General features: G+C 68.0%; 53 protein-coding genes. 30 read left to right on the top strand and 23 right to left on the bottom strand.

Annotated elements, in window-relative coordinates:
* From CQ042_RS18330 to CQ042_RS18300, 7 genes are all read right to left on the bottom strand, one after another.
* The coding region (locus tag CQ042_RS18330) for an ABC transporter ATP-binding protein (RefSeq protein WP_105671880.1) at window positions 1-1,586 on the bottom strand (1,586 nt) is incomplete at its 3' end.
* Window positions 1,579-3,216 (bottom strand): ABC transporter ATP-binding protein, encoded by a 1,638-nt coding sequence (locus tag CQ042_RS18325; protein ID WP_181157625.1) that lies wholly within the window; start codon window positions 3,214-3,216, stop codon window positions 1,579-1,581. The genes CQ042_RS18330 and CQ042_RS18325, both read right to left, overlap by 8 nt.
* The gene (locus tag CQ042_RS18320) at window positions 3,213-4,001 is read right to left on the bottom strand and encodes an ABC transporter ATP-binding protein (RefSeq protein ID WP_105671878.1); all 789 of its coding nucleotides are present in this window, start codon (window positions 3,999-4,001) and stop codon (window positions 3,213-3,215) included. Before CQ042_RS18320 ends, CQ042_RS18325 begins: the two co-directional genes overlap by 4 nt.
* An 11-nt stretch (window positions 4,002-4,012) precedes the next feature.
* On the bottom strand, window positions 4,013-5,131 hold the full coding sequence (locus CQ042_RS18315; protein ID WP_105671877.1) for an iron chelate uptake ABC transporter family permease subunit: 1,119 nt from the start codon (window positions 5,129-5,131) through the stop codon (window positions 4,013-4,015).
* The gene (locus CQ042_RS18310; RefSeq protein WP_105671876.1) at window positions 5,128-6,213 is read right to left on the bottom strand and encodes an iron ABC transporter permease; all 1,086 of its coding nucleotides are present in this window, start codon (window positions 6,211-6,213) and stop codon (window positions 5,128-5,130) included. Before CQ042_RS18310 ends, CQ042_RS18315 begins: the two co-directional genes overlap by 4 nt.
* On the bottom strand, window positions 6,210-7,271 hold the full coding sequence (locus CQ042_RS18305) for an iron-siderophore ABC transporter substrate-binding protein (RefSeq protein ID WP_105671875.1): 1,062 nt from the start codon (window positions 7,269-7,271) through the stop codon (window positions 6,210-6,212). The genes CQ042_RS18310 and CQ042_RS18305 overlap by 4 nt, the downstream gene beginning before the upstream one ends.
* Before the next feature lie 192 nt (window positions 7,272-7,463).
* Window positions 7,464-8,306: an AraC family transcriptional regulator gene (locus tag CQ042_RS18300; RefSeq protein ID WP_105671874.1), complete on the bottom strand. Its 843-nt coding sequence runs from the start codon at window positions 8,304-8,306 to the stop codon at window positions 7,464-7,466.
* A 113-nt stretch (window positions 8,307-8,419) separates the two neighbouring features.
* On the opposite strand from CQ042_RS18300, the gene arfB reads away from it, so the two are divergent.
* The gene (gene arfB, locus CQ042_RS18295) at window positions 8,420-8,860 is read left to right on the top strand and encodes an alternative ribosome rescue aminoacyl-tRNA hydrolase ArfB (protein ID WP_105671873.1); all 441 of its coding nucleotides are present in this window, start codon (window positions 8,420-8,422) and stop codon (window positions 8,858-8,860) included.
* A 15-nt stretch (window positions 8,861-8,875) separates the two neighbouring features.
* Here arfB and CQ042_RS18290 read toward each other — a convergent pair whose 3' ends face one another.
* Window positions 8,876-9,748 (bottom strand): TetR/AcrR family transcriptional regulator C-terminal domain-containing protein, encoded by an 873-nt coding sequence (locus CQ042_RS18290; protein WP_219844875.1) that lies wholly within the window; start codon window positions 9,746-9,748, stop codon window positions 8,876-8,878.
* 76 nt (window positions 9,749-9,824) lie between these two features.
* Here CQ042_RS18290 and CQ042_RS18285 point away from each other — a divergent pair, with 76 nt between their 5' ends.
* The gene (locus CQ042_RS18285) at window positions 9,825-11,039 is read left to right on the top strand and encodes an FAD-dependent monooxygenase (RefSeq protein WP_105671886.1); all 1,215 of its coding nucleotides are present in this window, start codon (window positions 9,825-9,827) and stop codon (window positions 11,037-11,039) included.
* A gap of 66 nt (window positions 11,040-11,105) precedes the next feature.
* Here CQ042_RS18285 and CQ042_RS18280 read toward each other — a convergent pair whose 3' ends face one another.
* Entirely contained in the window at window positions 11,106-11,720 is a 615-nt protein-coding gene (locus tag CQ042_RS18280) for a TetR/AcrR family transcriptional regulator (RefSeq protein ID WP_105671871.1), read from the bottom strand.
* A gap of 70 nt (window positions 11,721-11,790) precedes the next feature.
* Between CQ042_RS18280 and tet(42) the strand changes: the two genes are divergently transcribed.
* A complete protein-coding gene (gene tet(42) / locus CQ042_RS18275) occupies window positions 11,791-13,077 on the top strand; it encodes a tetracycline efflux MFS transporter Tet(42) (RefSeq protein ID WP_258132339.1) in 1,287 nt (428 codons plus the stop codon).
* A 53-nt stretch (window positions 13,078-13,130) separates the two neighbouring features.
* Here the strand turns inward: tet(42) and CQ042_RS18270 are convergent, their stop codons facing one another.
* On the bottom strand, window positions 13,131-13,616 hold the full coding sequence (locus CQ042_RS18270) for a hypothetical protein (protein ID WP_105671869.1): 486 nt from the start codon (window positions 13,614-13,616) through the stop codon (window positions 13,131-13,133).
* A gap of 177 nt (window positions 13,617-13,793) precedes the next feature.
* On the opposite strand from CQ042_RS18270, the gene CQ042_RS18265 reads away from it, so the two are divergent.
* The 3 genes from CQ042_RS18265 to CQ042_RS18255 all read left to right on the top strand — a co-directional run bounded on the left by CQ042_RS18265 (window position 13,794) and on the right by CQ042_RS18255 (window position 16,122).
* Window positions 13,794-14,447, top strand: coding sequence for a DUF998 domain-containing protein (locus CQ042_RS18265; RefSeq protein ID WP_105671868.1), 654 nt, complete (start codon window positions 13,794-13,796; stop codon window positions 14,445-14,447).
* 62 nt (window positions 14,448-14,509) lie between these two features.
* Window positions 14,510-14,878 (top strand): YciI family protein, encoded by a 369-nt coding sequence (locus tag CQ042_RS18260; protein WP_105671867.1) that lies wholly within the window; start codon window positions 14,510-14,512, stop codon window positions 14,876-14,878.
* Window positions 14,875-16,122, top strand: a complete 1,248-nt coding sequence (locus CQ042_RS18255; protein WP_105671866.1) for an RNA polymerase sigma factor — start codon at window positions 14,875-14,877, stop codon at window positions 16,120-16,122. The genes CQ042_RS18260 and CQ042_RS18255 overlap by 4 nt, the downstream gene beginning before the upstream one ends.
* Window positions 16,123-16,140: 18 nt before the next feature.
* Here CQ042_RS18255 and CQ042_RS18250 read toward each other — a convergent pair whose 3' ends face one another.
* From CQ042_RS18250 to CQ042_RS18230, 5 genes are all read right to left on the bottom strand, one after another.
* Complete coding sequence (locus tag CQ042_RS18250; RefSeq protein ID WP_258132338.1) at window positions 16,141-16,971, bottom strand: nucleotidyltransferase domain-containing protein; 831 nt, start codon at window positions 16,969-16,971, stop codon at window positions 16,141-16,143.
* Window positions 16,972-17,069: 98 nt separating this feature from the next.
* Window positions 17,070-19,145 (bottom strand): bifunctional lysylphosphatidylglycerol flippase/synthetase MprF, encoded by a 2,076-nt coding sequence (locus CQ042_RS18245; RefSeq protein ID WP_105671864.1) that lies wholly within the window; start codon window positions 19,143-19,145, stop codon window positions 17,070-17,072.
* 95 nt (window positions 19,146-19,240) lie between these two features.
* On the bottom strand, window positions 19,241-20,047 hold the full coding sequence (locus tag CQ042_RS18240; protein WP_105671885.1) for a tyrosine-protein phosphatase: 807 nt from the start codon (window positions 20,045-20,047) through the stop codon (window positions 19,241-19,243).
* A gap of 260 nt (window positions 20,048-20,307) precedes the next feature.
* Window positions 20,308-20,964: a thioredoxin domain-containing protein gene (locus CQ042_RS18235; RefSeq protein ID WP_105671863.1), complete on the bottom strand. Its 657-nt coding sequence runs from the start codon at window positions 20,962-20,964 to the stop codon at window positions 20,308-20,310.
* A gap of 73 nt (window positions 20,965-21,037) precedes the next feature.
* On the bottom strand, window positions 21,038-21,466 hold the full coding sequence (locus CQ042_RS18230) for a hypothetical protein (RefSeq protein ID WP_258132337.1): 429 nt from the start codon (window positions 21,464-21,466) through the stop codon (window positions 21,038-21,040).
* A 75-nt stretch (window positions 21,467-21,541) separates the two neighbouring features.
* On the opposite strand from CQ042_RS18230, the gene CQ042_RS18225 reads away from it, so the two are divergent.
* Genes CQ042_RS18225 through CQ042_RS18215 form a run of 3 tightly spaced genes read left to right on the top strand, consistent with a single transcriptional unit; the run spans window position 21,542 to window position 24,415 of the window.
* Entirely contained in the window at window positions 21,542-21,892 is a 351-nt protein-coding gene (locus CQ042_RS18225; protein WP_105671861.1) for a PLD nuclease N-terminal domain-containing protein, read from the top strand.
* Window positions 21,893-21,906: 14 nt separating this feature from the next.
* Complete coding sequence (gene menD / locus CQ042_RS18220; RefSeq protein WP_105671884.1) at window positions 21,907-23,556, top strand: 2-succinyl-5-enolpyruvyl-6-hydroxy-3-cyclohexene-1-carboxylic-acid synthase; 1,650 nt, start codon at window positions 21,907-21,909, stop codon at window positions 23,554-23,556.
* 16 nt (window positions 23,557-23,572) lie between these two features.
* Entirely contained in the window at window positions 23,573-24,415 is an 843-nt protein-coding gene (locus tag CQ042_RS18215) for a PPK2 family polyphosphate kinase (protein ID WP_105671860.1), read from the top strand.
* A gap of 18 nt (window positions 24,416-24,433) precedes the next feature.
* Here the strand turns inward: CQ042_RS18215 and CQ042_RS18210 are convergent, their stop codons facing one another.
* Window positions 24,434-25,687 (bottom strand): isochorismate synthase MenF, encoded by a 1,254-nt coding sequence (locus tag CQ042_RS18210; protein WP_105671859.1) that lies wholly within the window; start codon window positions 25,685-25,687, stop codon window positions 24,434-24,436.
* 56 nt (window positions 25,688-25,743) lie between these two features.
* Here CQ042_RS18210 and CQ042_RS18205 point away from each other — a divergent pair, with 56 nt between their 5' ends.
* From CQ042_RS18205 to CQ042_RS18185, 5 genes are all read left to right on the top strand, one after another.
* Entirely contained in the window at window positions 25,744-26,307 is a 564-nt protein-coding gene (locus CQ042_RS18205; RefSeq protein WP_105671858.1) for a hypothetical protein, read from the top strand.
* Window positions 26,304-27,023 carry a class I SAM-dependent methyltransferase gene (locus tag CQ042_RS18200; RefSeq protein ID WP_105671857.1) on the top strand — a complete coding sequence of 240 codons (720 nt, stop codon included), beginning with the start codon at window positions 26,304-26,306 and terminating at the stop codon, window positions 27,021-27,023. Before CQ042_RS18205 ends, CQ042_RS18200 begins: the two co-directional genes overlap by 4 nt.
* A 46-nt stretch (window positions 27,024-27,069) precedes the next feature.
* Window positions 27,070-28,131 (top strand): polyprenyl synthetase family protein, encoded by a 1,062-nt coding sequence (locus tag CQ042_RS18195; RefSeq protein WP_105671856.1) that lies wholly within the window; start codon window positions 27,070-27,072, stop codon window positions 28,129-28,131.
* A gap of 61 nt (window positions 28,132-28,192) precedes the next feature.
* A complete protein-coding gene (locus tag CQ042_RS18190; RefSeq protein ID WP_105671855.1) occupies window positions 28,193-29,566 on the top strand; it encodes an FAD-dependent oxidoreductase in 1,374 nt (457 codons plus the stop codon).
* 62 nt (window positions 29,567-29,628) lie between these two features.
* On the top strand, window positions 29,629-30,636 hold the full coding sequence (locus CQ042_RS18185; RefSeq protein ID WP_105671854.1) for an alpha/beta hydrolase: 1,008 nt from the start codon (window positions 29,629-29,631) through the stop codon (window positions 30,634-30,636).
* 6 nt (window positions 30,637-30,642) lie between these two features.
* Here CQ042_RS18185 and CQ042_RS18180 read toward each other — a convergent pair whose 3' ends face one another.
* The gene (locus tag CQ042_RS18180; RefSeq protein ID WP_105671853.1) at window positions 30,643-31,275 is read right to left on the bottom strand and encodes a GntR family transcriptional regulator; all 633 of its coding nucleotides are present in this window, start codon (window positions 31,273-31,275) and stop codon (window positions 30,643-30,645) included.
* 445 nt (window positions 31,276-31,720) lie between these two features.
* Window positions 31,721-32,209 (bottom strand): YajQ family cyclic di-GMP-binding protein, encoded by a 489-nt coding sequence (locus CQ042_RS18175; protein WP_105671852.1) that lies wholly within the window; start codon window positions 32,207-32,209, stop codon window positions 31,721-31,723.
* Window positions 32,210-32,303: 94 nt separating this feature from the next.
* Between CQ042_RS18175 and CQ042_RS18170 the strand changes: the two genes are divergently transcribed.
* From CQ042_RS18170 to CQ042_RS18100, 16 genes are all read left to right on the top strand, one after another.
* Complete coding sequence (locus CQ042_RS18170; RefSeq protein ID WP_258132335.1) at window positions 32,304-32,750, top strand: NUDIX domain-containing protein; 447 nt, start codon at window positions 32,304-32,306, stop codon at window positions 32,748-32,750.
* A 270-nt stretch (window positions 32,751-33,020) separates the two neighbouring features.
* Entirely contained in the window at window positions 33,021-34,232 is a 1,212-nt protein-coding gene (locus CQ042_RS18165) for a maltose ABC transporter substrate-binding protein (RefSeq protein WP_105671851.1), read from the top strand.
* 69 nt (window positions 34,233-34,301) lie between these two features.
* Window positions 34,302-35,906 (top strand): ABC transporter permease subunit, encoded by a 1,605-nt coding sequence (locus tag CQ042_RS18160; protein ID WP_105671850.1) that lies wholly within the window; start codon window positions 34,302-34,304, stop codon window positions 35,904-35,906.
* A gap of 1 nt (window position 35,907) precedes the next feature.
* Window positions 35,908-36,846 carry a sugar ABC transporter permease gene (locus CQ042_RS18155; protein WP_105671849.1) on the top strand — a complete coding sequence of 313 codons (939 nt, stop codon included), beginning with the start codon at window positions 35,908-35,910 and terminating at the stop codon, window positions 36,844-36,846.
* Between the two features lie 72 nt (window positions 36,847-36,918).
* Window positions 36,919-37,251: a PadR family transcriptional regulator gene (locus CQ042_RS18150; RefSeq protein ID WP_181157624.1), complete on the top strand. Its 333-nt coding sequence runs from the start codon at window positions 36,919-36,921 to the stop codon at window positions 37,249-37,251.
* A complete protein-coding gene (locus CQ042_RS18145) occupies window positions 37,248-37,901 on the top strand; it encodes a hypothetical protein (protein WP_105671848.1) in 654 nt (217 codons plus the stop codon). The genes CQ042_RS18150 and CQ042_RS18145 overlap by 4 nt, the downstream gene beginning before the upstream one ends.
* A gap of 65 nt (window positions 37,902-37,966) precedes the next feature.
* Complete coding sequence (locus CQ042_RS20565) at window positions 37,967-38,119, top strand: hypothetical protein (RefSeq protein WP_181157623.1); 153 nt, start codon at window positions 37,967-37,969, stop codon at window positions 38,117-38,119.
* 113 nt (window positions 38,120-38,232) lie between these two features.
* Window positions 38,233-39,249, top strand: a complete 1,017-nt coding sequence (locus tag CQ042_RS18140) for an ABC transporter (RefSeq protein WP_105671847.1) — start codon at window positions 38,233-38,235, stop codon at window positions 39,247-39,249.
* Window positions 39,250-39,317: 68 nt separating this feature from the next.
* A complete protein-coding gene (locus CQ042_RS18135) occupies window positions 39,318-39,749 on the top strand; it encodes a hypothetical protein (protein ID WP_105671881.1) in 432 nt (143 codons plus the stop codon).
* Window positions 39,750-39,854: 105 nt separating this feature from the next.
* Entirely contained in the window at window positions 39,855-40,502 is a 648-nt protein-coding gene (locus CQ042_RS18130; RefSeq protein WP_029260917.1) for a hypothetical protein, read from the top strand.
* A 233-nt stretch (window positions 40,503-40,735) separates the two neighbouring features.
* Window positions 40,736-41,104 (top strand): 30S ribosomal protein S12, encoded by a 369-nt coding sequence (rpsL, locus tag CQ042_RS18125; RefSeq protein ID WP_017201609.1) that lies wholly within the window; start codon window positions 40,736-40,738, stop codon window positions 41,102-41,104.
* 5 nt (window positions 41,105-41,109) lie between these two features.
* Window positions 41,110-41,580 (top strand): 30S ribosomal protein S7, encoded by a 471-nt coding sequence (gene rpsG, locus CQ042_RS18120; protein ID WP_017201608.1) that lies wholly within the window; start codon window positions 41,110-41,112, stop codon window positions 41,578-41,580.
* 87 nt (window positions 41,581-41,667) lie between these two features.
* A complete protein-coding gene (gene fusA / locus CQ042_RS18115) occupies window positions 41,668-43,782 on the top strand; it encodes an elongation factor G (protein ID WP_105671846.1) in 2,115 nt (704 codons plus the stop codon).
* 150 nt (window positions 43,783-43,932) lie between these two features.
* The gene (tuf, locus tag CQ042_RS18110) at window positions 43,933-45,123 is read left to right on the top strand and encodes an elongation factor Tu (RefSeq protein WP_017829210.1); all 1,191 of its coding nucleotides are present in this window, start codon (window positions 43,933-43,935) and stop codon (window positions 45,121-45,123) included.
* Between the two features lie 152 nt (window positions 45,124-45,275).
* Entirely contained in the window at window positions 45,276-45,488 is a 213-nt protein-coding gene (locus tag CQ042_RS18105; RefSeq protein WP_105671845.1) for a hypothetical protein, read from the top strand.
* A 522-nt stretch (window positions 45,489-46,010) separates the two neighbouring features.
* Window positions 46,011-46,553 (top strand): VanZ family protein, encoded by a 543-nt coding sequence (locus CQ042_RS18100; RefSeq protein ID WP_181157622.1) that lies wholly within the window; start codon window positions 46,011-46,013, stop codon window positions 46,551-46,553.
* A gap of 6 nt (window positions 46,554-46,559) precedes the next feature.
* Here CQ042_RS18100 and CQ042_RS18095 read toward each other — a convergent pair whose 3' ends face one another.
* The 5 genes from CQ042_RS18095 to CQ042_RS20560 form a co-directional block, all read right to left on the bottom strand.
* Window positions 46,560-47,822: a lipopolysaccharide biosynthesis protein gene (locus CQ042_RS18095; protein ID WP_105671843.1), complete on the bottom strand. Its 1,263-nt coding sequence runs from the start codon at window positions 47,820-47,822 to the stop codon at window positions 46,560-46,562.
* A 4-nt stretch (window positions 47,823-47,826) separates the two neighbouring features.
* Entirely contained in the window at window positions 47,827-48,579 is a 753-nt protein-coding gene (locus tag CQ042_RS18090; RefSeq protein WP_181157621.1) for a glycosyltransferase, read from the bottom strand.
* Window positions 48,580-48,614: 35 nt separating this feature from the next.
* Window positions 48,615-49,823, bottom strand: coding sequence for a Coenzyme F420 hydrogenase/dehydrogenase, beta subunit C-terminal domain (locus CQ042_RS18085; RefSeq protein WP_105671841.1), 1,209 nt, complete (start codon window positions 49,821-49,823; stop codon window positions 48,615-48,617).
* Window positions 49,813-50,907: a polysaccharide pyruvyl transferase family protein gene (locus tag CQ042_RS18080; RefSeq protein WP_105671840.1), complete on the bottom strand. Its 1,095-nt coding sequence runs from the start codon at window positions 50,905-50,907 to the stop codon at window positions 49,813-49,815. The genes CQ042_RS18085 and CQ042_RS18080 overlap by 11 nt, the downstream gene beginning before the upstream one ends.
* On the bottom strand, window positions 50,904-52,006 hold a 1,103-nt coding region (locus CQ042_RS20560), incomplete at its 5' end, for a hypothetical protein (RefSeq protein WP_181157620.1). The genes CQ042_RS20560 and CQ042_RS18080, both read right to left, overlap by 4 nt.

Here is a 52,006-nt window from a genome sequence, read left to right as displayed (position 1 = left end):
CGCAGCGCGGCGATCGCGTCTTCCACGGCTTCGCGGTGATGGAGCCCGACATCGGCGGTGGCCTCGTCGAGGATCACCACATCCGGGTCGGCGAGGAAGGCGCGGGCGACGGCGAGTTGCTGGATGCGTCCCTCGTCGAGCGGCGCGACGGGATCAGCGGATGCGCCCTCGCCTTCCGCCCTCTCCTCGCGCACCATCGCCTCGATCGCCCATTCCGCTCCGACCGCTCGCAGCGCCGTCAACACCACTTCGTCGGTCGCCTCGGGGGCGACGAGGCGCAGGTTGTCGGCGATCGTGCCCCGGAAGTGGTGCAGCTCCTGCGACAGGTAGTACGGGGCCTCCGTGCGGGATGCGAGGTGCACACTGCCCGAGGTCGGCGGATGATGCCCGGCGATCACGCGGGCGAGCGTGCTCTTGCCCGACCCCGACGTGCCGACCAGCGCTGCTGTGGTGCCCGCAGCGACCTGCAGATTCACGTCGCTGATGCCGCGGCCGGTGGTCGGGTAGCGGAACGTCACGTCCCGCACCTCGATCCCTGCGGATGCCCGGTGCGCGGCGTCAACCTCCGAGGTCTGCGCGGTAGGCGCGGGCGCGAGGTCGATGACGCCGACGAGCCGCGCGAGTCCGATCGCCGCCCGCTGGATGTCGTCGAGTCCGAAGATCAGCTGCCCGACCGGGCCGAACAGCCGGTGGAACAGCAACGCGGCGGTGGTGACCGCGCCCACCGTGATCGCGCCGGAGGACTGCAGCAGGAATCCGGCACCGAGGATCGCGGCCAGCCCGACGAGTTCGCCGCCGTTGATCCAGCGGAACAGCCGGTTCGTCACCCGCACGCCCTCGATCTGCATCTGGATCGACGCCTCTGCGCGCTCGCGCACACGCTCGAGAGCGGGTTCCTGCTCGTTGAACGCGGTGAGCGTCTCGATGCCCTCGACCGCGTCGAGCACCGCCTGGCTGCGGGCGGCTTCGCGCACCCGTACCTCGCGGAACACCACGCGCGACCTGCGCAGGAACGCGCGGGTGCCGAGCACGTAGAACGGCGCAGAGGCGATGCCCGCGAGCGCGAGCAAGGGGTCGAGGGCGGTCAGGGCCACCACCGAGACGCCGATCGCGAAGGCCGCCGACAGCAGGGTAGGGGCGACGTTCCCTCCGGCCTCGGCCACCGCATCGACATCGCCGGTGACGCGGGACAGCAGGTCGGCACTCTCGCCGTCGTCGACCGAGCTCACCGGGAGCCGCATCGCCGAGGCGAACACGTCTTCGCGGAGCGTGGCGAGCATGTCCTGCACCAAGCCGGTGAGCATCCGCACGGCCCACAGCATCACGATGGCGGCACCGATGGCACCCAGGCCCGCCCCGGCGACCCAGCCGGCGATGGGTGCGACCCCGGCGTCGGTGGACACGGCATCGACGATGCGCCCCAGGCACGCCGGCATCACGATCCCGAGTGCGGACGCCGCGAGGAAGAGGGTGGCGACGGCCGCCGCGCGGCCGGGATGCTGGCGCAGGAGGGCACCGACGACGGCACGCACGCGGGCGCCGGAGGCGATCGGCAGCAGAGCGGTGGTCGAGGTCGGATCACTCATGGTGGGCGTCCGATCGTTCGGCGGGGAGGTCGATGACTCGGTCGCACGCGCTGAGCAGCACCGGAGAGGTGGTGATCACGATCACGGTCTCGTCGTGCTCGGCGAGGGCGCGGGCGATGTGCGCCTCCGTGATGGCGTCGACGGCGGAGGTCGGCTCGTCGAGCACGAGCACGTCGGCATCCGCGTGCAGGGCTCGGGCGATGCCGATGCGCTGCCGCTGTCCTCCCGAGAGTCGTCGTCCGGCTTCGCCGACCTGCGATTCCCAGCCGCCGACCTGCACCACGGTGTCGTGGAGCGCCGCCATCTCGACGAAGGGCGGGTGCGCGGGCTCGTCCACTCCGTGCCCCCGCACGGCTTCGTGCAGGGAGCCGCTCACGATCGTCTGACCGTGGGGAGGAGCGACGACCCGGCGGCGGTACTCCACCGGATCCAGGTCGGTCAGATCGAGGAGTTCACCCTCGACGGCGAGCGAGACCCGGCCACGGTCGGTCCGCGTGCGCAGACCCAGCAGACGGGACAGGGCGCGGGCCGTGTCGCTGTCGGCGGGACGGATGCCGAGCAGTTCCCGCTCATGCACCTCGATCACGGGCGCAGCGGATCCGGCACGGAAGGTCAGCACGACATCGTCCGGCACCTCTGCACCGCGGCGGGAACCGGTGGGCGGATCGAGCAGATCGTCCGCGTCGATCACCTCGGCGAGCCGCTTGGCGGAGGCGAGCTTGTGGATCCAGTTCGAGGGGAACGAACCCGCATACGCGAGGTAGCCGCTGATGAACTGGGCGAGCCCGAGCACGGTCACCAGCTCGCCGATGCTGATGCGGCCCTCCGCGGCGAACCAGGCCGACATGCCCGCGAGCGCGGTCGTCGCGACTGCGGCCAGGGTGCTGCTCACCGCCTCGTACGAGGCGAGCGACCGGCCGGCGGCGGTGGCGGCGCGACGGGAGGTGTCGCTCGCGGCGACGTACCGCCGCACGGCCTCCTCGCGCGCACCGATGCCGACCAGCACCCGGAATCCGCTCATGAAGTCGGCGGCGACCGCCCCGGCCTCGGTCGCCGCGTGCTGCTCGGCGAACCCGCGGCGTTCGAGCGGGCGGGAGACGACCTGCATCACCAGCATCATCGCGATGGTGGAGCCGAAGACCACGATCGTCGCGACGGGGGAGATCACCAGCATCGCGAGTCCGGCGCCGACGATCGCGGCGATCGTGGAGCACTGCTGCGCCACCGACCAGGCGACTCCGGCCACCCGGTAGGTGTCGGAGGTGACGAAGGTGAGGGCTTCACCCGGCGTCACCGTGCGGCAGGAGAGCCGAGGACGAAGCATCCGGGAGAGGGTGAGGTGGCGTAGCGCCTGCTCCCCGTATCCGTAGATCGAGACCATCAGCCGGGAGGCCGACTGGTAGCTCACGGTCAGCACGAGGAACGTGCCCACCAGCACGCCGAGCCAGAGCGTGAGCGCTGCGGGGTCGGCGGGGAGCACCGCGCGGTCGATCGTCGCCCCGATGATGACCGGGATCGTCGCCTCGGCCAGCGCGTGCACGATGAGCAGCGCTGTCGCTCCGGCGAGGGCGAAACCGCGTCCCTCGGACTTCAGCGCGATCCCAAACAGACTCCGCGGGGTGCGCGTCACGGCGTCCGCCGGCCGAGCGGCAGCACCAGCGGTGTGCCCGAGACGGGGTCGGTGATGACCTTGCACGGCAGGTCGTACACGGCGTTCACGAGCTCGGCCGTGATGATCTCGCGCGGGTCGCCCTGTGCCACGATGGCCCCGTCGCGCATCGCCACGAGGTGGGTCGCGTAGCGGGCGGCGTGGTTGAGGTCGTGCAGCACGGCGACGAGGGTGGTGCCGCTGCGGTGCAGGTCGGCGAACAGCTCCATCAGGTCGATCTGGTGCGCGATGTCGAGGAAGGTCGTCGGTTCGTCGAGCAGCAGGTGTTTGGTCTGCTGGGCGAGGGCCATCGCGACCCAGACGCGCTGCCGCTGCCCGCCGGAGAGCTCGTCCACCAGACGGCGCGACAGGTCGGTGACCCCGGTCGCGGCCATGGCCTCGGAGACCGCGCGCTCGTCGGCGCTGCTCCAGGTGCGCATCGCGCTCTGGTGCGGAAAGCGTCCGCGGCCCACGAGGTCGGCGACCGTGATGCCGTCGGGCGCGATGGATGACTGGGGGAGGAGCCCCAGCTTGCGGGCGGCTTCCTTGGGCTTGAGCGAGCGCAGCTCGTCGCCGTCGAGCAGCACGGCGCCGGTGCTCGGGCGCAGCAACCGGGCGAACCCGCGCAGCAGGGTCGACTTGCCGCACGCGTTGGGCCCGATGATGATCGTGAACGAGTCGTCCGGCACCTCGAGCGTGAGGGCGGAGATGATGGGGGTCTCCCCGTAGCCCAGCGTGATGTCGCGGGCCAGCAGCGAAGCGGTCATGCGTGTTCCTTTCAGGTGCGGCGCGCGTACTGGGCGGCGAGCAGCCAGGCGAGATAGATGCCGCCGACCGAGACCGTCACGACGCCGACCGGCACGGCGACGAGCTGGGCGACGGCGTCCGACACCACGACGAGGGCGGCGCCGGTCAGCATCACGGGCACCGTGCCCATCGGGGTGTTCGAGCGGGTGAGGCGCTGCGAGATCTGCGGAGCCGCGAGGGCGATGAACGAGATGGGTCCGGCGGCCGCGGTGACGAGCGCGACCAGGGCCACGCCGAACACCATCGCCGCGAGCCGGGTGCGTCCGGGGCTGATCCCCAGGGCGGTTGCCGCGTCGTCGCCCATCTCGAGCACCGGCAGCGTGCGGGCGAGGGGGAGGGACAGCAGGGTCACGATCGCGAACACGATCGCCGCCGGGATCAGCTGGTCGAAGCCGAGCGAGGCGATCGAACCCGCACCCCAGGTCGCCGCCATCATCGCCTTCTCGACGCTGACCGAGATCAGGATCCACGAGGTGAGCGATCCGAGCCCTGCCGAGACCCCGATGCCGACGATGATGAGCCGGAACGACGACATCGTGTTCTTGTTGGCGAGCACGTAGACGAGCAACGCGGTGAACAGGCCGCCGACCAGCGCGCCGGCCGCCTTGAACATGTACGTGTTCAGCTCGAAGACGATCATCACCAGCGTCACACCGAACTGGGCGCCGATGCCGAAGCCGATGATGTCGGGAGAGCCGAGCGGGTTGCGGGTGAGTGACTGGAAGATGCCGCCGGCGAGGGCGAGCGCCGCCCCGCACAGCACTGCGAACAGCACGCGCGGCAGGCGCCATTCGAAGACCACCTGGCGGATGTCGGGGTCGGAGGAGGGGTCGAAGATCGCCCGGATGACGGCGGCGAAGTCGACCTCGTAGGCGCCGAGGGTCATGGAGAAGAGACCCGCTCCGACGATCACGACGACCAGCACGATGCTGACGACGACGGAGCGCACGGGGATGAGCGCGGCGATGTGCGCGGTCTCGATCCGGAACAGGCGGCGTCCGTGATCGACCGGCACGAACGCGGCCGGCGGAGCGGTTGCGCGTGGTGCGGTGGTCCTCGGTGCCGCGAGGGGCTTCTGGTCGATGCTCACAGTCCGCTCACCCGCTTGCGACGAACGAGCATGATCAGGATCGGGGCGCCGAGGAGTGCGGTGACGATGCCCACGCGCATCTCGCCGTTGGGCAGCACGATACGGCCGAGGATGTCGGCGAACAGCAGGAAGGCGGGCCCGATGACCATCGAGTACGCGAGCACCCAGCGTTGATCCGGTCCGGTGAACCAGCGGACGATGTGCGGGATCATGAGCCCGACGAAGGCGATGGGGCCGGCGGCGGCGACGCTGGTGCCGGCCAGCAGAGTGACGGCGATGATGACGAGGATGCGGGTCACGCGCACGCGTGCGCCGAGGGCCTGTGCCAGGTCGTCTCCGAGGGCCAGGGCGTTCAGCGAGCGCGCGCAGAGGAGCCCGATCAGGAGCCCGGCGACGATCAGGGGCACGGCCCAGGTGAGCTGGTCGAGGGTTCGTCCGCCGATCGAGCCGACGCCCCAGAACCGCATCACCTGCAGGGTGCTGTGGTCGCGCAGCACGATCGCGGTGGTGAAGCCGGTGAAGGCCGCGCCGAGTGCGACGCCGGCGAGGGTGAGCTTCATGGGGGTCGCGCCCGAGGCTCCGAACGAGCCCAGGATGTAGACGAGCATGGTGAGGACGAAGGCCCCGCCGAGGGCGAAGGGCACGTAGGCGCCGGGAGTGGTGAGCCCGAGCACGCCGACCGCGAACGTGACGGCGAAGGATGCCCCGGCGTTCACACCGAGGATGCCGGGGTCGGCGAGCGGGTTGCGGGTGAAGGCCTGGATCAGCCCGCCGCATACCGCGAGAGCGGCACCCACGACGATGCCGAGCAGCGTGCGGGGCACGCGCAGCTCCATGACCATCAGGTGCAGCGGGTTCTCGTCGTCGTAGGAGAAGAGGGACTGCAGCACGGTGACGGGGTCGATCGCGCGGGCGCCGACGGCGAGCGAGGCGATGGCGGCGATGGCCAGCACCACGACCGTGATGGCCAGTCCCGCCACGAGCGTCCCGTTGCGGTGCGGGGAGTCGACTGCACGACTCCCCGCACCCGTGTTCGAGACGTCCGTGCCGTCATCCGTCGCCAGGGACATCTCTCGGATCACTTGCCGGTGATGGTGGGCTCGCCCTGGAGCGCCCCGGCGAGGTCATCGACGTACTTCGGCAGGATGTACTTCAGCGAGAGCACCGTGGGCGCGCTGATGGCCGAGGCCTCGGCGTCGTCGGCGTAGATCACGTACGAGCCGTTGGCGATCGGGTTCCAGCGCGACACGACCTTGTTCTCGACCGTGTAGGTGCCTTCATCGGCGCTGCCGCCCCAGGCCGCGAACAGATCGGCCTCGACGTCGTAGAGGTTCTCGAGGCTGACGCCGGTGTACCAGTTGTCGCCCTCGGCGGTCGAGAGGAAGCTGTCCATCGCCGACGTCGAGGTGAATCCGAGGGCCTCGGTGATGCGAACGCGGGGGTCGTACTCGAGGTAGACGCCGAGGTCGGTGCCGCCCTCGTTCAGGGTCAGGCCCCAGACGAAGGTCTTGTCCTCGAACTCGGGGTGCTCGCCGGCCAGCGTGGTGATCTGCTTCTTGGTCTCGGCGATCAGCTCCTCGGCCTTGTCCTCCTCGGACAGCGCCTTGCCGACCGTGCGGGTCATGTCCTCCCACGTGCCCGGGTTCCAGGGGCCTTCGATGTAGGGGACGGTCGGGGCGATCTCGGTCAGACGCTCGTACTCGATGTCGGAGACGCCGGAGTAGAGGCTCAGGATGAGGTCGGGCTTGAGCTCCTTGATGGCCTCGTAGTTCGGGCCGTCTTCGAGGAAGGGGATGATCTCGGGGGTCTCGCCGTACTCCTCGGTGACGTAGTCCTCGAACCAGGGCTGGTAGCCGCTCTCGCCCGCGCCCCAGACCTCTTCCATGCCGACCGGGTTCGTGCCGAGCGCGGCGACGATGTCAGAGGTCATCCAGCCGAGGGTGACGATGCGCTGCGGCTTCTCGGGGATCACGGTCTTGCCGTGGCCGTGCTCGATCACCACGCCGTCCACGGCGGTCGAGGCGGAGCCGGAGTTCTCGGGGGTGGACGAGCACCCGGCGAGGGCGAGGGCGGCGGCGACGGCCGCGGCGACGAGGGCGGAGCCTCGGCGGATCATCGGGCGCGCAGAAGCGTGCGACATGGTTCTCCTTCGGGAAGGGGGGAGGGTGTTGCCGCGTCGACGCGGCGAGAAGTTAGGTAAGCATGCCCTAACAGAATGATGCTAGAACGCGGATGCAGCGTCCAGTGTTGCGGGAGCGACGACTTGTGTCGCTGAACCGACAACCGCGGTCGGGTTCACCGCTGAGTGGTCACCGCCAGCGCCACCGCGCCGTCATCGCCAGTAGAGCTGGTGCGCGCTGTCGGCCTGCACGCGCGCCACGTGCTGGCGTGGGGTGAGCCCGAAGCGCTCCTTGAACGCCGCGGAGAAGGCGCTCGTCGTGGCGTAGCCGCAGCGGTGCGCGGCCGCGCCGATCGGGGTGCCGTCGACGATCAGCCGTGCACCGAGAGTCATGCGCACGCCGGTGCGCCACCGCCCGAAGCTCATGCCCACGTCGTTCTGGAAGATGCGCAGCACGGTTCGCTCGTGAAGCCCGTGCGCGAGGAACAGCTCGACGGCCCCTCGTGGATCGCCGGGGTCGGCGAGTACCGCCTGCACGAGCGGGGCGACCCGCTCATCCGCAGGCATCGGCACCTCGCCCCATTCGCTCGAGGCCTCCGGCAGGGGCTGCTGCAGCATCTCGATGAGCACCGACTGGATGCGCACGCGCAGGTCGGTCGGCATGTCGTTGATGCCGAGGTGGAGCAGCATCTCCTGCACCGCGCGCGGCACCAGCACCCGGGTGATGTCGTCCACCGGAGTGATCAGCGCGGAGTCCGGGATGTACGTGTAGCAGCCGGTCGAGTCGGGTTCGTGGTGGGCCGTGTGCGGGGTGTGCGCGGGGATCCACACGCCCTGACCGGGGGCGAGGCGCCACCGCGCATCCTGCAGGTGCACCCACACGGTGCCGCGATAGCACCAGGCCAGCATCGGGTCGGCGTGGCTGTGCGGCGGAGATAGCGGGCGAGTGCCGGTGTCCTCGGCAGTGACGACGCCCGTGCCCATCAGATACGGCTCATTCACGGTCGACGGAAACGAGGGGCTCGCCGCCCAGTCGTCCTGCCGGTATGAGTTCATTCGTGCTCCGCGTGAGGCGGCCGCGCAGATCTCTGCGAAGTGGATGCCGCCGCCACCTCGCCAATGCTAGCCGCGAGATGCGCCATCCCTTCCGGAGGGCCGATGATGGAGGCATGCCTTCCGCCCATCGCCCCGGTCTGCGGGTCTCGTCGGGTCTCACGATCCCCGAGGCCGAGCTGTCGTGGCGCTTCTCGCGCTCGTCCGGGCCCGGAGGGCAGGGCGTGAACACGGCTGACTCGCGGGCGGAGCTCGTCTGGGATGCGGCGAACTCGACGGTGCTCTCCCCGCATCAGCGCGAGAGGCTGCTCGATCGGCTGGGCGGTCGCCTGGTCGACGGGGTGCTGACGATCGCGGCATCCGAGCACCGTGCCCAGCTGCGCAACAGGGATGCCGCCCGTGACCGGCTGGTCGCGCTGGTGGGCGAAGCTCTGCGTCCACCGGCACCGCCGCGGCGGCCGACGAAGCCGAGCCGTGGCTCGAAGGAGCGTCGGCTCAAGGCCAAACAGCGACGCACCGACGTCAAGAGCCTGCGTCAGCGGCCTCGCGACGATTGACGACCGGGGCGCGCGTCAGCGCGGCAGCCAGCTCTCGATCCCGTCGAGCAGTCGCTGCAGACCGAACTCGAACAGGGCGTCGAGGTCGAGGTCGAAGTCGTCGGATCTGACGAGGGAGGCGAGCAGGGGCAGATCCGTCGGCGACACCATGGCGGCGATGTCCGTGGACCGCGTGGTCATGTACTCGTCCGCCGTGAGGCCGGTGTCCTGTCGCTGCTCGGCTTCGAAGGCGATGTCGGTCGCCAGGGATTTCACGTGGCTGAAGACGATCACGCTGATGTACATCATCGCCTCCATGCTCAGGCCGAGTGGTTCGAGGGCCCGCAGACACCACTCCGTGTAGCGGAATCCGTTCGGAACGAGCTGGGGTCTCGAGATCGACATCACGCCGGCGAGCCAGGGATGCCGCTGGAAGCCCGCCCACTGCAGCCGTGCCGACACCTCGAGGTCGGCACGCCAGTCGGCTGAAGGCTCGGGGAACGACTCCTCCCCGAGAACCGCGTCGATCATGAGCAGCACGAGGCCGTCTTTGCTCTCGACGTGTCGGTACAGCGACATCGTCGGGGTGCCGAGTTCGGCAGCGATCCGCCTCATGGAGATCGCGTCGATGCCTTCCGCGTCTGCCATCGTGATCGCGGTGGTGACGACCGTCGAGGTCGACAGCGGCGGGGTGGGCGGTGAAGTGTCGGAGGCGACGACGCTCCCGATGCCGGGCGTCGAGACGATGAGGCCTTGCTGCTGCAGCAGGGCGAGGGTCTTGGTCGCGGTGGCGATCGCGACGCCCCATTCGCGTGTGATGCCGCGCGCAGAGGGCACCTGGTCGCCCGGGCCCAGATCGCCTGACGCGATCCGCTCGGCGATCTCCGCCGCGATGCTCTGAGAAGTCACTCGCACCGTACTAGTACACCATCCGTCTAGCTAGAACACTTGTACACCGTACGTCGGCGGTATTACCGTGCGGTACATGAACGAATACAGCGTACTCATCTCCGGCGCAGGCATTGCAGGGCCCGCCCTCGCGCACTGGCTTCACCGGCAGGGCATCCGCTCCACGATCGTCGAGCAGGCACCCGATCTCCGCCTCGGCGGCCAGGCCGTCGACCTCCGCGGTCTCGGCGAGGTGGTCGCGCAGCGGATGGGCATCATGTCCCGTGTGCGCGAGCGCATCGTGAACGAGAAAGGGCTGCGCTACATCGACAGCGCCGGCCGTGAGCTCGCCACGATGCCCGCCGACCTCTTCGTCGGCGATGGCAGCCCCGTGACCGAGATCGAGATCATGAAAGGTGATCTCACTGAGATCCTCCATGACCTCGTAGCCGATCACACCGAGACGATCTTCGGCGACCGCATCGAAGCGCTCTCGGACGGCCCCGACGGCGTCGAGGTCACCTTCCGCAGTGGGGGCGTGCGCACCTTCGATTTCGTGGTGGGCGCTGACGGCATCCACTCCGGTGTGCGGGCGCTCGCCTTCGGTCCGGAATCCGACTACGTCGTCCACCTCGGCGCCTACCTCGGGTACTGCACGGTTCCTGATCCGGGGCCCCTCGATGATTGGTTCGACATGTACAGCGAGCCGGGGAGGATGCTCGCGCTGAGGCCCGAGCGCGGCGGCTCGGCGAAGGCGATGCTGGCTTTCGCGGACACCGGCGCGGACGTGGACCGGCGTGACGTCGCCAGCCAGAAGCGGCTTCTCCACGAGGTCTTCGCGGGGATGGGCTGGCGCTCGGAGGAGCTTCTCGCTGCGGCCGACGCAGATGACGAGTTCCACCTCGACACCGTCAGTCAGGTGCACATGGACGCCTGGACTCGAGGTCGCGTCGCCCTGGTCGGCGACGCAGGCTACTGCGGGTCGCCCCTCACCGGCATGGGCACGAGCCTCGCCCTGGTCGGCGCGTATGTATTGGCGGGCGAGCTCGGGCGCGCCGAGGGAGATCATGTGGCGGCCTTCGCCCGCTACGAGGAGATCATGCGGCCCTACGTCGCGACTGCCCACACGTTGGCACCCGGCGGCGTCGACGGCTTCCTTCCGCGTGGTCGGTTCATGCTCCGGATGCGCGTGCTCTCGGCGCGGCTCATGCACCACTGGCCGATGCGTCAGATCGTGGCCCGGATGCTCGACAAGTCCGAGGCGATCGAGCTCCCGGACTACGCCTCGACCTCGGTCACGACGATGCCGTGATCAACTTTGCCGCGCCTAAAGTTGATGGAGCGATTCCCCGATCAACTTTGTCGTACCTAAAGTTGATCAAGCCCGGAGTTCGGAGATCTTCGCTTCGATCGGCGCCCAGCCGCTGTCGAGCAGTCGGAATCCCGCATCGACGGTTGCGAGGGGGTCGTCGCTGTCGTTGACGAGCAGCTGCATCTGCAGCACGAACCGTGCGTAGACGCGGATCTCGGCGACCGGCTCTGCGAGACCGAGTTCGTCGGCGATGGCATCGGCGAGAGCATCCTCGTGTCGGAGCCACATCTTCGCCGCGTAGTCGCGCAGTGCCGGTGTCTCGTTGAGGAAGCGCATGAAGATGCGGGTGGCGTCGTTGCCGTGCTCATCGACGTTCGCGCGGAGTTCGGCGGCGTAGAAGTCGTGGATCGCCCGGTTGATCGTGCTGCCGGCTGGCCGATCGCGCACCGCGGACACCAGGCGGTCGCGCTGCTCGTCGTCCTCGTCGAAGACGAGGGCTTCCTTCTGCGGGAAGTGCGCGAAGACGGTCGTGGGGGAGACATCGGCGGCATCGGCGACCTCGCGGATGCTCACGTTGTCGAAGCCGCGCTCCAGGAACATGACCGTCGCCACGTCGGAGATCGTCTTCCGGGTCGCGGCCTTCTTCCGTTCGCGGCGTCCGAGGGGCTCTGGGGTCGTCATGGGGACAGCTTACCGTGGACCGACTACAAAACTGGCTTGACACCAAAACTGGTATCGCTACACTTTCGGTATGACTTCACCCACATCCCTCACGCGACGGGACCAGAACCGCGCGTGGATCATGCTCATCGTGCTCACGATGCTGACCGTCATCGGTATGACGGTCGTCCTTCCCGTGCTCCCCTTCGTCGTGCTGCAGTACGTGTCGCACGAGAGCGACCTCGCCATCTGGGTGGGCGTGCTCGAGGCCGTCAACGGTCTCTGCGCCTTCCTGGCTGCTCCCTTCCTCGGCCGTCTCTCCGACCGCTTCGGTCGTCGACCCGTCATCATCGTCGCGGCGTTCGGGGCTGCGTTCTCGATGGCGCTGTTCGGTGTCGGCGGTGCGATCTGGGTCCTCGTCCTCGCCCGGGTCATCCAAGGGCTGACCGCGGGCGACCTCCCCGCCCTCTTCGCCTACCTCGCCGACATCACACCACCCGAACAGCGGGCGAAGCGCTTCGGCCTCCTCGGCGCCCTCTCCGGTATCGGCACGATGATCGGTCCGGCGATCGGCGGTCTGCTCGCCGCCATCAGCATCCAGCTCCCCGTCTTCCTCACGGCGGCCGTCGCCCTCACGATCGCGATCCTCAGCATCTTCCTGCTCCCGGAGAGCCTCAAGCCGGGGAACCGCATCGCCACGATCAGACTGCGCGACGTCCAGCCGTTCGCCGTCTTCAAGGAGGCGTTCGGCCGCAAGGAGCTGCGCGGGCTGATGATCGGCTTCGGCCTGCTCGCGCTGCCGTTCGGGTTCTTCGTGAACAACTTCAGCGTGCTCGCGCTCGACTCGATCCAGTGGGGACCGACGCAGATCGGACTCCTGACCGCAGCGGTCGGCATCATCGACATCCTCATCCAGGGGGTGCTGCTGGGCATCCTGCTACCGCGCATCGGTGAGCGCGGCGTGATCGTGAGCGGCATCGTCGCGCAGATGATCGGTCTCGCGGCCCTCGCGATCGTCGCCTCGGTCTTCGCTCAGCCCTGGGTGTTCATCGTCGGCGCTCTCATGCTGGCCGCGGGCCAGGGCGCCTCGCAGGCCGCGATGGACGGTGCGATGTCGAACGCCGTGGGCGACGACGAGCAGGGCTGGCTCGGCGGTGCCACCCAGTCGCTGAACGCGGCGATGGGCACGGCCGCCCCTCTCATCGCGGGCGCGCTCTACGCGCTGGTCAGCCACGCCGCCCCCTACTGGCTCGGCGTCGCGCTCATGATCGTCGCCGTGATCGTCGTCAGCCGTGCGCACATCGCGAACACGGCGAAGCGGCCGGGAGACGACACCTCCGGTGACGCTCCCGTCGAGCTCGCGGGCGCGGTGGGCTGAGGCGCAACCCGCCGCAGTGGGCAGGAGGGGAGAGCCCTCCTGCCCACGACCGGTCACTTCCGGGTCATCGTCGACGGGTAGCCGCCGCCGCCCGGATACACCCATTCGCCGGCCATGATCCGGTCGTCCTTCGAGAACGTGCCGCGGAAGTAGGCAGGACTGCCCTTCACTCCGCCCCAGATCGTGAGCGTGTCGCCTTCGATCTCGTAGACGTAGTCGAGCGTGTTGCCGAGCGAGTCGTAGAAGCGGGACACCACGTCCTCACCGACCGGCTCCCCGAACGGATGCAGGTTGCCGATCACCTCGAATCCAGTCACCTTCTGCCCGAACTGCTCGAGGTCGACGTGCTGGATGAGGAAGAAGCCTCCCGGCATCCACTCGTAGCGCACCGTGCCGGGGGCACCTCCGTCGACGGTCCACTCACCCACGAGCCGATCGAGGCCGCGCAGCTGAGGGGTGGGTTCCGGCTGCGCGCTCCCGGCGTAGGCGTAGGCGTCGGCGTCGCTCTGCGCGCTCTCGGTCTGCGTGTGGTCATTCATGATCTTCTCCTGTTCGAAACGGCCCGGCGGATGCCGCGCTCACAGGACACGACGGAGCGGCCGCCGACTCTTTGACATGGGGGCGGAGGACGAATCGTCCGCCCCCATGTCAAGATCCGCGGGACGGCGCCGTGGTGTCTTCAGATGCGCCGACCGGGGCATCGGAGAGGAATCGTCATGACCATTCATTCCGCACCCGCCCAGGCGCGGGGCCGTTCGGAACAGCGCGCGTCGACGCGGAGGCTCCTGCTGTTCGCGGCCCTCGCCGGGCCCTTCTTCTCAGTCTCATCGTTCCTTCAGGCGACGACTCGCGAGGGATTCGACATCCGCGTCCATCCGCTGAGCCAGCTCGCCACGGGGTCGCTGGGCTGGGTGCAGATGCTCACGTTCGTCGTCGCGGGGCTTGGTGGCATCATGCTCGCCGTCGCCTATCGTGGGGTGCGCCCTGAAGGCGTCGGCCGTCGGCTGGTCCCGATCTTCGTCTCGGTGTTCGGCGCGGCGTTCCTCATCGCAGGGCTCTTCCCGATGGATCCCCAGAACGGATTCCCCGTAGGTGCGCCGAACGGCGTCGTCCCGATGTCGTGGCACTCGATCGTGCACACGGCTGCGGCGGCCCTGTCGTTCCTCGCGCTCGCCGTGGCCTGCATCACGCTCCTCGTCCGCGAGATCCGAGCCAAGCACGCGGCGGCAGCCATCGGGCATGGTGCGGTCGCGCTCGTGCTCCTGCTGCCGATGTCGCCGACCGAGTCGAGCATCCAGATCGCGCTCGCAGGCGCTGTGGCGTTCGGGTGGGTGACCGTGATGGCGATCCGTTTGCGGAGAGCAGCATGAGCCGTACGGTGGGAGAGACCCATCGCACATCATCGGAAGACGTGAGATCTCGGAGGAGAACAGTGAAGTTCCTACTGCTCAGCTATACGCCTGCCGACGCCTGGGATGCCGCGACAGCGGATGTTCCGAGCCCGGACGCCCTCGACGCCTTCGCGGCGTATCAGCGCTTCGAGGAATCGTTGCGCGCGTCGGGGGAGTTCGTCCTCAGCGAGGGGCTGGGGCATCCGGCGGTCACGACGACCGTTCGACCGACCGCGTCGGGTGTCGTCGCGACGGACGGTCCGTTCGCCGAGCTGAAGGAGGTGCTCGCGAGCTTCGCCATCATCGAGTGCACGGGGATCGAGCGTGCACGGGAGATCGTCGCGGAGATGGTCGCGGTGCTCGGGGAACCGATGGAGATCAGGCCGATCATGGGCGACGACTTCGCGTGAGCGGGACGCCCGGGCGCCGGCGCATCGAGGAGATCCTCCGGCGGGAGTCGCCTCAGGTCCTCGGTGCGCTGGTGCGTCGGTTCGGACGCTTCGACCTCGCGGAGGACGCGACGCAGGAGGCGCTCCTGTCGGCCCATCGCACGTGGCAGGTCGACGCCCTCCCGGCTGAGCCGCGAGGCTGGCTGATCCGGGTCGGCTACCGCAAGCTGATCGATCTTCTGCGCGCGGAAGACGCGGATCGACGTCGCGAATACGAATGGCTGAGGTCCGATCCGCGGCGGGCCGATGCCGCAGCGCCGTCGGGGATGCCGCTGGCCAGGGACGACAGTCTCGAGCTGCTCGCGCTGTGCTGTCATCCTGCGCTCACCGATTCCTCGCAGATCGCCCTCACCCTCCGCGCGGTCGGCGGGCTGACGACCGCGGAGATCGCGCATGCGTACGGCGTGCCCGAGGCGACCATGGCCACCCGCATCAGCCGCGCCAAGCAGACGCTGCGCAAGGCCGGCGCGCGGTTCGAGCTCACCGGCGAGGACGATCTCGCCGCCCGTGTCAGTGCTGTCGAGCGGGTGCTGTACCTGATCTTCAACGAGGGGTACACGGCGACGACGGGTCTTGCTCTCGTCCGTGTGGACTTGACGACCGAGGCCATCCGCCTCACCCGGATGCTCGTGTCCGCGCGTGGTGACGATCCGGAGGCGCAGGGCCTTCTCGCCTTCATGCTGCTGACCGAGGCACGTCGCGACGCCCGCCAGATCGACGACGACCTCGTCGTGCTCGACGATCAGGACAGGGGTGTCTGGGATCGTGCGCTGATCGGCGAGGGGTCGCGACTGATCGAGACGGCGTGGGCGCGGGGAGAGGTCGGTGCGTTCCAGCTCCAGGCGGCGATCAGTGCGGTTCACGTGCACGCCGAGACCGCTGTCGACACGGACTGGCCGCAGATCGCCGCGCTCTACCTGTGGCTCGAGCGCCTCGAGCCCTCCGGCATCGTCCGGCTCAGCCGCGTCGTCGCCGTCTCCCGCGCGTTCGGTGCGCGGCGCGGACTCGCCCTGTTCGACGACCTCGATCGGATGTACGGGCTGTCGTCCGATCCGCTCACGGCCGCCAGGGCGCGGATCGTGCGCGCGCACCTGCTCGATGACATCGGCGAGCATGCCGCGGCGCGCGCCGGCTTCGCCGCGGCCGCCGCCGACTCGGCGAACGAGGTCGAGAAGCGCTACCTCGACGAGCGCGCACGCGGGTGAGTCGAGGCGCGGTTCTGCTCAGCCGACATCCGGTGCGCCGCCGGGGAGGGCCGGACGCGGAAGCTCCCGCAGTCGCGCGATCGACGCGAGAAGCTCCTCCGGCGACGTTCCGAGGCTGCCGAGTGCGGAGGCGGCGGACGCGCTGAACCCGCCCGTGTCGATCGGGAGACGGGCGACGTTCGTGACGAGTCCCTTCTCGTTCGTGATCCAGTTTCCGGCGGAGGCATGCCAGGCGTGCGCGGTGAGCATCGTCGTCGTGGTGCCGCACAGCGAGACATACGCGGCATCGCCCGACTTCGCCCCCTTCATGGCCGCGTTCAGCAGGAAATCGACCTGCCAGAGGTTCGCGAGGAACGCATCGCGCAGGGCCGCCGGGTAGGGCGTCACGCTGCGGGCCAACTCCACCAGGAGTCCCTCCGGATCGCGAAGCGGCACACTCGTCGCGACCTCGCCCGCATACGCGACGTCGAGGAACCCGAGCGGGTGCCCCGGCTGGGGGTGGAAGGCGAACTCGCCGCGTGCGGCGCGCGCGCACTGCTCGGTCACGCGGTCCACATCGCGGAGGATGAGGTCGACGGGAACGCCGTTCACGATCAGCCAGGCACCGCCGTCGACCCATGGCCCCCATCCGCCCCGTTCGGCGACCTCGACGGGCTCGCCGGTCCATCCGCCCGCCACGCGCGCGATGCCCGAGCGGTCGACGTCGGTGTCCACGTACAGGCCCAGATCGATGTCGGAGTCCGGCCGATGCGTGCCCCGGGCGCGGCTTCCTCCCAGCGCGACCGCCCGCACACCGGGCACGCGGTTCAGTTCATCGGCCATGGAACGGAGGCGGTCTTCGTCGAGCACATCCCCGATCGTACTCATGCGCTCGCGAGCGGGTTCGCCTCTATCCGGAAATCGACACAGGGGTTGCGTCATCCGGAAAACGTAATAGCCGCGAGGCGTCAGTCCTTCCCGCCGCGCACGAGCTCGAGTCCTGCGCCGGCGAACTGCCGCAGCGTCGCATCGGGCAGGAACGCCCGCGTGAGCGCCCCGCCGATGCGCGTCAGGTCGCTCTCGTCGCGGAACAGGAGGTACATGGTCTCGTAACGCGGATGGAACTTCTGCTTGAAGCGGTGCAGCGACCCGAAGCCGTAGACGGGCTCCAGTGCCTCGGCGAGCCGCTCGCTGAGCGCCGCGATCATGCCGGCATCCGGTGGATAGTCGTGGGCGAGTGGTGCGCCCGAGAGCGACATGATCTGCGCGCCCTCGTCGGAGAATTGCTTCGCTGAGGATCCGATCAGAAACTCCATGACCGGACCGAACCCGCCGTCGCGACGGCGCATCAGGTCGAGGGTCCAACCGCGCACCGCACCGTCGTCGCCGTACACCGGCAGCCACGACAGGAAGCCGTCGACGTCGCCGTTCGGGGCGAGTGCCAGGGCGAGCCGCACCTCCGGGTCCTCCGCCTCGTCGAGGGTGCCGAGCGTGAAGCGCATCTCCGGCAGATCCTTGTCGCCCACCCAGGCTTCGGAGATCGCCCGCAGCTGCTGCTGCACGCCCCAGGACTCCGCCTTGAGGTGCGTCATCCGGAAGGTCATCTCCTCGCGACCTGCCTTGTTGAGTGAGGTGCGCACCGAGTTCCAGCGCTTGCCCGTGAATTCCAGGCCCGGCAGGTCGACGATCGTGTCGTCGGCCACGACGATGCTCCGCCAGGTCGAGGGGACGGCGGCACGCGTCGCTTCGTCCGCGCTGAAGAAGCAGGGGACGAGGCCGGACATCTCCGCGGCGTGGATGAAGTCCGTCACGGCCTCGGCACGTGCATCCGCCGGACCGATCGGGTCGGCGAGAGCCAGTGCGACGCCGTTGCGGCGCTGGTAGGCCACGATGCCGCCGTCCACTCGGGCGTAGCTGTTGCCGTCCCACGTCGTCATCCAGGAGAGCGTTCCGCCGCCGTGCGCACGCAGCTCCTTCTTCATGTCGTCCGCTGTGGGCGAAGGCTGGATGCCGAGTCTCGTCTTGCGTTTGGCCGCGAACGCGCGGCGGACCCAGATGAGGTAGACGAGCATGATCAGCCAGAGGAAGCCGTTCGCCAGGGCGAGCTCGGTCTCGCCGTCCCACCGGAAGTCGACCTGGGCCTGGCTGAAGACGGTGATCAGCGTCAGCACGAGAGCGGCGACCAGCACGTTGAAGATCCCGAGCAGTAGTGCGAGCACCCAGGTCCAGCGCCGGCCGCGACGCAGACCGTTCACGAGCACGAGGATCACGACGACGTCGATCGCGAGGTCGATGAAACCGCCCGACGCGGGTTCGGTCGGACCGAACGGACCGTCCGTGGGCACGAGGGTCGTGATGATCTCGACCGCGCCGAGCACGATGATCGCGATGACGGCGATCAGACGCTGCTCGCGGACCGTCGTGTGGCGCACCCGCAGCGTGCGGTCGACGACGAGGATCAGCAGCACCGCGAGCAGGTGCTCCAGGTCGGCGACTTTGCCCCAGAACAGCATCGCGATGAACACGAAGCCGAGCAGGATGAGCCAGCCGCGCACCCGCCACGGTGGGCGGAAGAGGCCGACGGCCGCGGCGATGCAGGCCATGGTGCCGCCGGATGCCCCCACGTCGAGCGCCTGTGCCTGCGCCGTGGCCCATGCCCACGGGAACTGCGACAGCACGTACAGCAGCAGCGCGGTCGCGAAGATCGCGAACAGTTGGCCGACCCAGTAGTAGGCGAGGGCGACCCGTGATCCGCGGCGGAACTCCAGATAGGCCATGCCCCAGAAACCGGCGAGCGTGAACACGTAGACCCACGGCTGGTTCACGAAGAAGGTGCCGGTCAGAGGTGTCCACCATCTGCCGTCGGAGAGGCTCGGGAGCCCGTACGCCATGGCCGGGAACAGCGCGGAATCCTCGAACGGCTCCCAGAGACCGCGCCAGACGACGCCCACGACCACGATGAGCAGCATCATCGTCAGGGTCGCCGGGATCCGGCGGATGACGGCGACGGCGGGGTGCCGCGCGGGGGAGCGCTCCTCGGTCATGCGCTCAGCGTAGCGAGCGGGTCGTCTCTCGGGGGAGGGCCGGCGCGGTCAGGGGCCTTCCCCGCCCGATACCCGTGCGGGCGACCTGCATGCCGTCACTCGCCGCGGAGCACGCGCCGCAGGTCGGCGATCTCCTCATCGGTCATGCCGCCGGTGCGGAGGTAGCCCGTCACGTCGCCGTGGTTCGCGTCGATCCAGTCCATCGCGGTCTCGATGGCGGAGGCGGGCGACTCGGTCGCCAGGGACTTGAGCCCCGGGGTGAGGGGGACACCGAGGGAGGTGATGAGTCCGGTGAGCGCCTCGGCGAACCCGAGCGCGAGATTCTTCTCGGTCTGCGTGTAGTCCTCGACGATCGCGTCGCGGGGGACTCCGGCGACGAGCAGCAGGATCGCGGCTGCGAGGCCGGTGCGGTCCTTGCCGGCGGTGCAGTGGAACAGGACCCCGGGGCGGTCGGTGCGCGACGAGGCGAGCACGGTCCGAGCGACGGTCGCGAACTGCGGGGCGCTCGCCTCCAGGATCGCCACATACAACTGCTCGAGGGTCGGGACCTGCTTCAGCACCTCGGCGACCTGCGTGACCGACAGGCTGGCGCCGCCTGCGGCAGGGAGCAACTGCTTCACCATCTCGTCCATGGCGCCGCCCTGCATCGGCAGCGGCACCAGGGCCACGCTGCCATCGGCAGGCAGGCGATCCGCGGCACGGGTGCGCTCGCCGTCGGTGCGCAGGTCGATCACGGTGCCGATGCGGAGGTCGACCAGCGCTTGCAGCCCCTCGTCGGTGAGCGCGGCCAGGGCGTCCGATCGGAACAGGAGGCCCGACGCGAGCTTTCCGTCGCCCGAGGTCGGGAGGCCGGCGAGCTCACGGGCGTTGTGCGTCCCCTGCAGAATCGAAGTCAGTTCCATCGTCGTCCGGGCCCTCTCCCTCGTCGTGGTCTCAGCGTATCGGGGTTCCTCTCCGGTCTTCTCGCCGTTCCGGGCGGTCTTGTCTCCTCGCCGCTCCGGGCGGTCGTGGACGTTTCGGCCGGTGCTGCACATATCCAGGTATGCCTCGAATCGAGGACGACGGGATGCCCGGCATCGAGGATGACGATCAAGCTCGCGCCGGCGTTCTCCGGCTCCGACGCCCGCGCGGCGGAGGACGCCTGAGCCGGAGTCCGACGGACTCAGCCGTTCACGGCCTTCTCGATGGCCTGCTCCAGGTCGTCCCATTCCTGCAGCACGGCCTTCTCGCCGTCGACGAAGAACGTCGGCGTGCTGTTCACCTCGAGCTTCTCGCCGTCGGTCTTGTCGGACTGCACGCGCTCTGCGGTCGCGGGGTCGGCGATCGCGGCGTCGTACGCGGCCATGTCCAGGCCCAGGTCCTCCGCGAGCGCACGGAACACCTCGGGAGTCTCCTCGGACTGCTCGCCCCACTGCGCCTGGGTCTCGAACAGGCGGTGGTACATGTCCTCGAAGCGGTCCTGCTGGCCCGCGGCCTCCGCGGCGAGGGCGGCCTGCGTCGAGTTGATGTGCCCTGGAAGGGGGAAGTAGCGGACGACGTAGGTGATCTCGCCGTCGTACTTCTCGCGGAGTTCTTCGACGATGGGGTAGAACGCTCCGCAGGCCTCGCACTCGAAGTCGAGGAACTCGACCACGGTGACGGCCCCCTCGCCGCCGTCATCGAGCACATGGGAGTCGGTGCGGACGGTCTGCAGGTCGCCGCCCTCGCCCTCGGGCAGTGCAGAGGGCTGCTGCTGCGTGATCGCGAAGACGATTCCGACGATCAGCAGGACGATGGCGGCGGCGATGGCGATCAGGGTCGCTTTGACAGAGTTCTTCATGGGGTCTCCAGACACACGGGTACGACGAGGGAAGGGATGCCGCGCGAGGGCGGCTCGATGCACGCGTCGGTGTTCAGGTGCGGGAGATCGAGAGCTGCGTGAGGGTGAGGGCCGAGACGAGGATGCTCGGACCGGCGCGACTCGGCGACACCCGGTGCGGTGTGCCGGTGCCGAGGGGACGGGTGCCGCGACCGCGGAGCAGGCGGAGCAGCAGCACCAGGCCGATGCCGCAGAGGACGGCGAGCAGGCAGATGCCCATGTCGGACGTGAGCGTGTCGATCGCCGTCGCCCCGTCCGCCGCCGCGCCGGTGGGTGCGGCGCCGTCCTGCGTCGAGACGCCGGAGGCGAGGCACAACGTCGCGTGCACATCGGCGCTGCCGCGTGAAGTCGACCAGGCGCCCACCACGAGCAGGAGCGCGAGGCCGACGGCCGTGATCACCCGGGCGATCAGCATCCGCTCGGCCCGCGCTCGCGGCATCCGTACCGGCGATGAGGGCAGCATTTCCCGCGCAGTCTAGCAACGGAGCCTCTGTCCTCTCCGAGACCAGGACACCGCCGACGCGCCTACACTGGAGGGGTGGCGAGACTACTGATCGTCGGCGGCTTCCTCGCCGCCGTGTTCTGGGTGTTCAGCATCGTCGACTGCGCAGTGCAGCCGGCGGCGCGGCACCGTGGCGTGTCCAAGACCGCCTGGGTCTTCATCGTGGTGCTCCTTCCGGTGATCGGCGGCATCCTCTGGTTCGTGATCGGTCGTCGACGCGCGAACGACCCCGGTGTCCGCCCGGTCATCGCGCCGGACGACGATCCCGCCTTCCTCCGCAGCATCAGCAAGACCGAGCAGGATGCGCGCATCCGTCGCCTCGAAGAAGAGCTCGCGCGTCTGGATGACGAGACCGACGAGCCTCCCGCCGCGGATCAGCGCCCGTGACGACGTCGCCGGCCATGGATGCTGCGGCATCCCTGATCGCCGAGCTCGTCGGGAACGGCGTGCGCGACATCGTGCTGTCCCCCGGTTCGCGTTCGCAGGCCCTCGCGCTCGCCGCGGTGCGATTCGCAGAAGACGGGCATGTGCGGGTGCACGTGCGCATCGATGAGCGGGTCGCCGGTTTCACCGCCCTCGGCATCTCCCGAGAGTCTGGCGTGCCCGCCGCCGTCGTCTGCACCTCGGGTACGGCCGTCGCCAACCTGCTGCCCGCGGTGATGGAGGCATTCCATTCCGGGGTGCCGCTGCTGCTGCTCACCGCCGATCGCCCGCCCGAGCTGCGCGGCGTCGGCGCGAACCAGGCGACGATCCAAGAGGGGCTGTTCCACCCGTGGGTGCGCGACCAGATCGATGCGCCGGTGCCGGGAGACGGCCAGTGGGCGGGACTCGCCGAACAGGCCGTGGCCGCGGCGATGGGCGCCAGCGAGGTCGAGCGCGGCCTCCGCGGAATCGCCGGACCCGTGCATCTGAACCTTCCGTCCAGAGAGCCCCTCTCGGGTGACCTGCCCCCGGTCTCCGTCGTCCAGGGCGACGCCCCGGAAGCGCAGGGAGCCGAGCCCTTCGAGCTCGACCGTGGCCCGCGCACCGTCGTGGTCGCGGGCGCCGACGCCGGTCCCGATGCCGAGGAGATCGCGCACGCCGGTGGCTGGCCGCTGATCGCCGAGATCGTGAGCGGCGCGCGGTTCGGCCGGCAGATCGTGCACGGATATCGTCGGCTGCTGTCGCGCGAAGACCTCGGCGGACGCATCGAGCGGGTCGTCGTCCTCGGGCATCCGACACTCAGTCGTGAGGTCGCCGCGCTCCTCTCCCGTGGTGACGTCGCTGTCATCGCCGTGCATCGTGGCGGCGAAGAGCTGAACCTCAACCACCGCACGCGGGGCGTCGACGCCGTCGTCGTGGCCCCGGGCGTCGTCGACCGCGCCTGGCTCGGCGAGTGGATGCAGGCATCCGCCGCAGAGACCGTCGATCTGAGCGAGCACGCCCCCGACCCGGAGGGTCTGGCGTCGACCGACTTCGCCGCGCGCAGGGAGGCGGTGAAGGCCGAACTCGACGCGGTCCGCCGTCCGCTCGACCGCGAACTCCTCGTCGACGCGGTCTGGCGTGCGACCTGGCCGCACGACCGACTCGTCTTCGGCTCCTCGCGGTTGGTGCGCGTCGCCGATCAGGTGCTCGGCGGCAAGAAGGTCCCGGTGCACGCCAACCGCGGTCTCGCCGGGATCGACGGCACGATCGCGACCGCGACCGGGATCGCGATCGCCAGTCAGGCCGCCGGAGCGCCGGGGGTGACCAGGGTGCTGCTCGGCGACCTCGCGTTCCTGCACGACGTCGGCGCCCTGCTGCTGCCTCCGGATGAGACGGAGCCCCGGCTGCAGGTCATCGTCGGCAACGACGGCGGCGGCACGATCTTCGACTCCCTCGAGGTCGCGTCGTCCGCACGCCCGGGCGACCTCGACCGCGCCTTCTACACGCCGCACACCGTGCGCATCGAGCACCTCGCGCTGGCCTACGGCTGGGAGTACCAGCGGGTCACGACGCGCACGGCGCTCGACCAGGCCCTGACCTCTCCGCACGGTGGGCGTCAGATCATCGAGGTGCCGCTGACGCGTTGACTGGCAGGATGTGCCTATGAACGCGCACACCTGGACGCAGACGCTGCAGGTCGACGAGGGGTTCCGCCTCGCCGACGTCGATCCCGACACCAAGCCCGGCTACGACCACGGGAAGTCCCGGGGCGTGTCCGACCTCGCGGCCGGGCTGGCAGACCTCAACGTTCTGCAGGAGCGGCTGTTCGCCGAGAGCCGGGTGGGGGTGGCGAAGGATGCGGTGCTCCTCGTGCTGCAGGCGATGGACTCGGCAGGCAAGGGCGGGATCGTGCGGCACGTGGTCGGCGGTGTCGATCCGCAGGGCGTCGCGCTTGCGGCGTTCAAGGCGCCGACGGCGGAGGAGCGCGAGCACGACTTCCTGTGGCGCGTCGAGAAGCGACTGCCCGAGCCGGGGTTCATCGGGGTGTTCGACCGCTCCCACTACGAGGACGTGCTGATCGGTCGCGTCCGTGAGCTCGCCCCGCCGACGGAGATCGAGCGCCGGTACGACGCCATCAACGAGTTCGAGGCGCGGGTCGCGGCATCCGGCACCCGCATCGTGAAGGTGATGTTGCACATCTCGCCGGAGGAGCAGAAATCGCGTCTGATGGAGCGCTTGGAGCGCCCGGACAAGTACTGGAAGTACAACCCGGGCGACGTGGACGAGCGGATGCTGTGGCCGCAGTACATGGAGGCCTACCAGACCGTGTTCGACCGCACGTCGACCGAGGCGGCTCCGTGGCATGTCATCCCGGCGAACGCCAAGTGGTACGCGCGGCTCGCCGTGCAGGAGCTGTTGCTCGCGGCGCTGGAGGACATCGACCCGCAGTGGCCGGGCGCCGACTTCGATGTCGAGGCCGAGAAGAAGCGCCTCGCCGCCAGCTGAGACGGAACGACGCGCGCGTCAGGCCAGCGCGTCGACCAGCGGTCGGAACTTCACGCGGGTCTCGAGCAGTTCGCTCTCCGGGTCCGATCCCGCGACGATCCCGGCTCCCGCGTATGCGGTCACTCCGATCGCGCCCTCGCCGGCGGTGAACTGGGCGCAGCGCAGCGCGATCGCCCACTCCCCGTTGCCCGCGGCATCCACCCACCCGACCGGGCCGGCGTAGCGCCCGCGGTCGAACGGTTCGAGCTCGCGGATCGCGGCGATGGCGGCAGGCGTCGGCGTGCCGGCGACCGCGGCGGTCGGATGCAGCACGCGAACCAGGTCGAGTGCGGATTCGCCGTCGGCCAACTCGCCTTCCACGTCGGTCGCGAGGTGGAAGAGGTTCGGGAGCTTCAGCAGGAAGGGCTGCTCGCTCGCGGCCAGCGCGCGTGTGTGCGCGCGCAACGAGGCGAGCACGCTCTGCACGGCGTACTGGTGCTCGTCGAGGTCCTTGGTACTCGAGGCGAGGTGGGCGGATGCCGCGGTGTCGGCATCCGCGTCGGCTCCGCGGCCGATCGTCCCGGCGAGCACTCGGGCCGTGACCGTGCCGCTCTGCACCGTGACGAGTGTTTCCGGGCTCGCCCCGATCAGGCCGTCCACCGCGAAGGACCAGGTGTCGGGATATCCGGTCGACAGTGCGCGCACGAGGCGGCGCAGGTCGGAGCCGGCGGGGATGGTGCCGGTCAGGTCGCGCGCGAGCACCACCTTGCTCAGCTCGCCGTCGGCGATGCGGGTGAGGGCGTGGCGCACCGAATCCTGGTATCCCTGCGGGCTCTGCGCCCCGGGACCGACGGTCCCCGCCCAGTGCGGGCCGTAGGGCCGGGTGGCGAGCGCGTCGTCTGCGCCGGGCGTCGCGGCGAAGTGGATGCGGGTCTCCCAGAACCGATCGCCGTGTCTGCCGAGCACCTGCGTCGGCACCACGAGCACGCTGTCGGCGGCCGAGCCCTCGTCGAAGGTGAACGCACCGAATGCCACCAGGCCGGTGCCGGGTAGCCCGATCGGGTCGGAGATCTCCGCCTGGGCGGCCAGACCGCGCCACGCCCTCGCGAGCGCCGCGGTGCGGGATTCGCCGGTGTCCCCGCGCGGTCGCAGTTCGACGAGGGTCTCGCCGACCGCGACGATCCCGTCTCCGCGCCGCAGCCAGGCGAGCGGACGGTCCGGATCCGCATAGGCCAGGAGGTCTTCGACCGGGTCGATCTCTCGGGTCTCCACGACCAGGTGGGTGGTGTGCACAGACCCAGCCTATGCCGCTCAGGCGGCACGGATTCGCGCCGTCGTAGGGTGAACGGATGAGCGACGCACGCCCCGCACCCGGCACCGAGATGGTCTTCCAGTGGCGCAAGTGGGACGGGTCGCCGCACTGGCGGCACGAGTGCGTCTACCTCGGCGCCGACGAGTGGGGCGATTGGATCGGGCAGCCTGTGGGCTGGCACAGCGTGCGTCCCGGGGCGGAGTTCCACGCCGGCGGTCCGAACGTCACCCTGGTCCCGGCCGGCGGCGACCACGCGCTGACCGTGAACCGCCGGCATCGTCGGGGGATGCGCATCTACATCGACCTCGGGTGGGACATCCACTGGTCCGACGATCCGCTGCTCGCGACCGGGATCGACATGGACCTCGACGTGGTGCGCGTCGAGGGGGCACGGGGAACGTGGGTCGACGACCGCGACGAGTGGGCCGAGCACAGTGCCCGGTACGGATACCCGGCCGACGTCATGGCGCATCTCGAGGCCCTGGCCCTCGACCTCGAGGAGCGGGTGCGGGCGCAGGTCGCTCCGTTCGACGACGCCACCGCCGATCCCTGGCTCGACCGCCTCGAAGCGCTGAGCCTCGCGCCTAGACTGAAGCCGTGACCTCGAACGAGAAGAACCGCGCCGATCTCGGCAAGGACCCCGCCCGCGTCAGCGGCATGTTCGACCAGGTCGCTGCAGGATACGACCGCACCAACACGGCGATGACTTTCGGCAACGATGTCCTGTGGCGCGCGGCGACCACGCGGGCGGTCGCTCCGAAGCCGGGGGAGCGGATTCTCGACCTCGGCGCCGGCACGGCGTCGTCATCGGCGTCCCTCGCGCGCAGCGGTGCCGAGGTGGTCGCAGCCGACTTCTCGCCCGGGATGCTCGCCGAGGGAGAGCGTCGGCACGGCGCCCTGCGCAACCTGTCGTTCGTGCAGGCCGACGCCACCGACCTGCCGTTCCCCGACGCCCACTTCGACGCGGTCACGATGTCGTACGCCCTGCGCAATGTGAATGATCCGAAGAAGGCTCTGCGCGAGCTGTACCGGGTGACCAAGCCGGGGGGCAGGCTCGTGATCAACGAGTTCTCGACGCCGCCGGGCAAGCTCTTCCGCGGCGCCTACCGCTTCTACAACGCGCAGGTGCTGCCGCGGGTCGCGCGGGTCGCCGGCACGAACGGTGAAGCCTACGACTACCTGAACGAGTCGATCCGCGAGTGGCCGGATCAGAAGAGGCTCTCGGCGTGGATCCGCGAAGCGGGCTGGACCGATGTCGCATACCGCAATCTCTCGTTCGGCATCGTGGCCCTGCACAGAGCGCGCAAGCCGGAGTGAATCGCCGGGGCGAAACGGCCACACCCGACGCAGGTAGGCTGGAGCCGTGACTTCGAGCCCCATCGCCCCGGGTTCGCGACTGGCGAGCCGTCTCGGCTTCAGTGATCGCGTCTTCATCGGCCCTGCAGCCCGACGCGTCGCGCGCGCCATCGAAGACGGGCTGGAGCTCGTCGAGACCGGTCTGGCTGACGACGTCCGCGTCGCCGACCCCCTGGCCGATGCCGCCAGCCGCTATCTGTACGAGGCGGGCGGCAAGCGCATCCGCCCGGTGCTCACCCTCCTCGCCGCGCAGCTCGGCGACGGCAACACTTCCGAGGTCATCGACGTCGCCAAGGCGCTGGAGATCACCCACCTGGGTTCTCTGTACCACGACGATGTGATGGACGGCGCCGACCGTCGCCGCGGAGTGCCGGCGGCGCATGCCGTGTGGGGCAACAACATCGCGATCCTCACGGGCGACATCCTGTTCTCCCGCGCCAGCCAGTTGATGTCACGACTGGGCGAACGGGCGATCCGGCTCCAGGCGGACACGTTCGAGCGTCTCGTGCTCGGTCAGATGCACGAGACCCTCGGCCCGCAGCCGGGTGACGACCCGATCGCGTTCTACATCCAGGTGCTCGCCGACAAGACGGGTTCGCTGATCGCCGCAGCCACGCAGGGCGGCGTGATCTTCTCCAACGCGCCCGCAGCTCTCGAGGAGCCGCTGCGGGTGTACGGCGAGAAGATCGGCGTCGCGTTCCAGCTGCTCGACGACGTGATCGACCTCTCGGCCAAGCCGGAGGAGACCGGCAAGGTCCCCGGTACCGACCTCCGCGCCGGCGTGCCGACCATGCCCTACCTGTTGCTGAAGGCCGAATCCGATGCGGTCTCCGTCGACCTCGCGGCCCGGATCGATGACGGGGTCGCCCTGATCGCCGACGGCGCCGATCCCGCGATCCTCGACGGGCCGTTGGACGAGCTGCGCGACCATGCGGTGACGCAGAAGACCCTCGAACTCGCGCACGCGTGGACGCAGGATGCCGTCGACGCCCTCGAACCCCTCCCGCGCGGCACCGTGCGCGAGGCGCTGACCCGATTCGCAGAGACCCTCGCCGAACGCTCCAGCTGAATCTGTGCGGGCGGCCCGTCGGGCCGCGCCACGGTTGCGACGGCACACGAAAGGACCTCCCATGACCAAGCTCAGACTGGCCATCGTCGGTGCGGGCCCCGCGGGCATCTACGCCGCGGACATCCTGCTGAAGGCCGAGCGCAAGTTCGACGTCTCGATCGACCTCTTCGAACAGCTCCCCGCACCGTACGGGCTGGTGCGCTACGGCGTCGCGCCCGACCACCCCCGCATCAAGGGCATCATCACGGCTCTTCGCGACGTGCTCGACCGCGGAGACATCCGGCTGTTCGGGAACGTCCGCTTCGGCGAGGACATCACGCTCGATGACCTCAAGAAGCACTACAACGCCGTGATCTTCGCGACCGGCGCGATCCGCGACACCTCGATGGACATCCCCGGGATCGACGCCGTCGGGTCCTACGGCGCCGCCGACTACGTCAGCTGGTTCGACGGACACCCCGACGTCCCGCGCGAGTGGCCGCTGGATGCCGCCTCGGTCGGCGTGCTCGGCAACGGCAACGTCGCGCTCGACGTCGCCCGCATGCTCGCTAAGCACGCTGAGGACCTCCTGGTCACAGAGGTGCCGGCGAACGTCTACGAGGGCCTCGAGGCCAGCCGGATCACCGACGTGCACGTGTTCGGCCGCCGCGGTCCCGCGCAGGTGAAGTTCACCCCACTCGAACTCCGCGAGCTCGGCGAGCTCCGCGATGTCGACATGGTCGTCTACGACGAGGACTTCGACTACGACGAGGCGTCGAAGGATGCTGTGGCCAGCAACAAGCAGGTCATGGTCATCGACCGCATCCTGCAGTCCTGGCGCAAGCGCGACTCGGTGAACAACGCCGGCGGTACTGCCTCGCGGCGACTGCACCTGCATTTCTGGGCGAAGCCCGTCGAGGTGCGCAAGGACGAGAACGGGCGCGTCGCCGGGCTCGTGTACGAGCGCACCCAGCCCGACGGACAGGGTGGCGCCGTCGGCACCGGAGAGATGCGCGAGGTGCCCCTCCAGGCGCTCTACCGCGCCATCGGCTATTTCGGCTCTCCGCTGCCCGGGGTGCCGTTCGACAAGAAGCACGGTGTGATCCCGAACCGCGAGGGACAGGTGCTCGCGAAGGATTCCAACGAGCGCGTCTCCGGCATCTATGCGACCGGCTGGATCAAGCGCGGCCCTGTGGGGCTGATCGGACACACCAAGTCCGACGCGATGGAGACCGTGCGGCACATCATCAACGACCAGGGGTCGTGGTGGCACCCGGAGGACCCCTCCGAGGAGTCGATCGTCGCGCTGCTGCAGGAGCGGGGCGTGCGCTGGACTGACCTGGACGGATGGCACCGCCTCGACGAGCACGAAATCGCTCTCGGCGCTCCGGAGGAGCGCGCCCGCGTCAAGGTCGTCCCGCGTGACGAGATGGTGCGGGTCTCGCGCGGCGAGTAGCGCCGTCGTCCGCCTGTCCCGACCGCGTCTCGGCTAGCCTGGCCACGACGGGGGAGGAACGCATGGCCGATTGGGTCCCTGATGTGCTCGGCGACGAGTTCCAGCAGCTCACGCTCGATCTCGGCACCGATGACCAGGGGCCGGTGGTCGCGACTCTGGTCCGCGCGCTCCCGACCGAGCCGAGCTGGTGGGAGCGGGTGCGCGGACGTCGACCGCTCCTCGACGGGGTGGACGTGCTGTACGTGCACGGCTGGTCCGACTACTTCTTCCAGAAGCGGCTCGCCCGTTTCTGGTCGTCCCGCGGCGCACGCTTCTTCGCACTCGACCTGCGCAAGTACGGTCGCAGTCTCCGCGAGGGGCAGACTCCCGGCTACGTCGCCGACCTCGCCACCTACGACGAGGACATCGGGGCCGCGCTCGTGGCGATGGGTCGCGGGGAGGGCGGGACTCAGTCCGGCCGACGCCTCGTCCTGCTCGGACACTCCACCGGTGGCCTCACGCTGAGCCTGTGGGCCTCGCGCCATCCGGATGCCGCTGATGCCGTGATCCTGAACAGTCCGTGGCTGGAGTTCCAGTTCGCTCCGGCGAGGGCGGCGATCGCGCCGATGATCGAACTGCAGGCGAGGATCTGGCCGATGGAGGCCGCACCCCAGGTGGATCTCGGCTTCTACACGCGGGCACAGGAGGAGGTCGCCGACCCCGACGACCCGATGGACGTGAACCTGCAGTGGCGCCCGGCGCAGACCATGGCCGTGTACGCAGGGTGGCTGCACGCGATCCTCTCCGGGCACAAGACCGTGGCGGCGGGACTGTCGATCACCGCGCCCGTGTGCGTGCTGCTCTCGACACGGTTCGTCCCGCCCACGCGGTGGTCCGAGGACCTCACCTCCGCCGATTCGGTGCTCGTCGTCGACGACATCGCCCGTGCGGCGCTCCGGCTCGGATCGACGGTCACGGTGGAGCGCATCGACGGCGCCCTGCACGATGTCTTCCTCTCCCGGCACGAGGCCAGAGAGGACGCCTATCGTCGGCTGGACCGATGGGTCACGGGGTGGCGTTCCGCGGGCTGACGCACGTCACAGGTAGTACATCGCCCGGACGAGGCGCTCCGCGGCTTCGCCGTCGCCGACGCGGACGGCGTCGAGGAATTCCTCGTACACCTGTCCCATCCGACCGCGATCCGACGTGGGGACCGCCCAGTCCCGGAGGTTGCGGTGCAGGACCATGCTCGTGTCTTCGATGAGGGTCCGGTGCTGCGTGTTGCCGCTGTGCTCGCCGAGGTAGGCGAACACCGCCCACCGGGCACTCGAGGTGGTCGTGCCGTCGTCCAGCGCGACGTGCATCGCGGTCGTGAGTCTGAGGGCGTGCTCGCGCTGTGCGGACGTCATCCGCGGCACCGCCAGTCGGGCGGCGATCCCCGCCTGGTACCCGGCGAACTCGAGCGACTGCGCGATCGTCTCCGAGGTCACCGCGGTGACCTCCGTGTACCTGCTCGGGTACATCGTCACCATGCCCAGGCGCTCCAGTCGTTGGAGTGCCTCGCGCACCGGTGTCCGTGACACGTGCAGCTCTTCGGCGACGTCGACATCGCGGATGCGCTCGCCCTCGGCCAGTGTTCCATCGATGATCTGCCTGCCGATGTGGTGGAAGACCTCCTCGGCGAGCAGCTGCTTGCTCTCGCCGATATTCGTCGATCCGATTGTCCCCATGGATCCTGCCCCCAGTTGCCGTTCTCGTCCCGGAGCGCCCCATGATTCGCCCGGGAGGGCAACTACATCATGAAGTCGCGTCGGATGCCAATATCGCCTCTCCGGCGCCGTGGTCCGCGTGGGGGCGCGCTGCACGAGTCGGGGAGGGGTCTTCTGTACTCGTGGTTCCGTGGCCGGCGGATGCTGAGCATCCGCCGGCCACCGAAGACGCGAGCGCATGGAACTGCCGCGGCCTCGTCCCCACGAGGGCAAGCTCGCAATCCCGAAAATCACGTAGCCGAACGACGGCAGTGCGTCACGCGGCGTTCGCGTCGTCGGTCGCATCGAGTCGACCGCTTCCAGTCTTGGGTACCGGAACCCATATATCGGTATGCAATCCAGGGGAAGCGAGAGGGAGGTCGGATGCCCGTGGCATCCGACCTCCCTCCGTCCCGCAGTGCAGGGACTACCGGTAGTTGATGAACTGCAGATCGAGGTCGAGGTCTGCGCCCTTGAGCAGGGCGATGACCTGCTGCAGGTCATCGCGGCTCTTGGACTGCACGCGCAGCTCGTCGCCCTGGATCTGGCTCTTGACGCCCTTGGGGCCCTCGTCGCGGATGATCTTGTTGATCTTCTTCGCGTTCTCCGAGGAGATGCCGTCCTTGAGCGTCGAGACGATGCGGAACTCCTTGCCGCTGGCGAACGGGTCGCCCGACTCGAGGCTCTTCAGCGAGATCCCGCGCTTGATGAGCTTGGACTGGAACACGTCGAGGACGGCCTTCGCCCGCTCCTCGGTGTTCGCGATGATGAGGATGCTCTCACCGCTCCAGGCGATCGATGCACCGGTGCCCTTGAAGTCGTAGCGCTGCTCGATCTCCTTGCGGGCCTGGTTCAGAGCGTTCTCGGCCTCCTGGTGATCGACCTTCGAGACGATGTCAAATGAGCTGTCAGCCATATGTCAACTGTAACCGGGGGCATCCGCATCTGTCGCGTGGGGCTCCTGGGGGCACAGCCGAAGAGGCCGGGAGAACGATGCCTAGACTGCTTCGATGCCGATGTCTCCCTACGTCCAGTCGATTCGTGCGCAGATCGGACACGATTTCCTGCTGCTCCCCGGAGTCACGGCTGTGATCCGCGACGGCGAGCGGTTCCTGCTGGCCCGACATGCGCATTCCGGGCTCTGGAGTCTGATCGGCGGGGGCATCGAACCCGACGAGGAGCCGTCGGATGCCGTCGCCCGCGAAGTCTTCGAAGAGACGGGAGCGCGAATCCGGATCACCGGCGTCGTCGGTGCCTATGGCGGTGAGCCTCTGCTGGTCACCTATCCGAACGGCGACCAGGTCGGATACGTGACGATCGCGTACGAGTGCGAACTGCTCAGTGAGGCGACACCGGACCTCGACGAGATCATCGAACTCGGCTGGTTCTCCCGCGAAGCCATCTTCACCCTGCCGCGGCGTGACTGGATAGATCGCGTCATCCGGGATTGCTCCTGATCGCCGTGATCTTGGGGGCGACGCGATAGAGCCCGCCTCATCCAGGGTGAAAGCAGCCCTGCGCCCGCGCGATCAGTACCGCGCCGCGGCGAGGGAGGCCTGCGCACTTTCCTGCCGTCTTGGAAGCGTTTTCACAGCTCGAATCCTCGAAGCGCACGGTCACGGGTTGATATCAACGCCCTCTCTCATTGCGAAAACCGCTGATTTCGATGCATACTGTAAGCGCTTGCAGTCCTTGCAGGTGATCAGCACTGAGAGAGGCACACACCAATGAAGGTGAACAAGAGGGGCATCGCCGCCGCAGGCGCGATCGCCATCGTTTCGACTCTGACGCTTGCCGGCTGCTCCACGGGGACCAGCGGCGACGACTCCTCCGCAGGCTCCGACGACGGCGGGAAGCTGGTCGTCTGGGTCGACGCCGAGCGCGTCGACGCGCTGCAGAACGCCGCAGACGCCTACGAGGACAAGACCGGCGTGAAGGTCGAGCTCGTCGGCAAGTCGGTCGACGACATGAAGGACGACTTCATCCAGCAGGTGCCGACCGGCAAGGGCCCCGACGTGGTCATGGGCGCGCACGACTGGCTGGGAGAGCTCTCCACGAACGGCGTGGTCGCACCGATCGAGCTCGGTGACAGCTCCGAGGACTACCTGCCGGTCGCGCTGCAGGCAGCCACCTACGACGGCACCGTCTACATGCTCCCGTATGCCGTCGAGAACATCGCCGTGCTCCGCAACGCCGACCTCGTCCCCGCCGCGGCGACCAGCTTCGACGACATGCTCTCGAAGGGCTCGTTCGTCGTCGAGCAGGGCACCGAGGGCAACCCGTACCACCTGTACCCGTTCCAGACGGCGTTCGGCGCCCCGGTCTTCGGTACCGATGACAGCGGGAGCTACGACCCCACCGACCTCCAGCTCGGCAGCGAGGGCGGCTTCGCCTTCGCCGACTGGCTGGGTGTGCAGGGCGCCGCAGGTGTGCTCAACACCGACGTCGACGGCGAGATCGCCAAGCAGCAGTTCCTCGACGGCACGGCCGCGTTCTGGCTGACCGGACCGTGGAACGTGGGCGCGGCCACCGACGCCGGCATCAACGTCGCGATCGACCCGATCCCGAGCCCGACCGGTGAGACCGCTTCGCCGTTCGCCGGTGTGAAGGGCTTCTTCGTCAGCTCGGAGTCCAAGAACAAGGTCGCCGCGAACGACTTCCTCGTCAACTACCTCGGCACCGAAGACGTGCAGCTCGAGCTCTTCGAGGCAGGCAACATCCTGCCGGCGCTGACCGCTGCTGCCGACACCGCTGCGGCCGACCCGATCATCGCCGGGTTCCAGGCCGTCGGTGCCGAGGCCGTCCCGATGCCCGCGATCCCGGCCATGGGTGCCGTGTGGGAGTTCTGGGGTGTGGCCGAGGCCGCCATCATCAACGGCGCAGACCCTGCCACGACGTGGCAGAAGCTCGTCGACGACGTGACCGCCGCGATCAAGTAACAGCCATCACACTGACCCTGCCGGGGTGGGCCTCTCCGCCCGCCTCGGCAGGATCATGACGAGGACGACATGACAGACACCGACGAGCGCACTGCTCCTCCGACCAGACGCCAGCGCCAGGCCGCGAAGATCGCGGAGGCCGCATCGGGCCCGATCGGCTGGATGCTGCTCAAGATCCTCCTGCTGGCCGTCGTCGACGCGATCGCGCTGTATGCGGTGTTCGTGCTCTTCGCCCACCAGGAGTGGCTGATCCTCGGCATCGTCGTGGTGGTCGCCGTCCTCGTCAACTACATCTACTTCTCCCGCAAGCGCATCGCGGCGAAGTACCTCACACCGGGCATCATCTTCCTGATCGTGTTCCAGGTGTTCACCCTGCTCTACACGGGGTACATCGGATTCACCAACTACGGCACCGGGCACAACGGCACCAAAGAGCAGGCGATCTCCTCACTCCTCGCCTCGGCGCAGGAGCGGGTCGAGGACTCGCCGACCTACCCGGTCACCGTCGTGGAGCAGTTCGGCACCTACGGCCTGCTCGCGACCGATCCCGAGTCCGGCGACGCACTCCTCGGCACCGCGGAGCAGCCGCTGGAAGAGGTCGACGCCGAGTTCGAGGGAGGTCAGGCCGTCGCGGTCGACGGATGGACCACCCTCCCGCTGGCGACCGTCTTCACCCTCTCCGAAGAGCTCGAGAAGCTGTCGGTCCCCTTCAGTGACGACCCGAACGACGGCAGCCTGCGTGCTCCGGACGGGCAGAAGGGGTACCTGTACGTCTCGACGCTCGAGTATGACGAGGCCGCCGACACCATCACCGACACCACCACCGGGATCGTCTACTCCGACACCGGCGAGGGGGCGTTCACCGCGGAGGACGGCGAGCAGCTGCTGCCGGGGTGGCAGACCACCGTCGGCTTCGACAACTTCGTGCGGGCGGTCACCGACTCCTCGATCCGCGGGCCGCTCATCTCGGTCACGCTCTGGACCTTCGCGTTCGCACTGATCTCGGTCGCGACGACCTTCTTCCTGGGGCTCCTGCTCGCGCTGGTGTTCAACAACACGCGGATGCGGTTCCGCAACGGGTACCGGATCATCCTGATCCTCCCTTACGCGTTCCCCGCGTTCCTCTCGGCGCTGGTCTGGGCCGGGATGATGAACGAGAGCTTCGGCTTCATCAACCAGGTGATCTTCGGCGGGGCCGCCATCCCGTGGCTCACCGATCCCGCCCTCGCCAAGGTGTCGGTGCTGCTGGTGAACCTGTGGCTCGGCTTCCCCTACATGTTCCTCGTCTGCATGGGCGCGCTCCAGGGCATCCCGGAGGATGTGAACGAGGCGGCCGTCATGGACGGCGCGAACCCGTGGCAGGTCTTCCGCCGGATCAAGCTCCCGCTTCTGCTCGTCACCGTCGCGCCGCTGCTGATCTCGTCGTTCGCGTTCAACTTCAACAACTTCAACCTGATCTACATGCTCACCAAGGGCGGGCCGCGCTTCAGCGACGTGTCGATCCCGGTCGGGCACACCGACATCCTGATCTCGATGGTCTACAAGGTGGCCTTCACCGGGCAGACGCGCGACTACGGCTTGGCCTCGGCCTTCACGATCCTGATCTTCATCGTGGTCGCGACGATCTCGATCATCAGCTTCCGCAAGACCAAGGCCCTCGAGGAGCTGAACTGACATGAGCACCGCCGGTCCTACCACCACTCACTCCGCCGCCACCCGCCCCACCACCGACGTGCAGAGCCTCGGCCCTCGTCGTCGCAGCTTCGGCGCCTGGTTCGCCGACACCGGATGGCGGCACCTCGTCGCGATCGTCGTGAGTGCGTTCGCGCTGTTCCCCCTGCTGTACGTCGTCTCGGCGTCGTTGAACCCGAGGGGGACGCTCACCGGGTCGAACCAGCTGTTCTCCGCCATCGGGATCGACAGCTACGTGCGCATCCTGAGCGACCCGCAGAACCCCTATGGCACGTGGTTCCTCAACACGCTGCTCATCGCCGTCGTCACCGGTGCGGTCACGGTGTTCATCGGCGCCTGCGCCGCATATGCCTTCTCGCGCATGCGATTCGCCGGACGTCGGGTCGGACTCGTGACGATCGTGGTCGTGCAGATGTTCCCGCAGCTGCTCGCGGTCGTCGCGATCTTCCTGCTCATGTCGACGCTGGGGGACTGGTTCCCCGCCATCGGGCTGAACACCCACACGGGGCTGATCCTCGTGTATCTCGGTGGAGCCCTCGGCGTGAACACCTACCTGATGTACGGGTTCTTCAACACGATCCCGAAGGAGATCGACGAGGCTGCCCGCATCGACGGCGCCGGTCACGCGCGGATCTTCTTCACGATCATCCTGCGTCTGGTCGCGCCGATCCTCGCGGTGGTCGGACTCCTGTCCTTCATCGGCACGGTCAACGAATACGTCATCGCCAGCGTGATGCTCGTCGACGTGGAGCAGCAGACGCTCGTGGTCGGTCTCACCAAGCTCGTCGCCAATCCGCGCTACGCCGACTGGTCGGCATTCTCGGCCGGTGCGGTGATGGCCGCGATCCCGGTGATGATCCTGTTCCTCTTCCTGCAGAAGTACATCGTCGGTGGGCTGACCGCGGGCGCCACCAAGGGCTGATCCCCGTCGGCCGCCGTCGAAGCGGGAGGTTGCCCAGCCCGCTAACCTGCATGGCATGGTAGCTTGTCTTGCATGACAGCTGATGTCGGAGCGCAGATGCGCAAGGGAGTGGTCGAGTACTGCGTGCTCGGTCTCCTCGCGCGCGAGCCGATGTACGGCTGGCAGCTGGCCGATGCGCTCACCGGCGTCGGGCTGATCGCCAGCATCGGGACGCTCTACCCGTTGTTGGGCCGACTTCGGGACAACGGCTGGGTCAGCACGTTCGACCTGCCATCGGAGAGCGGGCCGGTGCGCAAGTACTACCGGCTCACCGATGCCGGCACCGAGCAGCTCGAGCGCTTCCGAGCGCAGTGGACACCGTTCGCCCGTGTCGTCACGGGCCTCGTGGGAGAGGGACGACCATGACTGAGAGCGACGCGAAGGCTCTTCGGGAGCAGTACCTCGCACGGCTCGACGAGGCGATGCGCGGGTTGCCGCACGGTGTCGCCTCCGACATCCGCGAAGGCATCTCGGAGGAGCTCGAGGGTCTCGATGTCGTTGAGACCGAGGCGCGGATCGCCCGTCTCGGCGATCCGGTCGCCATCGCTCGTGAGGCGCAGGACGAGGTGCCGGACGGCCCGACGATCGTCGTCGCTCCGCCCGTCGCCGTGTCGCCCATCGCCCCGCGGTCGGCCACGGCGACAAGGGGCTTCGCGATCGTCGCCGCGCTGACGCTGAGCTTCGGGGGCTTCCTGCTCCCGGTGCTGGGCTGGTTCGTCGGCGCGGTGCTCGTGACTCTGACCTCGCTCTGGAAGACGTGGGAGAAGGTGACCGCCATCGTCGTGCCGTTCGTGTTCGGTGCGCTGACGCTGCTGCTCCTGCAGTTCATGAGCTTCACGGAGTTCGCCACGTCCGGGAGCTCGTCGGGTGCCGGCCCCCGGCCCGACGAGGTCGCGAACAACCCTCTGGTGCCGAGCTTCAACATGTGGCACGTGATGTTCATCCTCGGCTTCGTGCTCATCCCGGCGTCGGGCCTCTGGCTGCTCTGGCGGCTGCGCGGTCGCACTGCTCGTTGAGGGGCCCGCGGGCGCGTCCGGCGTTGCTCACGGGAAGTTCCTCCGCGCGGTCGTACCGTGGACACATGGCACGGGTGGGGGGACGAAACCTCGGGATGAGCTGGTTCGCCGGCATCGTGTGCGTCGGTGTCATCGGGGCGCTCGTGTGGCTGTCGCTCCCGATGGTTCCCGTGCTCGCCGAGTTCGCGGGGAATGCGCTGCGCAGCGCGCTTCCGTGAACACGCGTCGGCGTGGCGGGATCCCTTCTGGCGACACGTCGGCACGCCTGCGGGAGCGCCCGTCCGCCCGGCGGTACCCTCACAATGCACACATCCGATGAGAGGCGCACCCCATGAGTGACCCCGACGTTCCCCAGCCCGAGAAGCCGGCTGACGTCGACGACGTCGTCGGCAGCGCGAACGCCGGACTCGATGCCGCCGCTGCCGCGCGTGCCGATGTCCCCGCCGCGAACGACGGCGCGGAACCTGAGCCTGCCGCCGCGCCCGTCGACCCGGACCTCGCCGCATTCGAGGAGGCCGAGCGCGACCATCCCGGAACTTTCGCCGCGCAGCCTCCGGCCGCTCCGCTCCCGGCGGACGGACCGAGCGACTATGCCCGTGACGTCAGGAACGACGCCGATGCCGCCACCTCCTCGTTCTACCCGGAGCCGGTCGTGGGCGAGCCCGTCCCGTTCGGCCACGAGCAGTCCGGCATGGCAGGTGCCGCCTACGCGCCGTACGGTGACGAGGCAGACACGCGCATCGTCCCGTCCGAGCCGCTCGTCGCTGCGGCCGCTGCGCAGCCGCAGCCCATCTTCGTCCAGGCCCCCGAGCCGCCGCGCGACCGTGGCAACCGGGGCACCGCCGGTGCCATCGGCCTGCTCGCCACGCTCGTCTTCGCGGTGCTCTACCTCGGTGCGGCGCTGGGGCTCGGCGCGATCGCCGGCGACGTGACCGGCGAGAACGTCGGCGAGACCCTCATCGCACCGCTGACCACATGGGGATACTGGACGCCCGTCGTCGTCTTCTTCCTCGGGTTCTGGCTTCTCGGCGCGATCATCAACCGCGGACGCTGGGGCCTCTGGGTGGTGTTCGGGATCATCGTGGGCGTCATCGCCTACGCCGGACACCTTCTCGGACAGCTGTTCGAAGCCCCCTTCTGGAAGCTCACCGCATCACAGGGGCTCGACCTCGTCGGCGAGCAGCTGCTCGCCCCGCTGGCCATCGCCGCCTTCGTGTTCGCCCGTGAGCTGACCATCTGGTTCGGTGCCTGGGTGGCGCGCAGCGGCGCCCGCAAGACCGAGCTGAACGCCGAGGCGCAGCGCGAGTACGAGCGCACCCTCGAAGCCGGCCCGACGCTGTCGAGGTAATCACGAACTCCACCACGCCGAACCCCCGCGGACCTGAGTCCGCGGGGGTTTCGGCTGTCCTCGCCGTGGTGCTCGCCACCATCAGCTTCTTCGCCCTCGCGGTGTTCGGGCTGGGTGCGCTGAGCGTCGCGACCGACACGGACATCATCGCGGTTCCCGACCTGGGGCAGGCGCCCGGTGCGGTGGGCATGCTCGCGGCTGTGATCGCCTTCGCCCTGATGCTGTGGTCGACGCTGCGCCGGCCCCGCCCGTCGTATGTCGCGACGATCGCGATCGCTCTGGCCACCGGCCTCGCCCATCTGGCCGCCGTGTGGATCACGGTGACGATCGGTGCGGAGAGTCCCGTGCTCGCCACGGCGGTCGCGGGAGACCTCGTGCGGGGAGGCGCCAGCGCCGTGCTCGTGCTGACAGCCCTGGTCGCGGGATGGGGCGGCATCGCGCTGCGTCGCACGCGCGCCGAGCATCCGCGCTGGCCGTGGGAGCGCGAAGAGGACGAGTGACCCCCTGGCGACGACTCGCGGACTGATCGACGCCGCCGTGGCCCGTCCGCCCCGCCGTATCGGGAAATCGCGGCAGTGGCAGACGACGCGCCGTACGCTGGTGGGGTGGAGCGCTCGTTGGAGACGCAGGTGGACCAGGCCGTGGAGGCCTGGTTGCGCTGGGTGCCGCGCTGGGAGCCGGCGACCCACCGCGGTCGCGTCGCGCCATGCCGTCGCTGTCTCGGATCGCCGATCCTCTCGGCGGCGGGCATCGGTGCGAACACCCCACATGGTGTGCAGCACGGACTCTCGACGCGGATCAAGACGATCGTCGACCACGCCGTCGCGGACTACACGGCACGGAACCTGCCGATGCTGCAGCGTGAGCTCGACCAGCAGGCGGCCCGAAACCGCGCGCGCAGCTATCGCCCCGCGGAAGACCTCGATCCGGAGTTCGACGGTCTGCCGCTCGATCCGGAGCCCGTGCCAGGAGCACCGTTCCTGTTCACGATCGCGGGTCTCGCCGACGATTCCGCCGCCGAACTGCCCGCGCTGCCGCCGTTGACCGAGGAGGCCAAGATCGCCCTCCGGCAGGAGGTCGCCCTCGCCGACGAGTACGCCAACATGGTGGGCAGGGAGATCTGCGGCATCCTGCTGCGTCACCGCATCTACATCCAGGCCGCGATCTCGCAGCACGTCGAACCGCAGATCGAGGCGCTCCTGGCGGAACTCACCGAGTCGCTGGACTCCCCGTTCGACCCCGACCTTCCCTGAAGGGAGAGAGGGACGCGAGCCGCCGGACTTGCGCTCATTTGACCGTTAGGTTACGCGGCATTACACTTGATCAGGTGTGTGCACGCCTATGCGTGCGCGCTGGGCGTCGGCACCATGCCGGTCCGCCCCCACGGCATACCCATCACACCAAAAGCTCGTCGGTTCCGGCGTGCCGGTGGGTCATGATGTGAAACCCATCACGCTGTCACCGTGCAGCACTATGAGGAGAGAACGTGCCAACCATTCAGCAGTTGGTTCGCAAGGGTCGCTCGCCCAAGGTCACCAAGACCAAGGCGCCGGCGCTCAAGTCGAACCCGCAGCAGGCCGGGGTCTGCACCCGCGTCTACACCACCACCCCGAAGAAGCCGAACTCGGCGATGCGCAAGGTCGCTCGTGTGAAGCTCCGCAACGGCACCGAGGTCACCGCGTACATCCCCGGTGAGGGCCACAACCTGCAGGAACACTCGCTCGTGCTCGTGCGTGGCGGTCGTGTCAAGGACCTCCCCGGTGTGCGTTACAAGATCGTCCGTGGCGCCCTGGACACCCAGGCTGTCAAGAACCGTAAGCAGGCTCGTTCCCGCTACGGCGCGAAGAAGGGTTGAGTTAGATGCCTCGTAAGGGACCCGCCCCGAAGCGCCCCGTCGTCAACGACCCGGTATACGGTGCACCGATCGTCACCTCGCTGGTGAACAAGATCCTCGTCGACGGCAAGAAGTCGCTGGCCGAGTCGATCGTCTACGGCGCCCTCCGCGGTGTCGAGGCGAAGAACGGTCAGGACGCCGTCGCCACGCTCAAGAAGGCGCTCGACAACGTGCGCCCGACTCTCGAGGTCCGCAGCCGCCGCGTCGGTGGCTCGACCTACCAGGTGCCGGTCGAGGTCAAGCCTCACCGTGCCAACACGCTCGCTCTGCGCTGGCTCGTGAGCTACGCGAAGGGCCGTCGTGAGAAGACGATGACCGAGCGTCTGCAGAACGAGATCCTCGACGCGTCGAACGGCCTGGGTGCCGCGGTCAAGCGCCGCGAGGACACGCACAAGATGGCCGAGTCGAACCGCGCGTTCGCTCACTACCGCTGGTAAACAGCTTCGCCGGCCCCTCGGCCACTCGCCGAGGGGCCGGCACCCCCTCTTCGCAGTACGACTGCTCCAAAAGATAAGGACACTCCTGTGGCACAAGACGTGCTCACGGACCTGAGCAAGGTCCGCAACATCGGCATCATGGCGCACATCGATGCCGGCAAGACCACGACGACCGAGCGCATCCTGTTCTACACGGGCGTCAACCACAAGCTCGGCGAGACGCATGATGGCGCGTCGACCACCGACTGGATGGAGCAGGAGAAGGAGCGCGGCATCACGATCACGTCTGCCGCCGTGACCTGCTACTGGAACAAGAACCAGATCAACATCATCGACACCCCCGGCCACGTGGACTTCACGGTCGAGGTGGAGCGTTCGCTCCGCGTCCTCGATGGTGCGGTCGCCGTGTTCGACGGCAAGGAGGGCGTCGAGCCCCAGTCCGAGACCGTCTGGCGTCAGGCTGACAAGTACAACGTCCCGCGTATCTGCTTCGTCAACAAGATGGACAAGCTCGGCGCGGACTTCTACTTCACCGTCGACACGATCATCAACCGTCTGGGTGCCAAGCCCCTCGTGATCCAGCTGCCGATCGGCGCGGAGAGCGACTTCATCGGCGTCGTCGACCTGGTCGAGATGCGCGCGCTGGTCTGGGCCGGAGACTCCAAGGGTGACGTCACCATGGGCGCCTCCTACGAGATCCAGGAGATCCCGGAAGACCTCAAGGAGAAGGCTGCCGAGTACCGTCAGCAGCTCCTCGAGACCGTCGCCGAGACTGACGACGCGCTGCTCGAGAAGTTCTTCGGTGGCGAGGAGCTCACGGTCGCCGAGATCAAGGGCGCGATCCGCAAGCTGACCGTCGCCAGCGAGATCTACCCGGTGCTCTGCGGCTCCGCGTTCAAGAACCGCGGCGTCCAGCCGATGCTCGACGCGGTCGTCGACTACCTCCCGAACCCGCTCGACGTGGGCTCGATCGAGGCGCACGACCCGAAGGACTACGACACGATCATCGAGCGTCACCCCGACGCCAACGACCCGTTCGCCGCCCTCGCGTTCAAGGTCGCGGTGCACCCGTTCTTCGGTCGCCTCACCTACGTGCGCGTCTACTCGGGTCACCTGGACTCCGGTTCTGCGGTCATCAACTCGACCAAGAACAAGAAGGAGCGCATCGGGAAGATCTTCCAGATGCACGCCAACAAGGAGATCCCGGTTCCCTCGGTCACCGCCGGAAACATCTACGCGGTCATCGGCCTCAAGGACACCACCACGGGTGACACCCTCACCGACCCGGCGGCGCCCGTCGTCCTCGAGTCGATGACGTTCCCCGAGCCCGTCATCGAGGTCGCGATCGAGCCGAAGACCAAGGCCGACCAGGAGAAGCTGGGTGTCGCCATCCAGAAGCTCGCTGAAGAGGACCCGACGTTCCGCACGGAGCTCAACCCCGAGACCGGTCAGACGACCATCAAGGGCATGGGCGAGCTGCACCTCGACATCCTCGTGGACCGCATGAAGCGCGAGTTCAACGTCGAGGCCAACGTCGGCAAGCCGCAGGTGGCCTACCGCGAGACGCTCAAGAAGGCCGTCGAGAAGCACGACTACACGCACAAGAAGCAGACCGGTGGCTCCGGCCAGTTCGCGAAGATCCAGTTCACCATCGAGCCGATGGACCTGGACTCCGAGAAGACCTACGAGTTCGTGAACGCCGTCACCGGTGGTCGCATCCCTCGTGAGTACATCGGCTCGATCGATGCCGGTTTCCAGGACGCGATGAACGTCGGTGTGCTCGCGGGCTACCCGATGGTCGGCGTCAAGGCGACCATCGTCGATGGTGCGGCGCACGACGTCGACTCCTCGGAGATGGCGTTCAAGATCGCGGGCTCCATGGGCTTCAAGGAGGCCGCTCGCCGTGCCAACCCCGTTCTGCTCGAGCCGCTGATGGCCGTCGAGGTCCGTACGCCCGAGGAGTACATGGGCGACGTCATCGGCGACCTGAACTCGCGTCGTGGCCAGATCCAGTCGATGGAAGACGCCGCCGGCGTCAAGGTCGTCCGCGCTCAGGTTCCGCTGTCCGAGATGTTCGGCTACATCGGCGACCTGCGCTCGAAGACCTCGGGTCGTGCCGTCTACTCCATGGAGTTCCACAGCTACGCTGAGGTTCCCCGCGCAGTGGCCGACGAGATCGTCCAGAAGACCAAGGGCGAGTAATCGCCCTTCTGGGAGCCGGGCCCCGGTCCGGCTCCCAGGACACCTACAACTTCACATTCCCTCTCTACTAAACTGAGAACCTAACCCGTAGAGAACCGGTCGCAAACCAGTGCCCGGTCACCTCTACAACGACGTCCTGAGGAGGACCCAGTGGCTAAGGCCAAGTTCGAGCGGACCAAGCCGCACGTCAACATCGGAACGATCGGTCACGTCGACCACGGCAAGACCACGCTCTCCGCAGCGATCTCGAAGGTGCTTGCTGACAAGTACCCGTCCGACACCAACGTGCAGCGTGACTTCGCTTCCATCGACTCGGCGCCGGAAGAGCGCCAGCGTGGAATCACCATCAACATCTCGCACATCGAGTACGAGACCCCCAAGCGCCACTACGCTCACGTTGACGCCCCCGGCCACGCCGACTACGTCAAGAACATGATCACCGGTGCGGCTCAGATGGACGGCGCGATCCTCGTGGTCGCCGCCACCGACGGCCCGATGGCTCAGACGCGTGAGCACGTGCTGCTCGCCAAGCAGGTCGGCGTTCCGTACCTGCTGGTCGCGCTGAACAAGTCGGACATGGTCGACGACGAGGAGATCCTGGAGCTCGTCGAGCTCGAGGTCCGCGAGCTGCTCGCAGGCCAGGGCTTCGACGAGGACGCTCCTGTCGTCCGCGTCTCCGCTCTCAAGGCCCTCGAGGGCGACGAGAAGTGGACCCAGGCGATCCTGGACCTGATGCAGGCTGTCGACGACAGCGTTCCGGACCCGGAGCGTGACCGTGACAAGCCGTTCCTGATGCCCGTCGAGGACGTCTTCACGATCACCGGTCGTGGAACCGTCGTCACGGGTCGCGCCGAGCGTGGCACGCTGGCCATCAACTCCGAGGTCGAGATCGTCGGACTCCGTCCGACCGTCAAGACCACGGTCACGGGTATCGAGATGTTCCACAAGCAGCTCGACGAGGCCTGGGCCGGCGAGAACTGTGGTCTGCTGCTCCGCGGCACCAAGCGTGAGGACGTCGAGCGCGGTCAGGTCATCGTCAAGCCGGGTTCGGTCACGCCGCACACCGACTTCGAGGGCACGGCGTACATCCTGTCCAAGGACGAGGGTGGCCGTCACAACCCGTTCTACACGAACTACCGCCCGCAGTTCTACTTCCGCACCACCGACGTCACCGGCGTCATCTCGCTGCCCGAGGGCACCGAGATGGTCATGCCCGGCGACACCACCGACATGACGGTCGAGCTGATCCAGCCGATCGCCATGGAGGAGGGCCTCGGCTTCGCCATCCGTGAGGGTGGACGCACCGTCGGCGCCGGTACGGTCACGAAGATCATCAAGTAAGCATCTGCTTCCTCGCAGAGGGGTCGGGCCTTCGGGTCCGGCCCCTCTGTCGTTGATTACCCCGTCTCGAGGGTTCCGTTTGTCGAGGCAGGCGTGCACAATGAGTGTGGTCGCCCGATCGGTCGGCGGCACACCTTCAGAAGGGGAATCACATGGGCATCGAAGACGCCGTGAACAAGGGCAAGGACCTCTACGAGCAGAACAAGGACAAGATCGCCGAGGCCGTCAAGAGCGAGCAGGCCGAGGACATCAGCGACAAGGTGCTCGACGGCGTCGCCGACTTCGCCAAGAAGGTCGCCCCTGGTGCTGCCGACAAGATCGACGAGATCCGCGACGGCGCGGACAAGGCCGTCGGCAACGAGTAGCGCGCCCCGCATTCTCTGAGCGGCGATCCACCTCCGGGTGGGTCGCCGCTTTTGCGCCCGATGTGGCGCATTCGTCGCTGTATCGAGTAGGATCGTCTCGACCGCCTGGGGATCTTGCGGTCGGGGAAGCCGAAGGGGTTCGGTTTCCCGAAGCACGCGGTCTTCCGCGTTGAAACTGGGGATAACGATCTTGGGGATCATCGTGCGACGCGCGCACTCTGTGCGCCTGAGCGTCACCCCGCCTGCGCGGCGGCTTGTTCGCCGCGCCCTCGATCGAGGAGCTCGGCGTCCCTTCACGCCGGGTTACTCGCGTTCGGTGTGCCCCCTCGCACTGAACGCCCTCCCCAAGCGGGGCGAGGCATGGGGATGCCTCGCCCCGCTATCTCCTACGGCCTGACGACAGCGGCGTCGCGCTCGTCTGGGCATCGGCCCTCGCCGGCGCACAGCTTCCCGTCATCGAGGGCCCATAGGATGAACTGGGAATGGGAAGCGACGCCGGGTGACGGCAGGAGGAGCGGGCACGTGACGGATCTGATCGGTGCTCCGCGCGTTCCCGGGTCCGCGCACGAAGCACCTCGACAAGGTGCCGGGCCGGCGAAGAGCGGAGTCCGCTCCTGGATCACGTTCATCCTTCTGGTCTGCTACACGGGATTCGTCCTCTTCGTCACGCTCATCCCGCGCCTGAGCGATCTGAAGACAGACGCTCTCGCCGAGCGTCTGCTCGGGGTTCTCCATCGCGTCGGGGTGCCCGCATGGTTCGGCTACGACAAGCTCGAATTCACGATGAACGTCGCGATGTTCGTCCCTCTCGGCTTCCTCGTCGGTCTCGCCCTCTCGCGACGCTGGATCTGGCTCGGCGTGTTCCTGCTGCCCGCGTTCTCTGCTTCCATAGAGTGGGCACAAGGGGCGCTGCTTGACGAGCGCGTGTCGGACATCCGCGATGTCGTCGCCAACGGCGTCGGCGGCTGGATCGGGCTGCTCGTCGCGGTGATCATCCGCGCCATCGTCTGGTCACGCGATCAGAAGGTCATCGAGCGGGCGATGTGGGACGCGCGCGTACCGTAGCTGTGGTTAGCCGCGGAGCAGAATACGTATCGCCGCGGGAAAGTCTCGCCAGCGTGGGACGGTGTCTCGGATCCGCGCAGCGACCGCATGCGCGACCATCGCGTTAGACACGAACAAGGCGATACAGACGCCCAGGGCTGCGCCGATCACAGCGAACGGTGCCGAAAGGACGAAGACACCGGCCACCAGCGCGACCACGGTGACTATCTGGATCGCCGTCAGCCTCAGGCCGTGCTTCTGGGCCGCCATCCATGTGGCTCCGCAATAGGTCGCGATGGTGGCAGGCACTGCTGCGCAGAGAATGACGGTGGGGATGATCGCGTCGCGATACTCCTCGCCGAAGAGGATCGGGATGCCTACCATGCTGGCGATAGCCATCGGGATCACGAGTAGTGTGCCGAGCGCGAAACCATAGCGCATCGTTCGCGCGCCGCTTCCGTTGTCAGCGGCGTGCTCGCCGGTCATTCCCTTGAACATTGCGGCGGCCGTTGCATGCGCGATCGGCGTGCTCAAGCTCGAGACCGTCGCGGCCACAGAGTATAGGCCGGCTCCGACAGGTCCAAGCAGCGGTAGCGCGATCACCTGGTCAAGTCGGCGTGTGCTGACATCTGCTAATTGCGCACCGATGAGTGTCCAACCTTCGGCCGCGATCTGTCGCATTAATCGGATTTGACCCAGACCAGAACGAAGCCAGAGGAGGCCGACCACGAAAGCCACGATGTTGCCGAGTGATGATGCGTAGACCACACCTGCGATGGACACACTCGCAGTGAGCCAGAGCACCACGATCGTAGTGAACATCGTGCCCGCCTGAAGCACGCCCAGGATCGCCATCCGATGAAACTGTCGCGTCGCGACGAGTACGGAGACATCTTGTGCCCAGGAAACACTGAGGGGGATGAGAGACATGCTGACGATGAACGCGAGCTGGTCCGGAAAGCTGCTTCCGCGGAACAGGGCGAAGTTGACGGCGAAGCCGAGAATCAAAGACGGAAGAAGCGTCAGCAGGGCGAACATGCGCCCTGCGCTGAGCGTGGACGATAGCGACTCCCCCTCGGCGACACGGCGGCGCAGCACGAGCGGAACGCCTAGACCCACCAGGACCGTGGCGATCGTCACTACCGCGATCATCGTGGCAGAGACTCCGCGTCCTTCGGGGCCCAGGACACGCGCGACTATCGGAACCGTCAGCAGAGACAACGCGATAGAGGCGTAGCGGCCCAAGGCGATCAGCGACGGGCTCCCGCCCTGTTCCTTGCTCGTACTCATGCGTTCACGGAGTCAGCCCCAGGCTGCGGGCGATCTCGGCAGGATCACCCACAGGCGCTCGCCGCGTCTGTGCGAACCCCGACGCGCGTCGCACACGAAAGTCCAGGCGGGCGAGGTGGAGAGGGAATCGACGAATATCCCCCATCATGGTGAGGACGGGAAGGCGCGCTGACCATTTGCGTTGCAGAAAGCGGTATGCAGCCGCATAGTCGGATCCCAATGAGATGACGGGACGGCTGTGGTGAACCACAGTGAGCGGAACCACTGCCACCCGCTTTCCCGCCTCATCAGCCGTAAGCGCGATATCGGTCGCGTACAGGTGGAAACCCGGAAGAGCGGGATCGAATCGCACGCCTGATGCGCGTCGCACAATGATCACAACCTCATCGAGCGTGATCGCGTCCGAAGCTTCGGACAATGGTACGCCGACGATCTTTGACATACCGCTCGACCAGGCTTCGCCCACCGTCTCGCCGAGGGGGGTCCGGCCGATCACACCGACGACAGCGACGTCTTCTGAGAGGCCGTCGAGCATCTCCTCGAGCCGGGTGAGAGCGCGAGCCGGGAAATAGACGTCCTGGTGTGCGAGAACAACCCATTCAGTCTTGGCAGACTCAAGCGCATCGTTGAGAGCAATGGCCGCGCTCGGGTAGTCGCGATACGTCTGGAGCTCGAATGCTCCCGACTCGATGTCCGGCGACGCAGCGAGGCAGGTGGTGAGAATGTGGTCATCCGACACGGCGGCGGAGACCGCCAACCGGGGGCTTCCCACGCGAGAGAGAGTGTGTTCTTTCATCGCATTCCGATCGTTCGGGTGAGGGTGCCGACGGCCGCCTTGACGGTTGCGATGGGCGCCTCGATCGCACGAGAGATGACTCCGTAGCCCTGATAGCGAGGCGTCCGCCGGAACGCGAGGAGGCGGCCAAGGAGGCGTCCTCCTAAGACGGCGCGTCGGTTGGTCTGCAGCGGCTGAATGCGGGCCACGTCGTCAAGCTCGACGGATCGAAGCACGACGACACCGTCGCGTGCCGCCGCGGTGAGAAGGTCGTGTCCTCGCTCGGTCCTGGCGAGGACCACCGAGTTCCCTTCCGCCTCGCTAAACAGCGGGAAACCTCTCTCATCCGCCTCCCAGAAATCACCCACGGCGATATCCGCGGACATGCCCGTTCCGTCGACACAGAGCTTGCACCTCCACTGCAGATCAGTGCCCAGATGTTTCCCCCACGATTCTTCATACGAGCAGGTGCCCTCGTTGCCTGCGCTCGTGCGTACGCGAAAACGCCCGGGCCAGCCATCGCCCCGGTACTGGAGCGCGACGACCTCGCTCGCATTCTGGCCCGGAAGCAGAGTCTCGATGAGGTGGTTGGTCGCTCGCTGGCTCGGTGTACCGGCGCAGAAGAAGGAGAGCAGGATCGGGCTGGAGTTTCCCCGATCGAGGGCGATGGCACGTGCGGCGGCTACCTCGCACGGCTTTGCGACCACAGCTTGATCGGAATCAGGATCCCAGCCGTCGAGCGTGGGTACAGGAGCATACCGTGACCCCGCGGCGCGGAGGGCTTCTGCGCGAGAGGTGATGCGGACGGGCACTGTCCTCCGGGCGTCGTTCTCCCCGCTTGCGGCTGCCGCAACCGCGCTCGAACGTCCCGTCTCTACCAGCCACGTCGAGAGAGCAGTCAGCACCCCGCCGCTACTCCCTGCCCGACGGATCTCCTCGTCTGCAGCCGCGCCCTGCCAGGCGCTCCAATAGCGACCGAACGTCGCATGCTCGTGAGCGGAGGGCGGAGGGGCGTCGAGACGCGCTCCGGGGCATATCCGGCGGAAGCGTCGCGCGGCTTCGCGCGACGAACTCCCGTTGTCGGGCGCAACGATCGGACGATCGAACCCCTCACCGGACAGGCCCATCGAGATGCGCTTGTCGATCAGTGCGCACCCACCACAGCCACTGCAGTTGTCACTTGAGACGACGCGTCGGACAGCGGCCGCGAGGTGGTCATTCGGCATGGTCTGCTCCAAGGAGTGAGCGCAGCGTCGCCGCAGCCTCGTCGAGGCGAGCGCGCGCACGCGCGTTCAAGGCGCTGACCTCGTCGCTCCGGAAGCCGTCTTCGAGGAGACGCAACGTGGTTCCGGGCAGTGCATCGGTCTCGCGGACGTCGAGGCTCGTATCCCATCCGATGTCGGAGAGGAGCGGAGCGAACTTCCTCGAATAGGCCCAGGGAATCGCGGGCGTACCGGTCGAGAGCGCGTTGAGGCACGCGTGCATGCGGGCTCCGATGACGACGGAGGCGCCGGCGACGACCTCGCGTGCGTGGTCGAGGTCGCGCGGCACGATCGTCTCGATGTCGCCAGCGACCAGCCTGGCGGCGTCTTGGATCGCGGGGACGTCGTTGTCCGCTGTGGGATTGTCGATCACATGTGCCATGAGTGCCACATCTCTGCCGGAGGCCCGAATACGATCGATGGTGGTGGTCACGGCGGATCGGTAGCGAGTCGAGTCTCCGTGTCGATCCGAGTTCCAGAGGAGCCCGGATACATTCATTACGACGTCCCGCGTGTCCTCCGCTACAGAAGTTTGGGGGAGCGCGAAGACGACATCAGTCGACGAGAGCGGGCGGCAGCCGAGCGCGGCAGCGAACTCCCTGCTCGTGCTGTCTCGGGCGAACACCGCTTTGGCGATATGCACGCTCGAACGCGCCAACACACGTGACCAGGCTCTTGTGAACGGTCCAATAGTTTGAGGCCCTAGCACGAGTGGCACGCGCGCTCGGTGGGTGGCCCGGTGAGCGTAGTTCATCGTGATCAGTCGCTTAGCCCCATAGATGTCGGCGAAACTGTCGCCGGCGCCTGAATCGAGGATGACGTCGTACTCGGCAACCTTTGAGACGATGGGGCCGTTCTTGCGGCCGACATCCTTCAGGATGGTCCGACCGCCGAATCCGATCGCGGAGTCACCAGGGCCATAGTCCTGGAAATCCACTTCGGTACCTGGCCCGAAGGCCTGCATCGCGAGCGCACGCATGCCCTCGGCAAGTACACGCACGCCGAGGTTGGCCGATCGCGAGTCCGCCCAGAGGATCAATACCTTCATACGACGGGAGTCCTGTTCTTAGTGAGTGCCGAACTTGCGAGTGAATCCGGTCGACGGTCAAACATCGTGGCGAGGCACGCGCCGAGCAACGCGTACCAGACCATACTCGCCGCATCCCACCCATGAAGCGACATGATGAAACCGAGGGACGTGAGGAGGAGCGTCGTGAAGCCCAGCGTCGGCGACGTGCGCAGCGCCAGGATGCCGATGGCGAACGTCGCAAGGTACACGAGCGCGCCGAGCCAACCGGCCGCGAACACGGCGAAGACGATCTCCGAGTCGGCCGATCGAGCCAAGTCGACGGGTCCTCGAAGTTCGGAGCCCATCATCCATGTGCCCCCGGGAACGGTGCCCAGAAAGTAGCCGAAGGGACGATCGATGAATACCCTCGCGAGCACTGCATAGCTGGCGAATCGATAGTTTGCGCTGTACTCGACCCCCGTGTCGCCATCGATGAACGATGTCCAGGTGAACGAGGCGAGAAGCGCGAGCGCAGTGAATGCGATGCCGACGGCGGCTGCGAGGAGATACCAGAACCTCTGCATCCAGCGAACCAACGCGGGAATAGCTTGTATCACGGCGACGATGAGACACAGCGCGGCAGCGGCACGGCTGCCGGTTGCCCAGCACCCCGCCACCAGAAGAACGGTGACGGGCAGACGCAGTCGCCAGTTTCTGATCATCGCTGCGAGAGCGACGGCGACGGCGAGTAGCGCGCCGAGGACGAGTACGTGCTCCGCCCCAACGAGCGCGCGGGTCGCGCCCTCTCTCTGGCTCGTCAGAAACTGCTCTCCACGCCCCAGCAAGGAAACTGTGAAGATCGACTCGATGAGCGCGAAGGCGGCTGTGAGCGAGGCGACCGCGAGGAAGGCCCCGGCGTGCAAGCGAGCACCGCCTCTGCGGAACGAAATGGCGGCGAACAAGGCATAGACGGGGAACAGCACGAAGATGTGCTCGGCGTTGACCGCGAGCATCCGATCGCCGAGGGCGCGGGCGATCCACTCGATTGCAGCGACGAGGCTTGCGACGCCGAGAGCGGCCGACGCGATTAACATGATCCGTTTCCGCGGCGGCCGAGAATGCGGTTCACGAGCGCGGA

Origin of the sequence: Microbacterium sp. MYb62 (assembly GCF_002979475.1) — a bacterium.
In the GTDB taxonomy this organism is placed as follows: Bacteria; Actinomycetota; Actinomycetes; order Actinomycetales; family Microbacteriaceae; genus Microbacterium.
This window is presented reverse-complemented; position numbering and strand designations above follow the sequence as displayed.

Bases quoted from the DNA above. Each gene is read 5' to 3' on its own strand.
- CQ042_RS18320 (WP_105671878.1), bottom strand. From the start codon at position 4,001: ATGACCGCTTCGCTGCTGGCCCGCGACATCACGCTGGGCTACGGGGAG.
- CQ042_RS18305 (WP_105671875.1), bottom strand. From the start codon at position 7,271: ATGTCGCACGCTTCTGCGCGCCCGATGATCCGCCGAGGCTCCGCCCTC.
- CQ042_RS18300 (WP_105671874.1), bottom strand. From the start codon at position 8,306: ATGAACTCATACCGGCAGGACGACTGGGCGGCGAGCCCCTCGTTTCCG.
- arfB (WP_105671873.1), top strand. From the start codon at position 8,420: ATGCCTTCCGCCCATCGCCCCGGTCTGCGGGTCTCGTCGGGTCTCACG.
- CQ042_RS18285 (WP_105671886.1), top strand. From the start codon at position 9,825: ATGAACGAATACAGCGTACTCATCTCCGGCGCAGGCATTGCAGGGCCC.
- CQ042_RS18280 (WP_105671871.1), bottom strand. From the start codon at position 11,720: ATGACGACCCCAGAGCCCCTCGGACGCCGCGAACGGAAGAAGGCCGCG.
- CQ042_RS18270 (WP_105671869.1), bottom strand. From the start codon at position 13,616: ATGAATGACCACACGCAGACCGAGAGCGCGCAGAGCGACGCCGACGCC.
- CQ042_RS18265 (WP_105671868.1), top strand. From the start codon at position 13,794: ATGACCATTCATTCCGCACCCGCCCAGGCGCGGGGCCGTTCGGAACAG.
- CQ042_RS18245 (WP_105671864.1), bottom strand. From the start codon at position 19,145: ATGACCGAGGAGCGCTCCCCCGCGCGGCACCCCGCCGTCGCCGTCATC.
- CQ042_RS18240 (WP_105671885.1), bottom strand. From the start codon at position 20,047: ATGGAACTGACTTCGATTCTGCAGGGGACGCACAACGCCCGTGAGCTC.
- CQ042_RS18235 (WP_105671863.1), bottom strand. From the start codon at position 20,964: ATGAAGAACTCTGTCAAAGCGACCCTGATCGCCATCGCCGCCGCCATC.
- CQ042_RS18230 (WP_258132337.1), bottom strand. From the start codon at position 21,466: ATGCTGCCCTCATCGCCGGTACGGATGCCGCGAGCGCGGGCCGAGCGG.
- menD (WP_105671884.1), top strand. From the start codon at position 21,907: ATGGATGCTGCGGCATCCCTGATCGCCGAGCTCGTCGGGAACGGCGTG.
- CQ042_RS18215 (WP_105671860.1), top strand. From the start codon at position 23,573: ATGAACGCGCACACCTGGACGCAGACGCTGCAGGTCGACGAGGGGTTC.
- CQ042_RS18205 (WP_105671858.1), top strand. From the start codon at position 25,744: ATGAGCGACGCACGCCCCGCACCCGGCACCGAGATGGTCTTCCAGTGG.
- CQ042_RS18190 (WP_105671855.1), top strand. From the start codon at position 28,193: ATGACCAAGCTCAGACTGGCCATCGTCGGTGCGGGCCCCGCGGGCATC.
- CQ042_RS18185 (WP_105671854.1), top strand. From the start codon at position 29,629: ATGGCCGATTGGGTCCCTGATGTGCTCGGCGACGAGTTCCAGCAGCTC.
- CQ042_RS18180 (WP_105671853.1), bottom strand. From the start codon at position 31,275: ATGGGGACAATCGGATCGACGAATATCGGCGAGAGCAAGCAGCTGCTC.
- CQ042_RS18175 (WP_105671852.1), bottom strand. From the start codon at position 32,209: ATGGCTGACAGCTCATTTGACATCGTCTCGAAGGTCGATCACCAGGAG.
- CQ042_RS18170 (WP_258132335.1), top strand. From the start codon at position 32,304: ATGCCGATGTCTCCCTACGTCCAGTCGATTCGTGCGCAGATCGGACAC.
- CQ042_RS18165 (WP_105671851.1), top strand. From the start codon at position 33,021: ATGAAGGTGAACAAGAGGGGCATCGCCGCCGCAGGCGCGATCGCCATC.
- CQ042_RS18160 (WP_105671850.1), top strand. From the start codon at position 34,302: ATGACAGACACCGACGAGCGCACTGCTCCTCCGACCAGACGCCAGCGC.
- CQ042_RS18155 (WP_105671849.1), top strand. From the start codon at position 35,908: ATGAGCACCGCCGGTCCTACCACCACTCACTCCGCCGCCACCCGCCCC.
- CQ042_RS18150 (WP_181157624.1), top strand. From the start codon at position 36,919: ATGACAGCTGATGTCGGAGCGCAGATGCGCAAGGGAGTGGTCGAGTAC.
- CQ042_RS18145 (WP_105671848.1), top strand. From the start codon at position 37,248: ATGACTGAGAGCGACGCGAAGGCTCTTCGGGAGCAGTACCTCGCACGG.
- CQ042_RS20565 (WP_181157623.1), top strand. From the start codon at position 37,967: ATGGCACGGGTGGGGGGACGAAACCTCGGGATGAGCTGGTTCGCCGGC.
- CQ042_RS18140 (WP_105671847.1), top strand. From the start codon at position 38,233: ATGAGTGACCCCGACGTTCCCCAGCCCGAGAAGCCGGCTGACGTCGAC.
- rpsG (WP_017201608.1), top strand. From the start codon at position 41,110: ATGCCTCGTAAGGGACCCGCCCCGAAGCGCCCCGTCGTCAACGACCCG.
- CQ042_RS18105 (WP_105671845.1), top strand. From the start codon at position 45,276: ATGGGCATCGAAGACGCCGTGAACAAGGGCAAGGACCTCTACGAGCAG.
- CQ042_RS18095 (WP_105671843.1), bottom strand. From the start codon at position 47,822: ATGAGTACGAGCAAGGAACAGGGCGGGAGCCCGTCGCTGATCGCCTTG.
- CQ042_RS18085 (WP_105671841.1), bottom strand. From the start codon at position 49,823: ATGCCGAATGACCACCTCGCGGCCGCTGTCCGACGCGTCGTCTCAAGT.
- CQ042_RS18080 (WP_105671840.1), bottom strand. From the start codon at position 50,907: ATGAAGGTATTGATCCTCTGGGCGGACTCGCGATCGGCCAACCTCGGC.